Genomic DNA, 57671 nt, shown 5'->3' on the forward strand with positions numbered 1-57671 from the left:
GAATATACGCTCCTCCGGAACCTCTTCTACAATCTTGTTTCCCGCACCGTAAACTACGGCCGGACCGGCCACCATCGGCATGACCGGCGCAGCCAGAAGCGCCAGCACAATGCACATCATCAGAGCCGCGCAGGAAATAAGGCGCCTTTTTATTCTGCCATTTTTCGTCCCGTTTATCCCTGTCATATTATGTACCCCAAAATCAGTAGAATAATCAGCAGCGGCAAAAAGATGGATGCAAATAAAATCATCAGCTTGCCCTTGTCCACTGGCAGCTCGCCGCAGACCTTTCCAGTCTGGCCGTTCATGGCAAAATAATAAATTTTGCCGCCCTGGCGCTCCTTGTAGGTGAGGGTCCACACCGGCAGCAGCGCGTACTGCCAGAAACCTTCGGAGATCTCCGCCCTCTGGTTGGTGATCTGGACCCGGTCGTAAGCGGTTCCCTGGCTCTTCAACCCGGAGACGGCGAAATCCCGTACCTCCTGGGATACCTCGGTCTCAAAGGTATTTCGCTCCATATCCCGGTTCTCAGCCATAAATCCGGAGAGATAACCCATGGAAAACCGCTGCATCTCCCCCATCTCAAAGGGCTGGACACCGTCCACCAGGCGGCGGTTGGCCTTTTTTAAGGCATTGCGCGCCACATTGTTCACTTCCACCGTTCCCTGGCGGGCGATATCGTAAATTTTAGTTTCCGTATAACGCAGATTTCCCGCCGTCCAGACCCGCAGCTTGGTCCCCTGTCCCTGCACCGACCCGTCTACCTTGCAGCTGAACAGCCAGTATGGGAAATACACGCCCGTCATGGTCTCGATCTGCTTGGGAGAGTAAAATTCCCTGGGCACGAACTTCTTTTTCGCAATCCACTGGGAAAATACCTCCTGCGCCCGTTTCCGGTCGATTTGGAACGGGATCGCGAAATCCGGCTGATAGGTACCCGTCAGCCTGCCGGACAGTACCACCGGATTGTGGCAGTAGTAACAGAAGGTAGCCGCCGTGGTGGCGTCCGTCACGATCTCCGCACCGCAGCTGGGGCAGGTGTAGAGCATCGCTTCGCCCTGGTTAGCCGTATCCTGCGCGTATCCGTCTGAATCCGCCCCCGGTTCCCAGACAGCTCCGCCGGAAAATGCGTCCGCGGCCCCGGGGGCAGCGTCTCCTGCTCCAGCGCTCCCGGCCATCGCTCCTCCAGCCCCAGCGCTCCCGGCCATCCCTCCTCCGGTCCCAGCGCTCCCAGCCATCGCTCCTCCGGCCCCAGCACTCCCAGCCATCGCTCCTCCGGCCACGGCACCTCCAGCTATCGCACCTCCAGCACCGGCCATCGCTCCTCCGGCCATCGCACTCCCGGCCCCAGCTCCTCCGCCCAACGCCCCCTCGGCCTCCATCCCCGTCGGTACGGCCGTATCCGATGCCGACGCGGGTGCCAGGGCGTCCAGCTCCTCCTGGGAGAAGCTGGACTGGCAGTATTCGCAGTGATATTTCTGGGTGGACGGGTCAAACAGCAGCCCGCCGTCGCAGTTCGGGCATTTATAGGTAATTGTCGCCATGTTCGAATTGTCCCCCTGTGTCTGTTATGACCTGGGCTTTCCGCACTCGCTGCAGAATTTCCCTGTATTCTGGGTACCGCAGCTGCAGACCCAAGACTCGCTCACCGGGCGCGGGCTGCCGCACTCGCTGCAGAACTTGCCGTGATTTTCATTCTGACAGCGCGGGCAGATCCATCCTGCTGGATGAGACTCCGCCTGAGCCCCGGCCTGGCCGGGTACCGGCTGTCCCTGGCCCGCCTCCGGCGCACCGCCCTCTCCCGGCATCCCGGCCCCAGGCGCTCCGGCCATCCCAGCCCCAGCCGCTCCGGCCATCCCGGCTCCAGCCGCCCCTGGCATCCCGGCGTTTCCAGTTGCTCCGGCCATCCCCGGCCCGTACGGCATCCCGGCCGCTCCGGCCGCTCCCGGCATCCCCTGCCCATAAGGCATCCCTGCCGCGCCCTGCCACTGTCCGCCGGGCATCTGGTTCATCTGCATCTGGGCCATGTTGGTATTGGAAGCCGCCCCCATGAAGCTGCCGGAGGACTGCATTCCCATCCCCATGCCCATAAAGCCCGCCAGCGCGCCGTTGGCGTTTCCGCCGGCGTTCTTTAAGCCCTCGGCGATGGTGCTCTGCACATAACCCTCGCGCACCAGGGGATCGCCCATCATGGCGCCCTTGTTGCGCAGATTGATCAGCTTCTGGGACTCCTCGTCGTAGGAGATGCTGGCGATTCCCACCGCCTGGATCTCCATACCGCGCAGTTTGTTCCACTCCTCGTCCAGGGTGTCAGACATATAGCGGCCCAGCTCCCGGCTCTTGGAGGTCACAAAGGAAATTCTGGTGCCGTCCGCAGCCATCTGGTTGATGGAGGTCTGCAACGCCTCCAGGAACTCGGACAGGTACTGGGAATTGATGCTCTCGATCTCCACCCGGTCCGCGTTCTTCGGAATAACCTCGGCATAGAATTTAAGGGGATCCGTCACCTTGATGGAATAGGTGCCGTGGGCCCGCAAAAACAACTCCGCGTTGTAAAAATTGTCAAAATAGTTAACCGGGTTGCGGGTGCCGAACTTGATGCCCTTAATCTCCTGAAGGTTCACATAAAATACCTTCTGAACCCCGGGTGTGATTCCGCCGAAGCGCACGCGGTTGAAGGACTCGGCCAGCGCCTCCCCGAACTGCCCGTTAAACAGCGATGGCAGGGAAGAATTGTTCACCGTGTAATACCCTTCCTCCGCGGTGTAGTCCACCACCTTGCCGCCGTCCACCAGCATCATAAACTGGTTGGGGTACACGTGGATCACAGAGCCGTTGGTCACGGTATCGCTGCTCCCCTTCACGTTGGAGCCGCGCCCCTGTCTCACCTGCACGCCCCGCACAAACACGGTCTGGTCGCCCATGTCATCGGGTTCCACCACCTCCAGCCACTGATCGCCAAAGGCTCCCCCAATCGCCGACTTTACTGATTTGATAATTCCCATAATCTATATTCCCCTTTCTTTCTGAATCATCCTTTTCACTCTGCCCGTCCCGCTCAACCGCGTTTTTTCCGCCTGCGCCGGATCGGGTTCACAAACCATATAGCTAAGGCCAACAGGCAGGCGGCCACCGCCAGCTGCAGCACGATGCTGATCAGCACCCAGTTCTCCATCACCCAGCCCTTCTGAACGATCCCAAAGGCCTTGCACAGCTTGTCGACGCCGCTTCCGCTGCCCGCCTGCCCGCTGATAATGGCGTAAAATGTGGCTGCCGGGTTCATCAGCAGCAGATAGACAAAATTCCCGGACGTGGGCTGCTGCTGCGCCCTGCCGATGCCGTAGGTGATAGCGTAGCTGTTAATCCGGCCGGCGGAAAGTCCCAGCACAAACCGGTTGACAAAGTAGGTTCCCCCCACAATGCTCACCAGCACCCCGTAGGTCAGCACGGTGGACAGTGTGGAGCGCTTGAAGGCCGAGGAAAAACAGATCCCCAGGCTGCCCGCAAACAGCGCCACCGCCGTATAACAGAGAAGCAGGGCCACCACATCTATGGGGGTGATCCCGCCGAATACAAACACCATCATAATCGCCGGAAAGCTGGAGATAATCAGCAGAAGCAGCGTGCTGAGGGCGCTCATCAGCTTCCCGTTCACAATCTGCGCCGGCGTCATCTGGGTGGTCAGCATGAGCTCCAAAGTCTGGCGCTCCCGCTCGCCGCTGATGCTGGAAGCCGTCACCGCCGGCACGATGAAGGTCAGCAGTATAAACTCAATGGTGGCGACGAACTCGTACATCTCCATAAAACTGCTGTACTGGATGGTTGCCGTGGCCTTGACCTGGGAAACCACCGAGTACATGTTCATCAGCGCTACCGCGCAGAGGATGCCGTTAAACACCGTCAGGATCAGCGGCAGGCGCAGGCTTCGGGAATTGACCCGGGTTTCCCGCTTATAAACCGGATTCTGCTTCATAAGATAACACCGACCTCTCTTCCTCCCGCTCCGTCAGCTGCATAAAGACGGATTCCAGGCTTCCTGTCTCGCGGACGAAACCGTTGACCAGCACCTCCGCGTCGATCAGCTGCTGCAGCAGCATGGCCTCGTCCTGCTTGTCACCCATAAACCGGACGCAGATTTCATTTTCCCGCAGGGAAATGGTCTGCACGCAGGGGTGGCTTTTCAGCACGTTTAACGCCTGCTCCCGGTTGCTGTAAACCGAAATCACCAGGGGATTGGAGGCGTTCACCCGGGTCAAAATATCCTGGATATTGCCCTCCAGCACCAGCCTTCCCTGGTCCAGTATCCCGATATCCGTGCAGAGCTCCGACAGCTCGGAGAGCACATGGGAGCTGATAAAAATCGTCCGCCCGGACTCCTGTAAATCTTTTAAAATCTCCTTGAATTCGAACCGCGTCCTTGGATCCAGGCCCGAGGTGGGCTCGTCGAGGATGAGGATTTCCGGATCGTGGATCAACGCCCGGGCCAGGCACAGCCGCTGCTTCATTCCCCGGGACAGTCCGTCCACGTAGAAATCCAGCCGGTCCTCCAACCCCACCTGTTCCAGCAGGGCCGTATACCGCTTGCGCGCCACCAGCCCGTCCATGTTGTAGCAGGAGGCGAAAAATTCCATATACTCGGACACAGTCAGATTGTCGTAAACGCCGAAGAAATCCGGCACATACCCGATCATTTTCTTAAGCCTGGCCGGGGAGGCAAGGCCGTCCTCCCCGCCGATCATCACGCTCCCGCCGTCCGCGCCCAGAAGTCCGGCCATGATCTTGATGGTGGTGGTCTTTCCCGCGCCGTTGGGGCCCACGAAGCCGTACAGAGCGCCGTCACGGACCGTCATATTTAAGCCGTTCAGGGCATGGTATTTTCCGTAAACCTTGTGCAGATCCCTGATCTCCAGCATCACTTGTTCCTCCCTATCACCGTCAGAATGGGCAGTATGATGTTCCAGCTGTAATCCTCCGGGTTGGTGTACACATATTTCACCGTCAGCGTGTTGCCCGGGGACAGATACGGTTCCAGCGCATCCCGGCCGTATTCCTCCACACTGATGTCCATGGGGTCGTAATTGCCGGTATCATAGTTGTAGAAATAGATATTTCCCACAAAGGGAACCGTGTAATTGTAGCGCAAGCTCTGGATCACCTTGTCGGACAGCTGGTGGAAATCCACCCGCTCCACCTCGGTGTCGTTGCCCAGATAATACTCCAGAATCAGAGGCGTCACGCCATACATCGTGTTGCTCCTGGCGTAATACTCGCCGCTGAGCACATTCGGATTCTTCTGCAGCCCGGAGCGGTAAACCAGTCCGTCCTGCTCATAATCCACCTTCACCGAGGAGGTGATCAGCGTGGAACCGTAGGTCTCATAGCCCTTCTTTGCCAAAAATCCGCCGCCCTGCTGGTTCTGGCTGAATCCCACCACACGTGCCTCGGAGTGGTAGCCGGTCAGATAATTTCCAATATAGAAGGTCAGCAGGTTGGTGCGCTCCAGAGCGTGCACGTACTCGGCGTCGTTTAAATCTCCCTCCCGGTACCGGGAGGCGCCGGTGATCTGCTCCGCCATGGGATAGCCGAAGTTCATGACGCCGAACACCACCTCGCGGTTGTCCAGCTCCACCGTCTCGCCCGCCTCCATGTGGCCCACCATCACCATCTGATTGTACATCAGAACCGCCACGTCGTCCACCGGGTGATTGTAGCCGTTGGTCAGCGTCCCGGAGACCGTCCCGTCAAAACAGTGAATCTCCCCGGTGAACCCCGCATTGCCGGTATTCTCGGTCTTGCGCTCCATCTGGAAATACAGCGGGACAAAAGCCCCAACGTTCCTGGCGCTGACCCGGGTGGCGGTCTGGTCGAACCGCAGGTTCACATCCGGCTCCTCGGCGCCGGTGAATTTGGGCATCTGCATATTTCCATAGTACGTGTCGTAGTAGGCGCTGCGCGTAATGGGCTGCACCATGTACGAGGGGTCCAGCTCCACGGAGTAGGGCTTGTTGTACGGAGCCTGCATATTGATAAAGGTGGTCTCCACAATGTTGTCCTCATCCATGTCCTTGATGGTGGCGTAGGTGAAAAACGGACCGTTAAACCGGGTGGTAACGCCCATGAAATACACCATACCCGTACAGCACAGGGCCAGCAGAATCACCGCCCGCGGATAATACCTGCGCAGCCCCCGCTGCTTTAAGAAGAAGTACAGGCCCGGACCCACCAGGGCCACATAAGCCAGCGCCGCCATGGTGTAAAGCCCCACCTTGGGCAGCCGGTTGATATCCCCCGTGTTGATCAGGCTCTGAACCGACCAGTATTGGCTGGAGTTGGTGCCGTCCGAGGAGCTGACCAGATAGTTGATCCGGTCCTCCCCCAGAAGGGAGGAAAATAAATTGTCCACGTAGGAGACATTTTCCTGGCAGAAGGCCTCAATGTCCACAAAATCGTAGATGGCAGCGCCCACCAGCCCGTTGTCCACCGTGACGGAGGTCAGCACCGACAGCTCGTCGCTGGAGAGCACCTCGCTGGCTCCCAGCATGTAGACGTCCGTGCATTTCAGGGGAATGGTCGCCCCCTTGGGGCTGTCCTTGGCAAACTCCACTCCCATGTTGATCTCCTGCAGATCCGCCATGGGCAGGGGAGCCAGCAGCAGGTCGTCGCCGAAGGCCCGCATCACGTCCTCCGCCCGCTCTCCGGTTCCCAGAAGCAGCACGCCGCCCTTGGACACCCACTCCCACACCGCCTTCACCTGGTCGCCGCTCAGGGTCCCGGTGTCAAAATTGGAGATCAGCAGCACATCCAGCTGATCCAGCTCCATCTCCTGGGAGGGCAGGGTCCGCGCGGACATTTCAATGGTCCGGGTGCGCAGAGTGCTGTAGTTGACGCCCACTCCGTTTAAATACTGAAGGCGGTCCGGCGTGTCGCTCAAAATGCCCACAAACAGCTCCGCGGTCTCCATGCTCACGTTCAGCTTCAGGCGCTTGCTGGCCGCCTCCCGGCCCTCCTGGTCCATAACCTTCACATACATCTGGTCGATGCGGGCGCCCAGGGAAATACTCATGTCCTTGGCAAAGCTCTCCCCCGCCTCCAGGTTAAGCGGATACTCATAGCGGTAAAGCTCATAGTCCGATTCCATGGTAAACACAGAGAGCGTGCCCGAAAATGGAGCGCCGCCCGGGTTTTCAATGCGGATTTTTAAGGGGAGGTAGCGCCCGCTCTTGGCGGTTCCCTGATATCCGTAAACCACATCCAGTTGAAGCTGCCCTCCGTCCAGGCCCTCCGCTCCGCCGGCAGTCTGCGCCACAGCCGGAAACGCGGCCAGGATGCACAAAAGCAGGCCAGCCAGAATACCGGCGGCCCGGATGCGTCTTCCCTGCGACAATATCCGAATTCTTCCCATCATTTCCTGTTCTCCCATAACGCGATTAGCTGAATGCGTCCGGGACGCTTCCTCGCATCCCCGGAGCAACAATCAGCTAATCGTCCCAAAATTCTCTTTATTTACATCAAAATGCACCTGCAACTTCACCGTGAACACGGTTCCGTTCAGATCGCTGGTCACGCCGATGGTTCCGCCGTGCATGTCCACGATCTCCTTGGCAATGGCAAGCCCCAGCCCCGTGCCTCCGGTGCTGCTGGACCTGGACCGCTCCACGCGGTAAAACTTGTTGAAGATGAGAGGCAGCTCATCCGGCGGGATCACATACCCGTAGTTTGTCACAGAGACCGTCACCACTTCCTCTCCGGCAAAGATCTGAACCAGCACCCGCTTTCCGTCCGCGCCGTACTTGATTGCGTTTCCGATCAGGTTGTCGAACAGCCTGGCCAGCAGATTCCCGTCCGCGGAAATCATCTTCGCCGGAACGTTGCTCTGCAAGTCGTAGGACAGGTTCTTCTCCGCAAAGTTGGGGTAAGCCTCCTCCAGAAGCTGTCCCAGGAGCTTCACAAGATCCAGCTGGGCCACGTGCATGGACATCTTGCCGTAGTTGAGCTTGGTGAAGCCGAACAGGTCCTCGATCAGCTTCTCCAGGCGTTTGGACTTACCGTAGGCGATCTCTATGTATTTGTGCTGCATCTCCGGGTCGATCCTGGTATTCCCGGCCAGCAGCTCCAGATATCCGATAATGGACGTCAGCGGGGTTCTCAGGTCGTGGGCCACGTTGGTGATCAGCTCATTCTTGGTGCGCTCGCTCTCCCGCTCCTTTTCCATCAGCTGGCGGATGTCCTCGGCCATCTTGTTTAAATTGGCCGCCATGCTGGAGAACTCGTCGTCCCCGATCACGTCGATGGTGGTGTTCAAATCCCCCTCGGAAATGTTCTGAATGGCATCCGAGATGTGGCTGATGTAGCGGATGGAGGGCTCCTGCAAAAGCAGGAAGGTCACGGAGAAGAGCAGGATTCCGCTCACCACGTAGACCAGCACCACCGCCGCGTTCATGGAAAGGAGCAGCTCCGCCAAGCGGTTCAGCTTCCCGGCGTCCTCCATGTAGCGGGCGATCATCGTCATGTTCGCCACCACGAACACTTCCACCAGACAGGTGATGATCGCGCTGTAAACGATATTGGTCACCACACGGGTGTGGTAACGCCTGCTCATATCACTTTTCAATTTTGTATCCTACTCCCCACACTGTCGTAATGATTTTGCTCTGTCTGGTGTCCTCCTTCAGCTTGCCTCTCAGCCTTCTGATATGTACCATAACGGTATTGTTCGCCTCGTAGACCTTCTCGTTCCAAACCTTCTCGAAGATCTCGTCCGTGCTGAACACCCTGCCGGGGTTGGAGGCCAGGAGATAGAGAATGTCGAACTCGATGGGGGTGAGCTTGATCTCCTCGTCGTCCACGATCACCTTGTGGTTGTCCTTGTTGATCACCATACCCTTGATGGTGATCTCGTTGTTGGCCTGCTCTCTGGAACCGCTGTTGGGGTTTAGCTGGGTGTAGCGGCGCAGCTGGGACTTCACCCGGGCGGTCAGCTCCAGGGGGTTGAAGGGCTTCACCACGTAATCGTCGGCCCCGGTCCCCAGGCCCAGGATCTTATCTAAGTCCGTGGACTTGGCGCTGAGCATGATAATCGGGATGTTGTTGTTCTCCCGGATCTTCTTGCACATCTCAAGGCCGTTCATACCCGGCATCATGATGTCAAGCAGCACCAGGTGGATCTCCTCCTTCTCCAGAATCTCCAGACCTCTGGCCGCGTTCTCAGCCTTGAATACTTTATAGCCATCGCTCACCAGATAGATTTCAATCAGATCCGCGATTTCTTTCTCGTCGTCAACTACCAGAATGTTAATATCGGGCATGTCGCTCCTCCTCTTATGTTAAATGTTATATTCACATTAATTAACATTCTATCACAAGATGCTGTGATTTTCCTTACTTTTTTCATGAGAAATAGTGGGAAATTCTGTTACGGCGGGAAAAAACAGGCCCTCCCGGAGCCCCTGCCCCGGCGGCCCGTTCCATTCACGAAAAAATCCGGAAATAAAATCCCGGATTTCCCTTTATTTTCCAAATATACTATTTAATGCCGGACGTCACAAAACTGGACACGAACTGCTTCTGGAAAATGCAGAACATGACGAACAGCGGGAACATGACCAGCAGAGTGGCCGAAGTCACCAGGGCCCACATGGGGCCGGAATCGTTGGCTTTGGCGAAAAGGACCAGCCCCATGGTCAGGGGGCGCTTCTCCGGCGAGTTGATCACGATCATGGGCCAGAGAAAGTTGTTCCAGTGGGTGCTGATGGAGCAGATGGCAAAGGAAATGTAAGCCGCCTTGCTGCACGGAATAAAAATGTAGCGCAGGGTCTGCAGCACTGTGGCCCCGTCCATGCGGGCCGCGTCCACGATGGCGGAGGGCACGCTCTTAAACGCCTGCCGCAGCAGCAACAGGCCCATGGAGGACGCGAAATAGGGCACCATGACGCCCAGGCGGGAGTCGATTAAGTTCACGGCCTTCAAGGTCTGGTAGTTGGGCAGAATCAGGATATCGGCGGGGATGATGATCTGCATCATGATCAGGGCCATGGCCAGTCCCTTCCCTGCGAAATCCACCCGCGCCAGGGCGTAGGCTCCCAGGGTGACGGTGATGAGCTGTACCCCCAGGATGCCGAACACGATGATTACCGTGTTCAGGCCGTATTTTACAAAGGGCGCCGCGCCGAACACCTCGCGGATGTTGTCCAACGTGAAGCTGGGTGTCAGCGAAAAGCCGGTGGCCAGGTTGCTGGGCCGAAACGCCGTGACCACAGCCCACAAAAGCGGGAACGCCCAGAGAAAGCAGAGGGCCGCCAGAAGTATATATTTGATGGGGCTCATTTTCGTTTTCATAGAGGCCTCCTTAGTTTTCGTAGTACGCGCGCTTGTCCATGGTGGTGAACTGCACCAGGGCGACCACCATCATAAAGCCCAGCATGCAGATGGTCAGCACGGACGCCTGCCCCGTATCCCAGTAGGAGAAGGCGGTCTGGTAGATGTGGTTCATCAGCAGGTTAGTGCTGTTGTTGGGTCCGCCCTTGGTGGTCATGACCATGATCAGGTCCACCATCTTGAAGGCGTCCGCCATAGTGATGGTCAGCACGAACAGGGTGGTGGGCTGCACCAGGGGGATGGTGATCTTGCGCATGATATCCCACCCGGAAGCGCCATCCAGATGTGCTGCCTCGTAATACTCCTGAGAAATGTTCTGAAGGCCGGAGATGTAGAAAATCATCATGTAGCTGGCCTCCCGCCACAGGTAAACGGCCATGATGGCGTACAGGGCGGTTTTGGGATTGTTGAGGAAATCCACCGGCTTCATGGAGAGGGCCTTCATCACATGGCTGATCACGCCGATATTGGGGGTGAACAGAAAGGTCCAGATGGTGGCGAAACCCACCACGGGGGCCACGTTGGGATAAAAGATCAGGGCTCTGGCCACGCCGATCCCCTTGATATTTTTGCTCACCAGGGTGGCCAGCAGAAAGCCGATCACCAGCCCCAGCGGGATCACGATCAGGGAGAATTTCAGGGTGTTTTTGATCACGATTGCAAACACCGGGTCCTTAAATACGTTGATATAATTCTTAAACCCGATAAATTCCGCGGGCATCTTGGCGTTGTTGCTGGTTTTCATAAAACTTTGGATCAGGGTGCGGATTACGGGGTAGACGGTAAATCCCACCAGGAAGATGAGCGACGGCAGCATGAGCAGCCAGCCCTGTACCGTCCATTTGGTTCTCATGGAAATTTTCTGTTTCATCAATCATTCACCTCTCGATACGTTTCGCCGGGCAGGGCCTTTAAGAGAACTCCCGGACAAGCCGCCAGGCCCTCCGGGAGTTCGAACTCGTGTTACTGGTAGGATTCCAACAGGGCTTCCACCTCTGTCTGGGCCTGCTTCATGGCCTCCTCAGGCGTCATAGCCCCGGTCATGGCTGCGTCAACTCCCTGCTTTAACGCCTGCAGGGCGCGCTGGTTGTTGTGCACGCGCAGCTCGCTGCACGCGTAGTCCAGCTGGTCCTTGGCGGTGGCTGCCTGAGGCACCTTGGCCAGGTAGTCCTTCATCCGGTCGGTGTCGTAAGCGCTCTTGCGGGTGGCCACGTAGCCGGTATCGATGCTCCACTGGGCCGCGCGCTCCGGCTCGGTGATCCAGCGGATGAACTTCCAGGCTGCTTCCTGCTTTTTCTCGTCGATATCCTTGAAAATGTACAGGTTTGCGCCGCCGGTAGCTGAACCGTACTGCTTGCCCGCGGGCAGGAACGCAGTTCCCACCTCAAAATCCGTGTTGTCCAGAATATTGGTCAGGCTTCCGCTGGAGGTGAAGGTGATGGAGGTGGCTCCGGCCATAAAGTTGGACGGACCGTCTCCCCACTTGATGGAGCCCTCGGGCATCACCTTGTCCACCTGCGTCAGATCCACCAGGTACTGCAGGGCCTCGGCGTTCTCCGGCGTGTCGAAATACACGCTCTTGCCGTCCTCCGCCATGATCTGGGACTGCGGGTCGTTGCTGTTCTGGCGGCAGAAGCCGTAGAACATGAAGGGATCGTCCATGGGGATCATCACGCCCCACCGGGAAACATTGCCGGAGGCGTCGGTCACGGTCAGCTTTTTCGCGTACTCCCGCAGCTCATCCCAGTTCGTCGGGGGCTTCTCCGGGTCCAGACCCGCTTCCTTAAACTGATCCTTGTTGTAGTACATGATGATGGTGCTTCTCTGGAAGGGAATGGAGTAGGTCTTTCCGTCATAGTAGGAATTCTTCATAAAGGCGGGGATGAAGTCGTCAATGTACTCCTGACCGCCGTCCTTGGCGATAAAGTCGTCTAACGGGATCACCGCATCCATATCCAGCAGGGAGTAGAGCTCCGGGTTGGGCAGGATGGCGAAATCCGGCGGCGTGCCTCCCTGAAGGGCGGATACCGTCTTGGTCATGGTCTCCGTGGAATTACCTGCAAACACAGGGTTTAACACGATGTTGGGGTTCTCCTTGGTAAACTCTGTCGCCAGATTCTCGATCAGCGTTGCCAAAGCTCCGCCCACGCCGATGGGATAGAAGAAGGTGAGCTCTATTTTCTCATCCTCCGCGGCCCGTCCTCCCTCTGCCGCCTGTCCCCCTTCCGCCGCTGCGGTGGTATTTCCCCCGGCAGCGGAACCGGAATCGGACTTAGCGCCGGACCCACAGCCTGCCAGCAACCCGGCTGTCATGGCTGCGGCCAGCATCATGCTGACTAAACGTTTCTTTCTCATACTGTTTCCTCTCTTCTCTCTTTATTTTGCAGGGCGTTCGCCCAAAACATGCTTCAGAACATCCTCCACGTCCTGCTGCACATCCCCGGCCGTGATGCCGTGGTTGTCGCCGTATTCCAGCGTCAGGTCCGCGGAAGGCGTATATGCGCGGTACAGGCGGAAAAATCGGTCGTAGTCGATCACGCCGTCCCGGATCCGGCGGTGGCTGTCATCGGTTCCATTGTTGTTGTGCAGGTGGTAGCCCGTGATGCGCCCGGCCAGACGGCTGATCACCGTCTCCATATCCCAGCCGGCCACCCCCAAGTGCCCCACGTCGATCAGACAGTCCGCGTCGGGAAACCGGTCGAACAGCCCGATGTACTCCTCCTGGTCAAACAGCGGAGTCCCCTTGACCGGAAGCGCCAGGTTCTCCAACAGCAGGCGCACGCCCCAGGGTTTGGCCAGGCGGGTCAGCTCGCCGATGTTTTCCAGGCACCGGGCCTGCAGGTCCATTTTCTGCTCCGGCCTCACAAAGCGCTCATGGTCGTGAAATACCATGTGCCCGCAGCCAAAGCGCTGCGCCAGAGCGAATGCCCGGCCGTAGGACGCGGTCAGCACGCCGTACTCCGCCGTGCCCGGCGCGCTGGTGGCCTCCACGTGGAGAAAGGGACCGTGAAGGGCCAGCGGCAGTTTCCCCGCCCACTCTCCGATTCGTTCCATCCGCTCCATGTACGCCTCCGAGTAGGTGTGGATAAAAAACTCGATTCCCACCCGCCCGCCAAAGGGCCTTGTCATCTCAAGTAACAGCTCCGTATGGTCAAGTCCCTTGTCCAGCCCTGCCACCAGGTTGCTGATGTATACGGTCATGTTTCCGTCCCTCCCCTGCCTGATTCTGAAATCATTATAGAATCTACCACGATTTTCCGGAATGGCAGCCGATTTTCTAATTTGTGAATCGATTCGATTATTTTTCGGTCATCTTGTCTTTTTATACGATTTTTAGTGATTTAATCACATTATTTCACGATGCCTTCGGAAATCCGGCCTGTCAACACTTGTTTTCCTGAAAAATTCCCTTAAAATAAGTATGAAGAGACTTGAGACAGAGGGGAGAACCGATGAAATTGGCGGGAAAAAAGAAAAACTACAACCACAGCCTGCTATTAAAAGTTTTGTTTATCTATTTTCTGATCTTTGCGGTGCCCATCATCCTGCTGTACGCCTCCCTCTACGGGACCTCCAAACGGCTGGCCCAGAAGGAGGGGGCTTCCCAGCTGCTGTCCTCCCTGACCAGCATCTCCAACACCATGGACGAGGTGTTCCGCAGCGTGAATTTCGTGCAGTCCCAGCTCCAGGGCAACACCGCCTTCTCCAACGACTGTTTCCGGCTGACCGTGGACGAATCCGCCGGGGTGGGATACCGCAACTACCGGCTGCGGCAGGAGCTGAGCATGGAGCTGTATAAGCTCTACTTAAGCAACCCCTATCTCCACTCCCTGGAGGTGTACAGCTCCTACGGCAACACGCTGTTCGGCAACTATCCCGGCAATTCGCGCCAGATCACCGTCAATCCCACGGAAACCCAGATTGAAAATATCCGGCAAAACGCCCAGAAAACCGGACTGACCGGCAACCGGGCCTGGTACGTGCTCTCCTCGGATCCCGAGCAGACCCTGTTCGCCACCTACAGCCGTCCCTTCTGCGCCTTCAATCCCAACATGTACACCTATTCCCGGGCCATTATCTCCACGGAAACCCTTCACGACCACATCAAGGTCTACGATCCCAGCGAGGCCATCCAGTTCTACATCCGGCCCCGCAACCGGGAGTGGATCCCCATTTCCGGCCCCAACACGGTGGACACCGCAGACCTGCCCATCTCAGCGCCCGGCGAGGTGTCCGGGTGGGTGCCCTTTAACTCCGGGGGAGTCCCCTGCCTGATGGCTTACTTCCGCTCCCAGTACACCGGCTGGTACTACGCGGCCGCGGTTCCTCTGGAGCATTACAATGTATCCGAACCCCTGATGACCGAGTATTGGTTCTATATCGTGATCACGCTGGTCTTTATCTTCATTCTCACCGCCCTGTTCGTCTCCTTCTACCTGATCCGGCCCATGAAGCAGATCAGCGACAAGATGCGGGAGGCGGAGCACGGCGACCTGGACGTGCGCATCCACACCCGGCGGCGGGACGAGCTGGGATACATCGGCCACCGGCTGAACGTGCTCCTAAAAAATATCGACAGCCTGATTCACACCAACTATGAGACGAGACTCCTGAAGGAGGGTTACGAGCTGAAATTCATCCAGACCCAGCTGAAGGAGCATTTTATCTACAACACGCTGGATTCCATCCACTGGATCGCGGACAAGAATAACGTGCCTCAGATTTCCAAGATCATTTTCGATCTGAGCCGCTTTTTCCGCCTCACCTTAAACAATGGCAGCGACTACATCACCATCGAGCGGGAGGCCGAAGTTCTGGCCAGCTACTTGTCCCTCTTAAACGTGCGCATGGACGGAACCATCGAAAGCTCCATTGAGATGGATGATTCCATCCGGGACCAGCGGGTCATCAAATACTTTTTCCAGCCGGTTCTGGAAAATGCCGTGGTCCACGGCCTGCGGCCCAAGGGCGGCGGGCGCATCACGGTCAGCTTCAGCCCGGTGGAGCCCGGCAAGATCCGCTACCGAGTGACGGACGACGGGGCCGGAATCACGTCCATGGACTTAAACGACATCAATCTGTGCATCCGTGAGGACCGCAGCGACGGCAAATATTTTGCCCTGATCAATCTCAACCGGCAGCTCCGCCTCTACTACGGCGACAACTACAGCTTTACCATCGACAGCAGCCCGGACGCCGGAACCACCGTGTCCATCGATTTCCCGAAAGGATGAAGCATATGATAAAAGCCATGATCATTGACGATGAAAAACTGATCCGCGAGGGTCTGGTCACCTACATCGACTGGGCCGCCCTCGGCGTGGAGGTATGCGCGGTCTGCGGCGACTGCGCCGGAGCGGTCCGGGCCGCCGCCCTGCACCGTCCACAGATCATTCTGGCCGATATCTGCCTGCCCGACGCCAGCGGTCTGGAGCTGTTCCGGCAGATCCGGGACTGCGGGCTGAAATGCGAGGCCATCTTCATCAGCAGCTACTCGGAATTCCAGTACGCCCAGCAGGCCGTCAAGCTGGGGGCCTTCGACTACCTGCTAAAGCCCATCGAGGCGGACGTGCTCTACGACTGCGTGCGGCGCTGCGCGGAAAAAATCCGCAGCACAAAGGACCCCGGCGGCCAGAACTGCGACCGGACCGTGGTGGAGAAGATTCTGACCGACGCCCTGACCAACGTACCTCAGGCCGATCAGACCTTCCTCCACCTGGCCCGCCTGGCGGGCGCGCCGGAGGGCAGCCGACCGTTCCTGCTGGTATCCGTAACCGGAGAAGCTCCGGTTGTGGGGTTGTCTCCCGGTGCAGGCCTGCCTCCTGGCACTGGCCTGACTCCCGGCATTGGCTTGCCTCCTGGCATTGGCCTGCCTCCTGGCACTGGCCCGTCTCCCGGCACCGGCCTGACCCCCGGCACCGGCCTGACTCCCGGCATTGGCCTATCTCCCGGCACTGGCTCGTCTCCCGGCACTGGCCTGACTCCCGGCACCGGCCTGACTCCCGGCACCGGCCTGACTCCTGGCACCGGCTTGTCTCCCGGCACCGGCTTGCCTCCCGGCACCGACCTGCCTCCCGGCGTCGGCGTTCCGGCCGGTTTTGACCTGCCCGTTCTGGCGGCCTACCAGGCGCGGGTCTCCGACCAGGTGGCCTGCTGCTGCTTTTTTACGGTCCCGGAATTGGAGCAGACAGCGTTAAATACGTTGGAGAAAGCCCTGACCGGCAGCGCGGATCTGGCGGTGCGTCTCTGCCTGGATGAGCCTGACGCCTCCCTGTACGCGCTCCTGCAGCAGGCGCTGTGCGGACTGCTGCTCACGCGGCTGCCCGCCCCTGGAAGCCGCATTCTCTTTGACCCGGCCCAGCAGAACCTTGTGCCGGAGGTAATCAAAAGCCTGGATCAGGCCAGCCTGAAAACAGCCCTCAGCCAGTTTCTCCGGTTCTGCCGGGAAAACCGGTGGACCTGCAAGCATCTGGACTTCCAGTTTGAGTGCTTCAAATTTTTGGAAACAATTTACAAACAGCTGACCTGGGTCTACGGGCTTCCCCTGCCCGCGGGCCTGGACATGCACGTTTTCATCGAGCGGCTGCGCAAACCCAACAATCTCTACGATCTGTTTACGGCCCTGGATCAAATCCTCACCATGGTGTTCACCGAAGTCCGCCGGGATTCCTGCCAGAGCCCCTACACGAAAAAGACGCTGGCCATCATACGCAGCCGTTACGGGGAAAGCCTCTCCTTAAAATCCGTGGCCCGGGAGCTCCACGTCAGCCCCTCCTACTTAAGCTCCGTATTCAAGGACGACACCGGCTGTCCCTTCAGCGATTACCTGTTCCTGCACCGCATGAATATCGCCTACGATCTGGTGCGCCAGGGCAGCCTTCGAATCTACGAGATCGGCGAGCAGGTGGGCTACCCGGACGTGGCCCAGTTCTCCAAGTGCTTCAAAAAACAGTTCGGCTACTCGCCCAAGCAGCTGCAAAACGCCTCCGGGCGGCTGGAGCCGTGAGAGGAAGCTGTGGACAAAATCCAGCGGACATCCCAAAATGCCTCCGGCCGCAATCGAGTAGGAGGGAGTGATTAACTCCCGTCCTCTCACACCACCGTGCGTACCGTTCGGTACACGGCGGTTTCAATAGTTGACGTGCACGGACTGATAGGCAGTAGCTAAATCATAAAAGCCACTGTTTATCAGTCTTTCTTGTGTTAATGCTCTGTTGACCGCTCCCATTCCCGTTACATACCAGTATTTCCTGCGGCTGTTTGCCGCCTGATGTGCAAAATATTCAGGTATCCCGAGTTTTATAAGGTTTCTTTTCCTTGTTTTGGGTAACTTCCATTGTTTCCATATGCACATTCGAATACGGTGATACAGCCATGAGTTTAGTTCGTCTATCCTGTTCTTCATATCCGCAATCCCATAATAATTCAGCCATCCACGCATGAATACTTTTATCTTTTCCAATGAAGGACGTATACTCTGACAAGACCTTCGGGAACTGAGCTCTTTCAGTTTTGTCTTCATCTTCTTCCATGACTTCCCATGAACCCGGACATATATGCCCTTCCCGTTCTTTCCCAATGTGAAGCCAAGAAACTTAAAATTTCGGATTGCAAACACACTTACCACACGACTTTTCTTTTGATTCACTTTCAGTTTCAGTGTTTTCTCCAGATATTTCGTGCTGGATTCCAGTAATCTCTTTGCGGCTCTCTCACTTTTAGCTAACAGCACAATATCGTCTGCATAGCGTACAAATGCCACTCCCCGCTTCTCAAACTCCTGGTCGAACTCGTTCAGATAGATATTTGCCAACAGTGGCGAGATGTTTCCGCCCTGCGGCGATCCTTCTTCTGTTTCCATGACTATACCGTTTTCCATGACACCACTCTTTAAGTATCTCTTAATCCACTGGATTACCCTTTCGTCCTTTATATTCCTTCGCAAGATATTCAGGAGCATTTCGTGGTTAAGTGTATCAAAGTATTTCGACAGGTCTAATGTCACTGCATGGGTATATCCCTGTTCTGCATACTCCTTCACTTTCAGAATGGCGTCTTTTGCGCTTCTCCCCGGTCGATAACCATAGCTGTTTTCCGAGAATGACGGCTCATAGACCGGCATGAGCTGTTGTGTTATGGCTTGCTGGAAAATACGGTCTTTGACGGTTGGAATACCAAGCTTTCGTATTCCACCGTCTGGCTTTGGGATTTCCACTCGTCTTACCGGGTCGGGAGTATATTTCCCCCTTTTGATTCTCCCGATAAGCTCTTTCTGGTTCTCCCGAAGGTATGCTCCGGCTTCCTCCACGGTCATTCCGTCGATTCCCGGCGCACCCTTGTTTGCCTTTACTCTTTTGAACGCTCTGTTCAGGTTGTCCTTATCCAGTATCTTCTCTAAGAGCTCCGGTTGTGCACTGTCCCATTCTTTCCATATCCGACGGAAAGAACGGTGCGCTCTCACATACCCTTCACGTTCCGCGCTATCTCTTTGCAAGCAGCTTTCTCTGTTTTCTGCACCCAATGTTCTTTCCTCCTTTCCCGGTTGTACTAAGGACTCCTATTGATTCGGTCCTTCGCCTCTCGGCTACTATGACCTCGGCTGACTTCTGTACGTTCAGCATTATCTCACGATGATGGTTATCCCTTTCAGGACATATCGTACAGACCTCCCCGGGTACCACACGTTTCTTTCTCTCCATCTATCTGCCACATTTACCATACATGATTCCGTGTAGTTATTGGGCTTCAACTTGTGGGGCAGTCTTACCCTCATGCATAGCCTGATGTGATTTCTGTTCGTCAGACCAGAGATTTGCCCATGGGTTAGTATGTTCCCCATATCCGGCTTCCTTCAGATTCCACCTCACGATGGACACCCTTGCCTTCGGCTATATCCTTCCCACTACCGGGCGGATTCCGGACTTGCACCGGTTAGAAACGTGCGCCGCCGGGCGCACCCGCAAAAACAGCCGGTACCTCTGTGCACTCCTTCTCGCACAGATGTACCGGCTGTTTAATTGATTGGAAATAATCGGCCGCGGACGGCGTTTTAGTTGCTGCTCTCAATGGGCTTGAAAATCCGCGTCACCGCCGGATCCATGGCCTCAAACACCGCCTTTGCCTCGGCTGTGGCCTCCTCGCAGAACTGCTGCTGGGAATTGACCAGAACCTTGCCCCGCTTATCCACCTTCTCATAGGTGCCGTCGGGCTGCAGGATGTGGGCCTTCACGTTGTCCGCAAGCTCCACCTCCAGAATGTGGATCACCTTAGCCTTAAGGGCCTCGTCCTCCACCGGGAACATGATCTCCACCCGGCGGTCCAGGTTTCTGGGCATCCAGTCCGCGCTGCCCATGTAAAGCTCCTCGCTGCCATCGTTGTAAAAGTACAGGATGCGGCTGTGCTCCAGGAAATTGCCCACAATGGAGCGCACCGAGATATTTTCGCTCAGTCCCGGCACGCCTGCGCGCAGGCAGCAGATGCCCCGGATCACCAGCTCCACCTTCACTCCGGCGTGGCTGGCCTCATACAAGGCGGTGATGATCTCCTTGTCGCAGAGGGAATTCATCTTGGCCATAATGTGGGCCTCGCGCCCGGCCAGGGCATTCTCCGTCTCACGGCGGATCATGCGCAGGCAGCGCGCCCGCAGCCACAGTGGCGCCACGGAGAGCCGGTTCCAGGCCAGGGGCTCGGAATAACCGGACAGCATGTTGAACACCGCCGTGGCATCCTCGCCGATCTGGGGACTGCAGGTTAAGATGCCGCAGTCCGTGTACAGCTTGGCGGTGGAATCGTTATAGTTTCCGGTGCCCAGGTGCACGTAGCGGCGGATGCCGTCCTCCTCCATGCGCACCACCAGCGTAATCTTGCTGTGGGTCTTTAATCCCACCAGGCCGTATATCACGTGACAGCCCGCCTTCTCCAGCTTCTTGGCCCAGTTGATGTTGTTCTCCTCGTCAAAACGCGCCTTCAGCTCCACCAAAACCGACACCTGCTTGCCGTTGTCCGCCGCCTCGGCCAGAGCCGCCACAATGGGCGAGTTGCCGCTGACGCGGTACAGCGTCTGCTTGATAGCCAGCACCTCCGGGTCACGGGCCGCGCTGCGCACAAACCGCACCACCGGGTCAAAGCTCTGGTAGGGATGGTGCAGGAGAATGTCCCCTTTGCGGATGTTGGTGAAAATATCGTCCTCATTCATCAGCGCAGGCACCGGCTTGGGGGTATACCCGGGCGCTTTGAGATGGTCAAATCCCCTCAGCCCGTACATCTTCATCAGGAAGGTCAGATCCAGGGGGCCATTGATGTCGAAAATGTCCTGGCTGTTGATGGACAGCTCCTTTTTCAGAATCTTCAGCAGGCGTTTATCCACGCCCGCCTGGATTTCCAGACGGATCGCCTCGCCCCACTGGCGCTTCTTTAACTGCTTCTGAATCTCCTCCAGCAGGTCCACCGCCTCCTCCTCGTCGATGGTCAGGTCGGCGTTTCGCATAACCCGGAAGGGCTGGGAGGCGATGATATCATAGTTTAGGAACAGGGACGGCATATTGCGCTCAATGATCTCCTCCAGCAGGATTACCACCCGCTGGGGATTGCCCTCTTCATCCTTCTCCTCAGGCAGCTCCACGATCCTCGGGATTACGGATGGCACCTGAACCATGGCGAAATCCAGCTCGTCGTCCTCCTCGCCGTTCTTTTTCCGAAGAAGGGCCGCAATGTTCAAAGTCTTGTTGCGGATCAGCGGAAACGGCCGGGAGGAGTCGAAGGCCATGGGCGTCAGAACCGGATACACGTTCTCGTTGAAATACCGGTCCACATAGTACGCCTCGTCCTCCGTCAGGTCCTCGTGCTCCGTGATCACCCGCAGGCCGTTCATGCGCAGCACGGGGAGCAGGGAGCGGTTATAGGTGGAATACTGCAGGTCCACCAGCTGATGGGTCCGTTCCGCAATGGCCTCCAGCTGTCTGGTCGGCGTCATCCCGGCGATGTCCGGTTTCATGTACTTGGCGTGCACCATATCTTTCAAGGAAGCCACGCGCACCATGTAAAATTCGTCCAGGTTGGAGGCCGTGATGCTGAGGAATTTCAGCCGCTCAAACAGAGGCAGCGTCTTATCCCTGGCCTCGCTGAGCACCCGGTAGTTGAATTCCAGCCAGCTCAGTTCCCGGTTGACATAATTGTCCGGGTTCGCGCCAAAATCCAGCTCCTGTGCGGGTTCCTCCGCCACGGCGGGCTTCTTCTGCCCGCCAGATTTCGCCGCTGCCTTTTTCACTGCCGCAGGTTTGGGCGCGGCTTTCTTCGCCGCCTCTGGTTTACCTGGGGCTTCTTTCTTAGACTCAGGCTTGCCCGTGGCTTCTTTCTTCGCCTCCGGCTTGCCCGTGGCTTCTTTCTTCGCCTCCAGTTTGCCCGTGGCTTCTTTCTTCGCCTCAGTCTTGCCTGGGGCTTCTTTCTTCGCCTCCGGTTTATCCCCGGCTTTCTTTTTCGCTTCCGGCTTATCCGCGGCTTTCTTCTTCGCCTCCGGCTTTCCCGCGGCTTTCCCGTCCATCTCCCGCTCTACCTGGGGATTCTCCTCCACGTCCGGGGTTTCCGCCGCTCTATGTTCCGCTCCAGCTTCCGGAACCGCCTTTTTCCCGGCGGCGTCCACGGCTTTTGCCTTGGAAGCCTTGGAGCTCTTCGTCTTTTCTGCGTCTGCCATGGCTTATATCCTCCTCTTCTGCCTTAGCACCGGCCGTATGCCGTAAATTTCCTCAAAGAAATCCGCTTTCTGCTCAAACGACATGGCCTCCAGCGCGATATCCCCCTCATAACCCGTGGTGATCACCAGTTCCCCCTCCCGGATGCTCATGCGGCAGTCCGCCAGCTTGCCCCGGTGGCTTCTGTCCATGGAATTGGCCAGCCGCAGGATGGCCGTCAGCTTGGCGATCAGAATGGTCATGCCCTTCTGGTCCAGCTCCACGGTGCCCTCCTGGTACGTGCCCTCCAGCTGTACCTTGTCATAGTCGAAATCCCGGATATTGTAGCGCACCACGTTGGCGATGATCTCCCGTTCCAGATGGCTCAGGCCGATGATCTCCGTAGACATAATAATATTGTAGGAACACTCGTTGGAATTTCTCATGCTGATGAATTTGCCGCAGGAGTGCAGGATGGCGGAAATCTGCAGGAGCAGCCGCTCCCGTCCGCCCAGCCCATGGTACTTCCGCATACAGTCGAAGATGCCCAGGGCGTACTCCTCCAGCACCTGGCTGTGGCTGGCGTGGCATTTGTAACGCTTGGCCATGTTCCGGGACGCGGCCAGAATGTCGTTCTCAAAGCTGTGGGTGAACCGCACCAGGCGGGTATCGTCCGCGTACTCGGCCGCGATGCCGTCGCAGAGCCGGATGCCCGGAATCCAGAACATCTGAGCGCCGGTCAGCTCCAAAATACGCTTGTAAACCATCACGGTGGGCATAAGCAGGGAGGCGTACTCGGCATTCACCCCAAACCGCTCCTCCACCTGATCCAGAGTCAGCTTGTTAAATTTTTCATAAAATGTGTTCAGCACCGACGCCTCCACCTTATCCCCCACGGGCTTGGACTGCATCTGGCGCATCATATAGAGAATATTTTCCCCGATTCCAATCAGGTTGGTGATCTCCCGGTCCTTTAAATACATTTTCCGGAAGGTGAATAGCTCGTTGTCCACCAACTCCTCGATCTGTTCCCTGTGGGCCTTGGCGCTGGCCGGGATTCTGGCCAGCAGCTCCCGAATGCGCAGGGAACCCAGGGACAGGTTCTGGGTCGTCACCAGGGCGTCCTTGTCGAACAGGGAAATCTGGGCGCTGCCAAAGCCCACGTCCACGATGGCCGTGCCTTTCTGAATGATCTTGTTAAACTCCGCCGCCTTGGAGGCGATGGCCTTGTAGCTGATAAAGCGCTGCTCCGAGTTGCTGATGATCCGAACCTTCAGCCCAGTGCGCACGCGGATCTGGTCCAGGATGATCTGGTTGTTCTTGGCCTCCCGCATGGCGCTGGTGGCGTAGGCCCGGTAGCCCTTCACCTTGTACCCGTTCATGGTTTTTACAAAATCTTCCAGAACCTGGCACATTTCCTCCACCAGGTCGTAACTGATCTTGCCCTCGCTGTATGTCTCTTTTCCCAGGGCGATCATGTGGCGGATGTGATCCACGCGCCGCACGCCGTTTTTCCCCGATATCTCGTAGATGCCCAGCTCCAGCTCAAAGGAGCCCACATCGATTGCCGCAAATAATTGAACTGCCACTTTTGTTCCTCCCCTCCCCGCAAACAACGGCCGGGGCCGTCCTCATCCGACGCCTTTTCTCTCTTTCAACAATGGCCCGCAGGCTTACGCCAGCGGCCCATTGCATCCAATGATACCGGATTCCCGGCTCCCGCGCAGCGAATCCCGGTAAATTTCCCGTAAAATATGTGTAAAACCTACTCCACCAGGGTGCCCAGCAGATGGGTGATAAACTGGGACGCTGTTCTGCCTGAAAGTCCTCCGTGGCTCAACTCCCACTTGTTGGCCTCCGCGTAAAGCTCCTCCTCCGGCAGATTTACGTGGTAGCGCTCCGCCAGCACGCTGACGATCTTCTGGAACTGGAACTTGTCCGGGGACCCGTAGTAGATGGTCACGCCAAAACGCGCGGCTAAAGACAGCTTCTCCTGCACCGTGTCGTTGTTGTGGAGCTCGTCGTCCAGCTCCCGCTTGTCGCTGAACTTCTCCCGGATCAGGTGACGGCGGTTGGAGGTGGCGTAAATCAGCACGTTTCTGGGGCGTTTTCCCAGACCGCCCTCAAGGATCGCCTTCAAATATTTATACTCCAGCTCATAGTCCTCGAAGGACAGGTCGTCCATGTAGATGATGAACTTGTAGTTCCGGTCCTTGATCTGCTCCAGCACGTCGGAGAGCGCCTTAAACTGGTGCTTATATACCTCAATGATACGCAGCCCCTGGTGATAATATTCATTCAGGATCGCCTTGACGCTGCTGGACTTCCCGGTTCCCGCGTCCCCGTACAGCAGCACGTTGTTGGCCTCTTTTCCGCGGATAAACGCCTCGGTGTTCTCGATCAGCTTTTTCTTCTGCAGCTCATAGCCCACGATGTCGTTCAGATACACATGCTCCACATTGATGATGGGATCGATGATCACCTGCTGGCCGTTTTCCTTCTCCACCACCCGAAACGCCTTGTTGAGGCCGAATTTACCCACGCCGAACTCCCGGTAGAAATCCACCACCAGCCGCTGGAAAGCGTCCACGTCCGTCGCCTGCTCCAGCTGGACCGCCAGATTTACGATGCGGTCGCGGATGCGCTTGTTAAATACCTTGCTGTCCGTCCGGGCCGGTTTGTAGGCCGCTAACATCTCCCACACCGGTCCGCCCAGAACCCGGATATCCCGGTCGAACAGATCCTTGAACACGGCGAAGTCCCGGCGCGCCAGCTGGTCAAGGGAGCCGCCCGCGCCGCCCTGGATCTCACAGGTGGTGCTGTAGGCGTTCTCATTGTTGGCCAGGCAGAAGGCCATGAAGCAATGCCATAAATTCCCCTCAAATCCGTAGGTCACCGCCAGCTCGATCAGCTGGTTGGCAAGCACCGCCTCCCGGCCGGAGGCGTCCTTCCGGCTCCCGGTGTCCTTCTGTTCCCCGGCGATTTCCAGGCTCCCGGCGTCCTTCCGCTCCCCGGCGAGTTCCAGGCTCCCGGCGTCCTTCCGCTCCCCGGCGCCCTCCAGCAGCCCGGCGAACTCCTCAAATAACTCCTGATATTCCAGGTTACGGTATATAATCAACTGTCTTGTATCCATGTCGCTCACCCTCTTATCTAATAATTGCCCAAAATCCGCATGCTGACCGCTTCCTCGGAAATACCTTTTAACGCGTTCTGGACGGCGGCGTCTCCCAGGGAGCCCTCCACGTCCACAAAGAACCGGTATTCCCAGCTGCGGCCCTCGATGGGCCGGGACTCGATCATCAGCATGTTGACGTTGTTGAAAATGAAATTGCCCAGCATATTGTACAGAGAGCCGCTGCGGTGAAGTCCCTCAAAGCAAATGCTGACCTTGGACGCGTCCTTTCGGTACACGGCCTCCCGGGAAAGCACGATAAACCGAGTGGTATTGTTCTTGTTGTGGTTGATCCCCGGGGCCAGCACCTTGAGGCCGTAAAGCCTGCCCGCGATCTCGCTGGCCACTGCCGCCTGGCGGCAGTCTCCGTCCCGGGTGACCTTTAACGCCGCAGCCGCAGTGTTCTCCAGGCTGATCTGGCGCCACTGGGGATGGGAGTTTAAATACTGGGAGCACTGCATCAGAGCCTGGGGATGGGAATAGACAAGCTCCACGTCCTCCAGCCTCGCCTCCGGCAGTCCCAGCAGCGCGTGGCGCACCGCCAACTGCGTCTCGGCCACGATATAGTTGTTGTGTTTCACCAGCAGATCGTAATTGTCGCTGACCGCTCCCGCCGAGGAGTTCTCGATGGGAAGCACTCCATAGTCGGCCCGGCCTTCCTCTACCTCCGCCATCACGTCCTCCATGGCCGTCACATGGTAGAGCGAGGCCTCCCGGCCAAAGAACTGGAGGGCCGCCCCGTGTCCGTAGGAACCCTCAACGCCCTGATACGCCACCCGCGCTCCGGACGTCTGAATCGCTTCGATCACCTGGAATCCGGTGTCAATTCCCTTGCCGTGCCGGGCCAGCAGCTGGTACTGGCGCTTCCGGCTGACCGTCATCAGCTGGGAAAACAGCTCCTGTACCGCCTGGCTGTTAAAGTCGCCGTGGGCCATCGCGCCCACCGCTTCCAGCTTCTGGCGTTCCCGCTCCCCGTCGTACACGGCCTTACCCGTCTCTATCTTGTATTCCGCCACATCCGCGCAGATCTTCATGCGCTGCTCGAACAGGCGGACCAACTGGCCGTCGATCTCGTCCAGCTGCCCTCTCAATTCTCCCAAATCCAGGTTCTTCATAGGTTGTCTTTCTCCGTCAATTATTTTTTTCTTTCTCCATCTCGTTTAACATGGAAATGATCACGTCCCGGGTGTAAGCGCCGGAAAACTTCCGCTTGGCCGGCTCCAGCTCCTTTAGGAAGATGGGCTCGCCGTAGCGGATCACAACGTGGCTGGAACGAATCAGGGGGAGATGGTCCTCAAACACCTCCGCCGTGCCGGTGATTGCCACGGGAATCACCGGGCAGCCGCTCTTCTCAGCGATCTTTAAGCTGCCCTCGTGAAACGGAAGCAGGTCCGTCAAATCTCCCTCGTTGCGGGTCCCCTCCGGGAAAATCCAGATGGAAACGCCGGACTTCACCTTCTCGATGCCCTCAAGGATGGTCTTTAACCCCTCCTTGATGTTCACCCGGTCCAGAAACAGGCAGTTTACATAAGACATCCAGGTACTCAGAAGCGGGATCTTAACCATCTCCTTCTTTGCCACAAATCCGGTCAGGCCAGGAACGGTCACATACCCGGTGAGGATGTCAAAATAACTGCGGTGGTTTCCCACATAGAGCACGGCCCGGTCCCGGGGTATGTTCTCCAGGCCCTGGACGGTAATGGTCACGCCGGCCAGCTTCAGGATGAACCGGAACACGCTGCGGACGATCCGCAGGCTCCAGTCCTGTTTTGCGCGGCTGTTTCCCTTCCCCACCAGCGCCAGAATCCCCAGAATCGGGATACTGAAAATCAGGAACAGCACTACGGTCGATGCGACCAAAATAATCCTTAACATCGGTGTTCTCCTTACTATGTACGTCATCTTTATCCAGCTCGGCGGAACCATGACAGAATCATTTCCACTTCATGGATATTTTTCCTCTATTATATTAAAATAGCAGATCAAATACAATACCCTGGAAACAGGTTTTCGTATCATGATCTGCTCTTTGATTTTGTGATTCGTTCGAACAACAGGCCGGTAAAAAACCACAGCGGGGCAAAATTCAGACGGATGACGCCGTCCACGTTGTCCGGCCATCTGGAGTAGTCCCAGGGACAGATTCCAGCGCCGGTCAGCCAGATTCCGGTCACGTACTCCGCAATAAAGATCATCACCATAAACAGCAGCCCGTGACGGATAGCCAGGGCCAGGGGACTGATCCGCTCCCGGGAGGCCTCCTCAAAGCCGGGCAGATCGGACAGCCAGCTGTCCATCATGCCGCTGATGGGTCCCAAAAGCGCGCCCATGCCGTAAATCGGAAACATTATTAAAGAAGTTCTGCCCATCAGCCGCCAGTCCCCGGCCATGATGGAATCCACGGAGGTGAACATCACCTCCAGGCACCAGCCGGCGATGCCGCAGCGGCAGAAGTTAATCAAAAATTGTTTTAAATTAAGCGTTTTCATAAACCATAGTATGGACAAAAGCCCCGCCGTGCCATACATGGATTTTTCATTTCCAGAACTTACCGCGGCCCCGCCGTTTTACAAAAGCGGCGACAGCAGCCTGCACATCTGCTCCTTCAGGCGCATCCACAGCCTGCGGCTGTGGTAATCCTCCCGGGTGATCTCCCGGCAGTGGGGCAGATCGTCCATAAAGGCCTTCTCCAGCCGCTCGGTGGTCTTTTGGTCGTAGATCGTGGCGTTCACCTCGAAATTCAGCTCAAAGCTGCGGATATCCATGTTGGCGGTTCCGTAGCAGCTGACCTGTCCGTCCACCATCACACCCTTGGAGTGCAGGAAACCGTTCTCATACACATAGCAGCGGGCCCCGTAATCCAAAAGCTCGCCCGCGTAGGAGCAGGTGGCCCAGTACACAAAGGGGTGGTCCGGCTTGCAGGGGATCATCAGGCGCACGTCCACCCCGGAGGAGGCCGCGATTTTCAGGGCGGAGAGAATCGCGTCGTCGGGAATAAAATACGGCGTCTGAATATAAATATGGCGCTTGGCCTTGTGAAACAGCTCCAGGTAGTTGTTGCGGATGTGAGGCTCCCTGGTATCCGGCCCGCTGGTGATAATCTGCATGTACACCTGCTCCGCATCCGCCTGGTCCTTGGGCCAGATATGGCCGTTTCCTTCGCCCATAGGACGTTTTCTGGCCGCCTCGGCCTCGTCCCCGAAATAACTCAGGTCCTTGAACAGATTTTCTCCGGTGGCATAATTCCAGTCCAGGGCAAAACGGATTTGTAGGCTGATGGCCGCCTCCCCCTTGATCTTTAAGTGAGTGTCCCGCCAATAGCCGAACTGGGGATCTTTGGAAATGTACTCCCGGCCGATGTTGAAGCCGCCCACAAACCCTGTGGTGCCGTCGATCACCACAATCTTGCGGTGGTTGCGGTAATTGACGCGCAGGTTCAGCCAGCCAAGAAAGGGCGGAAAGAACGTGCCCACCCGGATTCCGGCCAAACGCATCTCTTCCCAGCGCCGCTTGGGCATAAACCGCCCGCCCATGCCGTCGTAGAGGATGCGGACTTCCACGCCCTCCTTGACCTTTTCGATCAGAATGGGGACAATGGAATCGAATACCTCGTCATTTTTGATGATATAGTATTGGATGTGGATAAAACGTCTGGCCCCCCGCAGCGCCTGGCGCAGCGCCTCGAATTTCTCACGGCCGTCGGTGTAAATATCCACCGCGTTGTCCGAGGTCAGAACCGCGCCGGAAGTTTCCAGATTGTAGAGCACCAGGCTGCTGTACTCCCTGGTCATGGCATCCGGGTGATGGTCCTCTCTGCGCTCGGAGCGGATCACGGCCTCCTGGCTCTTGATGGGGAACTTCAGCCGGTCGTCCGCCTCTTTCACCCGGAACATACGGCTCTTTTTCATGTCCTGGCCGAACAGCAGGTAAAACGCAACCCCGAAAACGGGGATAAAATAGATGGCCAACAGCCAGGTCCACACGGTCTTAGGATCCCGGCGCTGGAAAAATACAATCACGATGGAGAGCAGCACGTTGATAAACCACAGATGCTGCATCAGCCAGGACCACACCTCCACCGTGCTCTGCCATATTTCTCTCATTACCGGCCACCTCTCTTTCTTATATTCCCGGGCCCACGTGCTCCACGGTCTGTCTGCCCTCGTTGTCATAGCTTATCCGAACGCGGTCAAACTGATTCACATAGGTGAGCTGACCCAGGATACCGGTCTTCAGATCGATGAAGAACGACTCGATCCGCGCGCCTTCCATCCCTCCGCTAATATAATCCCGAAGCACGTTGTCCGGCTTCTCAAGCTCCAGATTGATCAGATCACGCATCGGCTTGGTCGATGTAGGGGACAGCTCGCCCGTGTCCATTTTGTCATGTACATACCGTCTCACCGCATTTGCCACCTCCACCGCCTCATTTTCCGAGGCAACGCGCCTGGCCGCCTTCGTAAGCCAGTTCATATGGGGCAGGCTGGATGTCACGAGAATCGCTATGATTGCTATGACGGCTACCAGTTCCACCAGTGTATAACCGCCTCTTTTGTTCTGTTTTGATCTTCTTCTCATCTCTTTTTCAGTCCCACTATGGTTCCGGTCCACTCCGCGACCGGCCCCTGCCAATGGCCCATTGTATCATAAATACCGGCCTTTGGCAAGAAATCCCCCCAAGGGGCGTGCTACTTTGGCCGCGCGCTTTGGCCGCGCTCACGCTATTTGTGGCTGACCGTTCCCTCCCCCGATTTTCCGTCAAATGTTGCGGTGTACGTTTTCCCGTTGATCTCGCCCACCCAGGTGGCGGTGTCGCTGATGGGATCGTAATCGTAGGACTCCGTCTCATCCGGCTTCAGCACCTGTGCGTCCACCAAAGCCTGCTGCGCCTTACCCGCGGAATACTCGGATCTGGCGTTGGCCATGGCTACCTGCTCGGCGGATTTATTCTGCATGTTCTGATAGGACGGCACTGCCACCGCAATCAATATTGCCATGATTGCGATAACGCAGATCAGCTCCACCAGCGTAAATCCTCCGTTCGTCTTGCGCTTTCTGTCAGTTCTCCTCATATGTTTTCCTTTCTGTCCTCATTCAACGGAATAGATGATCTTTTCCAGCTCCTCCATGGAAGTTTCTCCCCGGATCGTCATATCCCTTGCCTGCTCCCGCAGGCTCTTGCTTCCGTTTTTCCGCAGCACGGTCCGTATCTCGTGGGGCGATATCCCTTTTTGGATCATGCCGCCGATCTTCTCGTCCACCTCCATAAACTCGTAGATGGCGCGCCTTCCGGAATAACCGGTATTACCGCAGCGGCTGCAGCCCACCGGTTTCCAGAGCCGTTTTACCGTTTCCGGGGCAGCACCGCCCAGAAGTTCCCGCTCCCTGCCGTCCGGTTCATACTCCCGGCGGCAGTGCGGGCAAAGCTCCTTCACCAGGCGCTGCGCGATCACTCCGGTGAGGGCCGCCGCGGCCATGTAGGGGACCACGCCCATATCCAGCAGCCTTGCGACGCTGGCCGCGCAGTCGTTGGTGTGCAGCGTGGAAAATACCAGGTGTCCCGTAATGGCGGCGCGCACGCCGATGGATGCGGTTTCTCCGTCCCTCATCTCGCCGATCATGATCACATCCGGGTCCTGACGGAGTATGGCCCGCAGAGCTACGGCAAAGGTAAGGCCGGATTTCACATTTACCTGAACCTGAGTGGCTCCGCTTATGGCCTTCTCCACAGGATCCTCCACCGTCACCACATTGATTTTCCGCCTGACCAGCCGGTTTAAGGCGGCGTAGAGCGTGGTAGTCTTGCCGCTTCCGGTAGGACCGGTCACCAGAACCAGACCGTAGGGCGCTTTTATGAACCGCTCGAATATCTCCTCCTGCTCCTCCGTCATACCCAAGCGCCGGACATCCATCAGACAGTCGTCCCGGGCGCTGTTTAAAAGTCTCAGCACTATTTTCTCACCGTAGATTGTGGGCAGAGCGGAAATCCTCAGGTCCGTTTTCACCTGTCCGCAGTCATAGCGGTACTTGCCGTCCTGGGGCAGCCTCTTTTCCGCAATATCCATGCCTCCCATGATTTTGAGCCTGGTCACGATGGGACGGTGGGCTTCCATTGCCATGGATGTGTGCTCCACCAGATCGCCGTTTACCCGCAAACGGATCACAAGCCGGTCCTCCATGGGCTCCACGTGGATGTCGCTGGCGCCCCTGGCATAAGCCTGCTCAATCAGCGTGTTGACCATTTTCACAATGGGCGTGCCCTCCACGCGCTCGCTGGCCGCACAAGCCTCCCGGCTGTGGCCTGAACCCTGGACCTCCTTATTCACCTTCTGCACCGCATTGCTCAAATCCTGCTCCCGGTACACCGCGGCCGCACAATCCCGTATGGACTCTGCGGCGGCCAGAACCACGGTCAGCTCCATCCCGGCCGCGGCCTCTATCTCGTCGAACACATCGAACATCAGCGGATCCCGCGCAGCCACCACCAGCTTCCCGTTCCGAATGCCGATGGGAAGCACCTGATACTGATCCGAGAAGTTGTGGGAAATCAGTCCGGCCGCCTCAGGGTCCACCTTGTACTCCGACAAGTCCACCACCTCCAGACCGTCCCGCTCTCCCAGGCAGGCCAACAGAGCCGCCTCCGACACGTACCCGAAATCCAGCAGAATCTCTTCCAGAGCTTTGTCCGGGCAGCGCTCCCTGAATTCCATAGCGCGCCTGAGCTGGCGTTCTGTCAGCAAACCGCGCTCAAGCAACAGTGTTTCCACCGGAATATTCATATTAAGATTGTTCCTTTCTCATGTAAATGCTATACTGTAACCGACAATCCGACCGGGAGGGGAGTTTTATGGAAGTGTACAACCTGTTTTACGGAGCCGTGTATCTCTTTACCGGCTTATGGACCGGCAGTTTCTTAAACGTCTGTGTGTGGCGTTTTCCCCGCCAGCTCTCCCCAATAAAAGGCCGCTCATCCTGCCCCCGCTGCGGTCACGCCCTGAGTCCGGGAGACCTGGTCCCCGTTTTCTCCTGGCTGTTTCTGCGCGGCAAATGCCGCTACTGCCACCGGCCTATCTCCCGCCGTTATCCGCTGACCGAAGCCTTAACCGGACTGGTCTTTCTGCTCTGTTTTTACGTGTTTGGGGCCGGATTCCGGTCGGTACCGGCCTGTCTCTTCGCTTCCGTCCTGATCACCGCGGCCTGGATTGACTGGGATTTCACCTACATACCGGACGGCATCTCCCTGTTCATCCTGCTGGCAGGACTCCTCTCCTTGATCCCGCTGCCTGCTTACGGCCTACTGACACGGTTTTCCTGGAAAAGCCTAGGCGATCATATTGTTGCGGCGGTCCTCATCGGATCTGCGCTGTTCATTGTCTCCTGGCTCACCGGCGGCGGAATCGGAGGCGGCGACATCAAGCTTCTGGCCGCATCCGGCTTCTATCTCGGCCTCCCGAGGGGGCTTCTTGCCCTGTTTGGGGGCTATGTCCTGGCCGCCGCCTGGGTCGTTCCGGCACTGATGCGCGGTAAAATCCATCGTCGCTCGTCCATTCCCATGGCCCCGTTTTTCGCCGTCTCCCTGATCCTCTCGTTGCTTTGGGGCGAACAAATCCTTAACTGGTATCTGAATCCGGTGCTTCGCGGAGGGGTTTGAGACAGTTCCCACCCCCGCGGCCTATTTACCGGGAACGTTCGCCCTCATAGTAGCGGTAGACGCCCAGGCCCTGCATGTTAAAATGCAGACTGTCGGGCACTGCGGCCTGGGGATCTTCTGCATCCGGGGCCGGGGCGTTGTCCGTGGGCTCTGCATCTGATTCCGGGACACTGTCCGTGACAACCTCATCTGATTCCAGGCCGCTGTCCGGGGCGACCTCATCTGATTCCAGGCCGCTGTCCGGCTCCCCTTCGTCCTGAGCCCCGTCTTCCCCCTGCTCATCCTCCTGCGGCAGCGGAATGATCAACACTTCGCCTTCCGCGTCGTCAAACCGGATTTCCGCGCCCAGCCTGAACGTATATCCATGGCGCGTCACCTGGGTGTCCACGGTGGCCTCGCCCCTGGCCGGTCTGGCGGTCAGAACCATCTCCATCGCAAGGTCTCCCGTCTCGCCGTATCCATTTGCACGGTATTCCAGGGCTTCCAGTGCCTCCGTAAGCTCTTCCGCTCCCCTTCTCCCCGCCAGCGACAGGCAGTCCTCCTCAAATTCCTCCCAAATCCGGTTCATCGCAGCGGACGAGCCGTTGCTCACGTCCAGACAGTAGGACTGGTGGATCATCTTTGCGGCGGCCTGCGCTTCCATGTAGCTGCGGTTCTGTAAAACCGCTTCCAGACTGTAGCGCGACATGTACAGAAATCCCGTGGACAGGATTACAAACATGGTCATGAGCATGATCACGTAAATCATACTGCCTCCCCGGCGCGGATCAATGCGTCTCATCCGGCTTTCCCTCCTCTATCTCCCCGTACAGGCTGGAAACATAGGCCTCCTGTTCCCAGATCACTTCATCCCCATTTTCTTCCAATAGTCGAATCCGCACACAGACCGTGTCCTCATCTGTTCCGGTAAAATCCAGCTCCGGCCTCATGCCAAGCTCCTGCCCTCCATCCAGCAGCGTCCCGTCAAATTGCAGCGGCCCATCCTCGCCTCCGCCGCTCCGGTATCCGGACCGCTCCGTCTCCCGCACATGGTAATACAAGGTTGCGGAATCTTCGGGGTCTACGGCGAAATCATACCCGTAACGCAGCTGCTCCTCTATCTCACGGTAAATCCGGCTGCACACCTGTTTTGCCTCCGAGGTCCGCCCGAACCGGTAATACAGCTTCAGCTGGGGCACCAGAAAACCGGTGAAAAAGAGCAGCGCGATGGAGGCAATGGTCAATGCCATCACGGTCTCCAGCAGTGTGAAGCCACCGCAGCGCCTGGCCCTGCTTTCTGTGTCTTTACTCACTCCATGTCCTCCCATTACTCGTGCCGGAAATAGGTAATCCGGTTTTCCCCGTCTTCCCCAACCGTGTACTCGCGGAAATACTCTTCCAGCGTTTCACCGGAATCCATTTGGAAATACACGGTGAGAACCTTCTCCCCGGCCTTTCCCTCCCCGCGGTCCGCCAGCGCGCCGAGCTCATAGCTGGAACGGTCCAAACGGTACTCCCGCGACAGAAGCTGCGAGTTCGCCGCCATCATATACAGGAACCCCGTGCTGATCAGGGCGATCAGCGCTACGCTGACGATCACCTCAACCAATGAAAATCCCGCTCTGGGACCCGGCCCGCCTTTTCGTTTGTACGCCATAACGCCTATTCCATGCCTTTCTCCGCTGCGCGCGGCTCCACCCAGTAAATGTCCACATCCATCCGGCAGATCACGCCGGCCGTCTCCGACGCCGAGGCCTTCACGCGGCTGTCCGGTTCGATTCCCATATAGCTCACCACCATGCTGGCAGGCTCTGCGTCAATCCGGTCCGCCATCCTCATGGCATCCCGGACACCATCGCCGGCCAGCTCCAAATGGATCTGCGCGTACCGGAACTCCGGGCCGAAGGCATTTCCCAGACTGCCCGAACTCCCCGCACTGCCTGAACTCCCCGCACTGCCCGGGCTTTCCGTCCTGGGGACAGCCTTCTCCGACCGGAAATCCCCTTTTCCGGACTCTGACCGGACGATTTCCAGTCTGCGCACCGTCAGTCCGGACTCCCGGGCCATACGCTGGAACATGCGGTCAAAGGCCACATCCTCCATCGTTTCATAAAAGAACAGGTCCCCGCTTTCCTCCAGGGTCGGCTCCGACACAATAACCACATCGATGAACTGTTCCGCATCAATCCGCTCCTGCTCCAAACGGCCGCACTCCTCACGGGCGGACATACGGCGCTCCATAGCCGGTTCCAGAATCCGGGTCCGGCCAGCCGACCAGATCAGAAGGACCGCCAGCGCCGTGAGCAGTACACATTCCCGTTTACTGAACCGCATTTTGCCGTCCCTCCTTTCCCGTCAGCCTGATCTTTATCTCCATAGAAAGTGTCTGTTCCCCGGCGGCTTCCGCCCCGTAACCCCAGGAACTGTATTCCACCTCTGTAAAATACCCGCTGTCCCGCACGCGCTCCACATATCCGGGCGCCTCCCCGGAATCCGGTATGGTGAGGCGCAGGCTGAGGTATCCCGTGGTTTTATTGTAAACCACGGACTGAATGTCCATGCCGGGAGCCAGGCAGTCCTCCAGGACCTCAAAACCTTCCATGGTCAGGCATTTCATGGTTCGGATTTTGTTCGTTGCCGCCTCCATCCGGCTCTGGTAAGCGCGATCATTGGCCTGCTCCTGATGTCTGGCTATTTTCTCCCGGTAGGCCGCGACCCCTTTATCCTCCGCCAGGTAGGCGGACAGCTCCCGGGATTTTTGTTGTGCGCGGTATGTCCCGGCCTCCAGATAACACCAGATTCCGGCCACTGCCAACGCGTTGGCCGCTGCAAACAACAGGCAGCGGGCGCCGAATCCCTCCGGAAGGATTCCCCTTCCCCGCCGGGACAAACCGCGCTCCGCAGCCAGGAGGTTCACCGGGCACAGCCCCTTCTCAGGCCGGTAGGCGGCGCAGAGCACCATCGCGCTGAAGTGAATGTCCTCCTCTGCCACCGGGCTTTTCCCAGACGGGCGGATGTCAAACCGGAGACAGCGGCATGGCAGCCTGAGCAGACCGCCCACAGAAGCGGCCGCCGCATCCGCGTCCTTCAGTCTGCCCGGGAGAATCAACACCTGCTGCACGGTCTCGGATTCCGTGCGGGCCTCGCAGAACTGGACCAACTTTCCGATCTGATCCGCAATCTCCTCATAGAGAAGTCCCTCCGCTCCCGCATCGCAGAAGCGCCTCACATTCAGCCGGACATTCCGGTTTAAAAGGCAGTGCCCGTCTTTAACCAGACACAGGCGCAGCTGATCCGATTCCAGCGCCGCCACCACGGCGGTCTGGCGGCGCGCTCCCATACGGAGGGCAAACTTAGCCATACAGTCCGGCAGCACGCTCAGACGTGCGCAGGAAATACCAGCCTCCTTTAAGGGCAGCAGCCGCTTCTCAAGCCGTTCCCGCTCCATGGCGTACGCCAGGAGATGCTGCTCCTTTCCGCGCCCCGCCCGCTCCAGGAAATCCATATCCACCGCAGTGGCCGCAGCTGTTCTCCGAAAATAGGCGATTTCATTTCGGATCATTCCCCGCGTAATCTTAGCGGACGCCGCGGGAAGGCGCATCTCACGCAAAACGGTCTCGCTTCCTCCCACCGCCGCAATCACGGACTTTCCGGCCAGGCCCGCTGACCGCAGAAATGCCGCCGCCTCCTGCACGTCCCCGGCCCTGGTTAATTCTGCGGTCTTTGCCGCGCGCAGCGTAAACACTCCGCCCTTAAAGCAGCCGCACACATAGGCGATCCGCCTGTCCTCCAGATAGAGATAATGTCTCAACGATTTCCTCCTCATCACAGCATATGGGAATACATGGTGTAAATGGGCATCATGACGGCGATCACAATACTTCCAACCACCAGGGCCATCACGATCATCACGCAGGGCTCCAGAAGCGCAACCATCTGTTCCAGGGCCATTGCGGATTCCGACTCGTAAAAGATTCCCGCATCCGCCAATATATTCTCCAGCGCGCCCGATTCTTCACCGGCCGCCACCAGGGAGATAAATACCGGCAGAAAGATGCGCCGCCGTTCCAGCGACTGGGAGAGCATTTCTCCCTTGCGCAGATCCATTCCCACCTGCCCCAGACACATCCGTATGTAGGAATTACCCATCACGGCCGCTGCAGCGTCCAGGCTTTCCAAAATGCTGATACCGCTGGCATACAGCAGGGAAAAGGCCGAGGCGAACTGTGCCGTGTACACGGTTTTCAGCAGCCTCCCCGCCACCGGAAGCCCCAAAAGCAGCCGGTCCTTTTCCAGGCGGACCGCGGGAATCGTCAAAATCCAGGCTCCCAGTCCCAAAAGTCCACAAACAGCCAGCAGCAGATGCAGCCCGTGAATTTTCAGAAACGCGCTCGTCCCCATCAGGAAACGTGTGAACGCCGGAAGCTCCGTCCCGGACAAAAGCGACGCGAACCTGGGCAGCACGATGGTCAGCATAAACACCGTAGCCACCAGCGTGACCACCAGCAAAATGGCGGGGTAGGTCATCGCGCTCTTTATCTTCTTGCGCAGCTTTGCCTCCCGGCTGTAATGATCCGCCATTTTCGCCATCACCCGGTCCAATGAACCGTTCAGCTCTCCCATTGCAGCCATATGTACCAACAGTCCGGGAAATATCCCGTTCATCTCCGCCATGGCTTCGGACAGCGTCCGCCCCTTCTGCACCGTCTCGTTAAGCCGGGCCAGAATCCGCCCAAGGGATCGGTCACGGGTGGAACTGCCGCAGACGGAAAGCGCCCTGGAAACGGGCACGCCCGCGCCCAGCATGGTGGACATCTGACGACAGAAAGGCGGGATGGCGTCGGACTTCACTCTGCTGGAAGTCCGACGGCCGTTCTCCGCCTCTGTTCTGCGATATTCATAACAATAAATTCCCCTCCGGTGAAGCATCTCAAGCAGCGACTGCTCGTCCGCAGCCTCCAGCGTCCCTGCGCAGCAGGTGCCGTCCATCCGGAGTGCTTTATAGCGGTAACGTGCCATTTCATCCCCTTCTCTTTCGTTTCCCGCAGACGTACAAAAAACGGCCTTATCCGATGGATTCCGATCAGATAAGGCCGCCCGGCTGCGATAATCTCATGGCCTGATACAAGGCGTTTCAACGGAATTGATTCTGCGCCGGCTCATAATGATAACCGATGCCGGATAGTGTGGAGACGATCTCCGCCTTCAGTACGCCGGCAGAACGGCAAAACTCATCAAGCGTGCCATAGTGATCCCTCAGCTGCGTATTTATATAACTCAATAAAATGACCGGATCTTTCGGTATACTGTCCATGGTTCGTTTTCTTCCTCCGTCTCTGCTGAATCATCTGACCTGGACCCAGCTGGCATCCGGTTCACAATATTATTATCGCTTATGTTTTTCATTGTCAAGACTTCATTCCCAATTTCGCTCATTTTTTGCAAATTCCAGTGGTTTTTTATCAAAAAAAGGCGTAGGATAGGCCCCCCACGCCTTTTTACATGGATCCCAAATATTTACAAATTACTCCACATACGCGATCAGCCGGTCTTGATGTTCGGACACGTCGATCACAATGGTGTTGCCCGCACGGACGCCGTCCTGGAGGATAATTTTGGCTGCCAGCGTCTCTACGTGTTTCTGAAGGTAACGCTTCAGCGGCCGCGCGCCGTACACCGGATCATAACCCCGCTCGATGACGAACTCCTTCGCCTGAGCGGTCAGCTCGATGGTCAATTCCCGGTCCGCCAGACGCCTGTTCAGATCCGCCACGCACAAGTCCACGATTCCGCCGATATTCTCCCTGGTTAAGGGCTTGAACAGAATCACCTCGTCCAGACGGTTCAGGAACTCCGGCCGGAAGTGGGCCCGCAGATCGTTCATCACCGCGGTCTCGGCCTCAGGCCGGATGCGGCCGTCCTCGCCGATGCCCTCCAACAGGTACTGGGAGCCGATGTTGGACGTCAGGATAATGATCGTGTTCTTAAAGTCCACGGTCCGCCCCTGGGAATCCGTGATCCGCCCGTCGTCCAGAACCTGGAGCAGCACATTGAACACGTCCGGGTGAGCCTTCTCCACCTCGTCGAACAGCACCACGGAGTAAGGCTTGCGCCGCACCGCCTCGGTCAGCTGTCCGCCCTCGTCGTAGCCCACATATCCCGGAGGCGCTCCGATCAGACGGGCCACGGAGTGCTTCTCCATGTACTCGCTCATGTCGATGCGGACCATGTTGCCCTCATCGTCGAACAGCGCTTCCGCCAGGGCCTTGGCCAGCTCGGTCTTGCCCACGCCGGTGGGGCCTAAAAACAGGAAGGAGCCAATGGGCTTGGTGGGATCCTTGATACCGGCTTTGGACCGGATAATGGCCTCGGTCACCTTTTCCACGCCCTCCTCCTGGCCGATCACCCGCTTGTGGAGCAGATCGTCCAGATGAAGCGTCTTGCTGCGCTCGCTCTCAGTCAGCTTAGCCACCGGGATTCCGGTCCAGCGGGAAATGATCCGCGCGATCTCGTCCTCGGTCACACTCTCGCGCACCAGGCTCAAATCCTCGTTTCTTACCCGCTCCTCCTCCTCGGCCAGCTCCTTCTGCAGCTGGGGCAGCTTGCCGTACTGGAGTTCCGCGGCCTTGTTCAGGTCGTATCGCTGCTGGGCGTCCTGAATCTGCCGGTTTACCGTCTCGATCTCCTCCCGGAGAGCGGAAAGGCGGTCCACGCTGGCCTTCTCATTCTCCCACTGGGCTTTCCGGGCCGCGAACTCGTCGTGCAGCTCCGCCAGCTCTTTCTGCAGGTCCGCCAGACGGTCCTGGCTTAAGTGGTCGGTCTCCTTCTTCAGGGCGGCCTCCTCAATCTCCATCTGCATAATCTTGCGGGACATCTCATCCAGCTCCGCCGGAAGGGTGTCCAGCTCGGTCTTGATCATGGCACAGGCCTCGTCCACCAGGTCGATGGCCTTATCCGGCAGAAACCGGTCGGTAATATAGCGGTCGGACAGGGTGGCGGCGCTCACCAGCGCGGAGTCCGTGATCTTCACACCGTGAAACACCTCGTAGCGTTCCTTCAGGCCCCGGAGAATGGAAATGGTGTCCTCCACCGTTGGCTCATCCACCAGCACCGGCTGGAACCGGCGCTCCAGCGCCGCGTCCTTCTCAATATACTTGCGGTACTCGTTCAGGGTGGTGGCGCCGATGCAGTGCAGCTCGCCTCTGGCCAGCATGGGCTTTAACATATTTCCCGCGTCCATGGAGCCCTCGGTTTTACCCGCGCCCACAATGGTATGCAGCTCGTCAATGAAAAGGATAATCTGCCCGTCGCTCTTCTTCACTTCCTCCAGCACGGCCTTCAGACGCTCCTCAAACTCGCCTCTGTACTTGGCTCCGGCCACCAGAGAACCCATGTCCAGAGCAAACAACTTCTTGTCCTTCAGTCCGTCCGGCACGTCGCCCCGCACAATCCGCTGGGCCAGGCCCTCCACCACGGCGGTTTTGCCCACGCCGGGTTCGCCGATCAGTACCGGGTTGTTCTTGGTTTTACGGGAAAGGATCCGGACCACGTTTCGGATCTCGCTGTCGCGGCCGATCACCGGGTCCAGCTTCTGCTCACGCGCCCGTTCCACCAGGTCGTAGCCGTACTTGGTCAGGGTGTCGTAGGTGGCCTCCGGATTGTCGCTGACCACCCGCTGGTTGCCGCGCACCGTGGACAACGCCTGTAAAAATGTCTCCCTGGTGATGTTGTACATCTTGAGCAGGTTTTTAACCGACCGGCTGGGATGCCTGATCAGGGCCAAAAACAGGTGTTCCACGGAAACGTACTCGTCACCCATGGACTTGGCCTCGTCCTCCGCGTTGATCAGCACCTTATTCAAGTCGTTGCTGATGTAGAGCTGGCCGCCTCCGCTGACCTTGGGCAGCTTCTCCAGCGCCTGTTTCACCTCATTTTTCAGCATATCGCCCTGAATCCCCATCTTGGTCACCAGCTTTAAAATCAGGCTGTCCTCCAGGGTGAGCAGAGCGTACAGCAGGTGCTCCTGATCGATCTGCTGGTTTCCGTACTCGTAAGCCAGCTTCTCGCAGTTCTGCACCGCCTCCATCGATTTTTGCGTAAATTTATTGATGTTCATCACTCATTCCTCCTCTATTCGGAATTGTGCTCTTGTATCTGTGTTCTAGTCGTACTATAACACGCTTTATTAGCACTGTCAAGGGGTGAGTGCTAATTTTTTCGTATATTTTTTGATCTTATATATTTTAATGTTGCAATTAGATTTTCTAATGTATAAAATGGGAAGAGTCCGTTCACTCCTGCCCCTCGGGGTGGTAAAATAGGGGCGGACTTTTGAAAAACAGGGAGAATAAAAAATTATGAAGAGCAATCGAGACTGGTATCTGCAGGGCGCCCATGACGGCCTCCCCATTGCCATGGGATATCTTGCGGTTTCCTTTACATTGGGCATCGCGGCAAGAAATGTGGGGCTGGGGGCCTTCCCCGCATCGCTTATGTCCATCACCAACCTGACCTCCGCCGGGCAGTTCGCGGCCCTGGGGCTCATCACGGCCGGCACCTCCTACGTGGAGATGGCGTGCACGCAGCTGATCATCAACCTGCGGTATTTCCTGATGTCCTGCGCCCTTTCCCAGAAATTAGATCCAAACATGCATTTTTTCCACCGCCTGCTGGTGGCCTATGGGGTCACGGACGAGATCTTCGGTATCTCCATCGGTTCGGGCAGAATGTTAAACCCCTTCTATGCCTACGGCGCAATCAGCGTGGCCGCTCCCAGCTGGACCCTGGGCACGTTCCTGGGCGTGGTTTCCGGAAACGTCCTGCCCGCCAGGGTGTTAAACGCGCTGAATGTGGCGCTCTACGGCATGTTTATCGCCGTAATTGTGCCTCCGGCCAGGAAGCAGAAGGTGTTGGCCGGACTGGTCGCAGTGTCCATGGCGGCCAGCCTGCTGTTCACCCTATTGCCGGTAGTCAGCCAAATCTCCACGGGCATGCGCATCATTATCCTGACTGTGCTGGTAGCCGGAGCCGGGGCTGTCCTGTTCCCGGTGGAGGAAGCGGAAGAAAAGGAGGAACTCCATGAAGCATAACGTATATCTCTACATTTTTGTCATGGCGGCCGTCACCTACCTGATCCGGGTACTGCCGCTGACGCTGATCCGAAAGCCCATCCAGAACCGGACCATCCGTTCCTTCCTCTATTATGTACCTTACGTGACGCTGGCGGTCATGACCTTCCCGTCCATTCTCACCGCCACCTCCAGCCCGGTCTCGGCAATGGCCGGTTTCCTGGCCGCCCTGGTACTGGCCTACCGCGGCGCCGGGCTGTTCGGGGTTGCCTGCGGCGCCTGCGGTCTGGTGTTTCTTCTGGAGCTGTTTCTCTGACAGCCCGTTCTCTGAATTCGCGTGTGTGCAAATTGGGAAGGCCCAGACCGCGCAGGGACGGGTCCAGGTTGACGTTCCCTGAATTCGCGTGCGTGCGAATTTGGAACTCAGAAACGGACTTCAAACGGCCGCATCACGGATAAACCGTCAGCTGCCCATTCTGCATCTGATAGCGCAGGATGCGCTGGCCCTGCCGGGTGGCGTCCGGCAGCGCGGAAACGGACTCATGGGCTTTGTCCGGTGCGGCGGCAGTGATCTGCTGCTCATAGTAAAATGAAGTGACGGCTCCGATGCCGAGAAGTACAAGCACGGCCCAGAACAGCGCATTCTCTGTCATACGTCCCAGCAGCCGCCCTCTGCGCGGCCTTTGCGCCAAAATGTCGGTGGGTATCATCATAAGGGTATCTCCGTCCATATCGATCCTTTTTACAGCCTATGGGGTTTTTTGTCCAATTATGCCGGGAGCAGACTGGGAATGCGCACAGGTGCAGGGAAGCCGGAAAATGCAATAGGCCCGTCGTTGAACCGACGGGCCATTGTTTTTTCCATATTCTGTATTTTCTCTTCTGATTTACTGTAAGCCGGTCGCGGTGATGGTCCGTCCGGTCAGGGTTCCTTCATAGCTGACCGTAGCAGTATCGCCCTCCTTCAGGCTGTCAAACATACCGTCCTCGCCCACAAATGTGAAGATGCTCTTCTCCGCATCGGAAGTCTCCAGAACAACCGTGTTGCTGTTCACCTGAAGCACCTTTCCAGTCAGCATGTAGATATCCGCATCCGCAGAATCGCTGGCATCCTCGGTCACGATTCTGGTGGCCATAGCCGGCTCTTCCTCGTCCTCGGGATCTCCGTAATAGGTAATCTCCGCTTCCACGCCTGCCTTGATGCCGCCCTTGGTCACCTGCTGGGCAATGGAGGTGTCAAACGTATAGGTACCGTCCTCGGTTTTCACCGTCATGGTTTTCCCGTCCACCTTCTCGATGGTGCCGTTGGTCACCGGATCCTCCTCCTCGGCCGCCGCTTCCTCGGCCTCCTCGGCCGCGGAGGTTACGATATCGATAAATACCGCCTTGTTCTCGCCATCGGACAGCTCGCCGTAGAAGGTAACCTCAACCTCGTCGCCCACTCCCAGCTTGCGGTCATCCGAGAATTCCGCATCTGCGTATGTAAACTTCACCTGTTTTCCCTCGTCGTCCTCAACCGTCACGATCTGATCCGTAAGTTCCTTCACATATCCGTAAAAATAATCCTCATCCTGATCGGACTCAGATGCAGCTGCCGCTGTGGTCGTCTCAGCCGCCGTGGTTGTCTCCGCTGCAGTTGTCTGGGCGGCAGTGGTCTCCTCCGCCTTCTTGGAAGAGCAGGCGGTCATTCCCAGCGCCAGTGCCAGCACTGCGATGGCTAAATAATGTTTTTTCATAATTCAGTATCTCCTCTTCGTTATTTTGCTTCTCACAAAATACTCCTCAGTTATCCGCGCCGGAATAGCCCCCGGCTCGGATACATGATACATATTACTACGAAACCACGGCGATTGCTATGTCTTTTTCTTTAATTTTTTTTAAATTCCTTCTAAACTGGTCCGTCCTACAAGGAACCCATACGCCCGATTGCCCTTGTCACCAGCTCCCGGAATCTGGGCGCCACACGGTCGGCGGTCTCCTGTACCTCCTTGTGGCTGAGGGGCTGATCCGTCATGCCGCAGGCCAGGTTGGAAATGCAGGAAATACCGCAGATCTTCATTCCCATGTGGTTTGCCGCCACCGCCTCGCAGGCCGTGCTCATACCGCAGGCGTCGCCGCCCAGGATCCGGCACATCCGCACCTCCTGGGGACTCTCATAAGCCGGGCCGGTGAACTGGACATAGACGCCCTCCCGTAACGGGATATCAAGTTCCGCCGCACATTCCCGAATCAGGCTGCGAAGGTCCTCATCGTAAATATGGCTCATATCCGGGAACCGCGGTCCAAGCTCGTCCAGATTGGGACCGATTAGCGGCGACGGCACCAGGCTTGAAATCTGATCCCGGATCAGCATTAAATCTCCCGCCGCAAAATCAAAGTTGACGCCGCCGGACGCATTGGTCAAAAACAGGATCCTGGCCCCCATCAGCTTCATAAGTCGGATGGGAAGCACCACGTCTGTCATCGCATACCCTTCATAGTAGTGGACCCGCCCCTGCATCAGCACCACCGGTACCCCCTCAATATGGCTGAATACAAAACGGCCCTTGTGTCCGGGCACAGTGGAGACGGGAAATCCCTCAATCTCGTGGTAGTCGATGGCTGCCTCCACCTGAATGTGGTCCGCATAGTCCCCCAGCCCGGACCCAAGCACCAGCGCCACGTCCGGTGCGAACGGAATTCTGTCCTTCACGCTGTCATAGCAGCGCAGCAGTTTATCATAAACCGGATTCATATCGCATGCTCCTTTCTTTCGGGCGCTCACCGCCCGTCACCGCCATTTTACCACATGTCCCCCTGGCGGCTCAAGCCCCGGCATAATCGTTTTTATTTCCTCTTTTTTCTTTTCTCCTCCCTCCGCCAGGCTGCAAGAAGCACAATCGTGCCCAACAAAATTGCAAACAGCCCCACTGCAATGGTGACCACCACTCCGCTGCGTATCAGGTACCAGAATTTCCCATTTTCGTTTTCCGGAACAGGCTGCTCTGCCTCTGACGTGGTCTCGCGGATCACGCTCACCGACGGCTCCCGGACCGGAATGTTCAGCTCATAGACGGTTTTCAGGCAATAGCGCTCCGGAATCGTCCGCACGATCTGCCCCGCATAGACCACCCGGTAATCCGCCACCCGTTTTTTCCCAACAGCGACGGCATCCCGGCAGACCTCGCCGCCTGCGTCCATATACGGTTCGCCGTCCCAAACCATGTTTTCCACCACATAATCGCTGCTCTTAAGGCCCAGAACCCGCAGCAGTTCCTCCCGGTACGCTTCGGACGGCGGAAGTTCCTGACCCGCCGGGATCATAATTTCTCCCAGCTCATACTGCTCAGCCCCATAGGAATGAAACGTGACCGGCACGGAAAATTCATCGGACCAGCGCTCATCCAGCACTGTTTTTTCCGTCATTTCCAGCACTCCCCGGGCGTTCTCCCCATCCTGGTCTTCCTCCACCGTAATCTGCCAGGGAATCACCTGCGCCCCTTCCACCGCCCGGTAAACTACCTCCTTCTCCGCGTCGTGACCAGCCGTTTCTTCCGGAATGCACTCCACATTCCAATCCGCCAGCCGGTATCGTTCCCCGGACTCATCCGTGTAGTATTCCGGCGGCCGCACAAAGCGCTCCCGCTCGGCGGCATCCATGAAGGTGGCCTGGCGGATCGTCTTTCTCATATTTTGGTCCTCGTTTATCACAAGGCTTTCCTCCCGGCTTCCGTCTGTTCCGGCCAAAACCGTTCTGGCCGCCAGGAAGCACACTAGGAGTGATGTCAGTAACATCCGGAGATACGTCCGGGCCGCAGGCCGTCCTCTCATAGCCGCGCCCCCTTCCCGTTCGCAGCAGCCCGCACCACCAGCCTGCGCCCGCCGCTGTGGCAGGTGAGCAGCGTCAAATACTCAGGGGGCGCGGGGGCAGCTCCGGCGGAATACGGCGTAGGGGCCGTCCCGGCCGAATCCGGCGTGGAGGCAGTCCCGGCGGAATCCGGCGTCCGCCCCATCTCCTGCCCGCATTCCTGCAGTGCATGTTCCTCCATTCCGGAAACCGAACACGATTCCACCGCATAACTATTCCACGCGCCGCCATCATAGACGTAAATGTTCGAATGCCGGACCCGGAAGTCCTCATCCAAATAGTTCTTCAGGCCCGCAAACATCGTACCGTCCTTCATATTATGGCCGTAAACTAAGGTTTCCGCCCCGGATAAAGGCTTCTCCCGGCAGTCCGCAAAGAGACTGCCGCACCCGCCCTCTCCTCCGTCAAATCTGTGGCTGAGATAAAACTGATTGTCACAATGCCGCGCCACAGGGTAATTGATGCGTGTGCCCGGTATGTAGATCCAAAAACAGTATTCAGGGTTCATTTTCCTCAGCGCTTCTTCCTGAATATCCGGCAGGGCAATGACATCGTTGGATGGATCGGCGGGGAGGGTGGGGAGGTGCGCTGCATGGCGTTCGGCCGGTACGGACGGGGCGGTAGCGCGACAGGCAGCCGGTATGGACGGGGCGGTAGCGCGACGGGCAGCCGGTATGGACGGGCTGGCTGTACAGGGCACAGCCGGTACGGATCCGCCGGTAGCACGGTGTTCAGCCAAGCCGCCCAAGCCACGATTTCCCCAAACCGCCGTACCAGCAGCGTGACGCGCTGCGGACCGGATTTTTGAAGGCACAACTGCGGATTTTGATGGTAAACCCGAGAATTTTGATAGCAACCCCGGAGATTTTGATGGCAAACCCGGGAATTTTCCTGGCATACTAAGAGTTTTCCCATATGCGCCGGAAACCGCCCCTGACTTCTCCGGCGCACCGAAGAATTTTTTCGTTTTCCACTTTCCTACGCCCAAAAATGCCGCTTCCATAGTCCCAACTGCCTCAACCTGTTCCCCGTCCGAGACGGCGTTGGCCAGTTTTCGGACCGCCTCATAAGACTCCTGGTCCTGACTGTACCTGTGGTCGGCCCGGATGGCCGCGGCGCAGCAGAGGATCAGGCCGACGGAAAACAGAACCACCAATGCCCCCGGAATAAACCGTGCAGCGCTGCGCCTCACCTCTTTATAATTCACATCATCCCCTCCTTTTCTCTCAGACCGCTCATAGACGGCCGTATACTCCAATATCCGGCGGTTTCCTGCCGATGCCGCAGCCCCAACCGCCCCCTCTGCCTTCCTGCCTGTCTCCATCGACTCCTGCGGCTCCAACTCCTCATACACTGCCTGAATCTGCTGTCCGTCCAGCGGATTCAGCGCAGCCATTCCCCCATACACAGCTTCGCAGTCCCGCACCAACCGCTGGCCCTTGACCCGCAGGCGTCTGTTTACCGTGTCGTTTTCCTCGTACGAAGGCCCGTCCCAGCGGATCTCCGTGATCTGGCAGCAATCAGCCGGTAGTCCCAGATCTTCCAGCAGGGCGGCGCACAGGTCTGTGTTTCTGACATCAGCGGAAGGTGCGTCCGGGTTATCCCCGGGCAGTTGAACCAGCGCATTTCCCAAAAGAAATATCCCGGCGTCACAGTCCTCGGCCACACTTCTCAGGTCCAAACCGTTCTCCCATCGTTCATTGGAAAAACAACTGCTCAAAAGCGGCACAACCACACTGCTTTCGGTTCCGGTCACCGGATCTTTCACCTCCAGGCGGGCAGTCTGAGGCGGATTCTCTTCCGCCCCCAGCCCCTGATATGTGATTTGCTTTTTCACCTCCAGCGTTCTGCCGCCTATTTTTGCCGGTATGGTTTCATAACTTTTCAGCCCGTAACGCCGGCCCTCATATTCGATCACCGCGGCCGGAATGTGATTTTGCGGCAAATCCTGAAATGGATCGCTCAGAACCGTTCTGATTCTTCCGGGAACAGTGGCCAAAAGACCGGTGATCCACTTTCGCTCCACCCTGCTTCGGATATACTCCCGGCCATCCACCATTTTCGTCAACGGGAAATTCCGAAAGATGTTTTCATCATCCAAAGCCTCAGAACCACCATCCATTTCCGTTATCTCCCCTTCCAAGGATTCTGCCCTTATTTCTGTCCAAAGCCGCTGTCCCGCTACCGCGGGCGGCATAAACACCGGGATTAGGAAGAGAAACACAGCGAGCAGGACCAGGAAGAAAATTGTATACAAGCGCCGCCCGGAGCATACACGTTTAACCGGCATGTGTGCGCTCAGCTTATTGTGACCCTCTAATTCATTCGGCCCGCATCGTTTCCGATCTCTCTCCCGTTTTCTTCTCCTAAGCTCCGCCCCGCCGGATATTATCATACCTGCCAGACAAATTAAAATCCCGGAGGCGATCCATTCTAACGGTGTATCGTCCCCTGTTTTGACAAGCTCCGGCGTTTGTCCCCTGAAACGCAGCACGCCGTCCCCTCTCAGAGAGGTTTTATAGTAGGCCGTGATTCTGCCGATTTTCGTTTCTTCCCGGAAGTTGTACACGCAGGTATTCCCGTCCACTGTTCCATCCGGCAGCACTGAAAATTCCATCTGTGCCTCCGTCCTCACGTAGCCCTCCGGCGCCTGAACCTCTTCCAAACGGTATCTCCCTGGCTCGGATGGCCGGAACACAGCCAGGCCCTCGCCGTCCGTCCCGGCTTCCATCAGAATCTTTCCGGTATCCGGCTCCGTAATCCGCAGCACAGCGCCTGAAATTCCCCGTCCCGTCTCACCGTCCAGCTTGTGAAGCGGCACTTCCAGCCGCGCATCCTCCACCTGGTAGACTCCCGTTTCCACCACTCCGTTTAGGACTGTAAAACTGAACACCTGACTGTTTAATGCATACCCCGACGGAGCTCCGGTCTCCCGGAAGGTATAGGTGCCGTCCGCAGGCTTTTTAATCCGGAACATTCCGCTGCTGTCGCTGACCGAAATTCCCAGCACGGACCCGTCCTGGTTGTAAAACGTAAACTGCGCCCCAGGCAGCGCGGTTCCATTGGTATCTGCCTTTCGGAAGCTGGCAAAGGTCTCCGGCGGTATATCCGGCGTTCCCCCGCCTCCCCCAGAGCTCTTTCTGTAGTTTTCGTACTGAAATACCTGGATTTTTCCACCCTGGTCCACCACAATCTCCCGATCCTCGCCCCTCCGGTAACCGGACGGCGCTTCCAGCTCCCGGATGATATAGGTACCAGCTGGAAGCCCATAGATCCGGTGGGCTCCCTGATCCGTCGACGTCCACTCCTCCACGGTTCTTCCGTCGGATTTACAGATCAGCGCGAGCCTGGCTCCCGCCAGCAGCGTTTGGGAAGCGCCGACGGTTTTCCCGATATCCACCGCGGTCGTGTCATTTGGCATCGTCAGGTGGAGCACTTCCCGCATCCCGTCCTCAATCACGAATAAAATGGGCTCCGCCAGAACCGGGTACCCATCGCCCGGCGTCTGCGTCTCCACCAAACGGTAGGTTCCTGCCTCTAAACCCTTGCTGTAATGGGGCTGCCTGGTGCTGATCCACCGGTCCACCACCTCCCATTTTCCACTCTCCGGTGCCTCCGGATGATCCGTGCGCTCTATCTGCAGTGCAGCACCCTCCAACAGTTCTCCGGTATCCCGGATCACCTTGTCCACCCTGACCCGGTTGGAGTCGTTGGCAGGCCGGTATTCTACCGTCAGAAGCGGGGTGTTGCTGTCCTCATACTGGAACTGAAACTCATAATCCGGCAGCGTCAGCATATGACCCACAGGCGCTTTGGTCTCCGTACACACATAGGTATACGGGGTAAATTCACCCTGACTGTTTTGATAACCGATGGGCTGGGCCGGAAATTTCGCGGCGCCCTGCTCATCCGTCACCACGGTCCCGCACACGGTTCCCAGCGTCCGGTTCAACAGCTGAAACTCCGCCCCGGCCAGTTTCATTTCCGGCTCGTCGGTATCGGATTTCACCAGTTCCAGCTCTCCGTCGGGGATGCGGTCAATCATCTCCACCGACTGCAGTTCCCCGGTATCCCGGATGGTAAACGGAACGCGGACCGACTGTAGAAATCCGTAGGGGGTGGTCACCTCCTCCAAAACATAATCCCCCTCCGGAATGTAGCGGATTATATGAGGCTTCAGATCACCGGCCTCAAATCCCTCCGGAATCTCCCCTGCTTCCGCTTCCTCCCGGGTATAGATCCCGTCCATTCCGGATACCCAGCTGGCCTCCACCTCCTCATATGCGCCGCCCTCGGCGGGACGGCGGACCATAAGGGGCTGCACCGACACATTTCCCTGGCCGTCCATCTCATAGACTGCCATTCCGGCTCCCTTTACCTCTTTTCCTCTGGTAATACTCACCTTGGATACCTGGAGCGTCAGCGGCCGGTCGCCCATCTCAAACGCCTGGATTTCTTCCAGATGGCCGGTGTCCTCAACCGTAAGGAGCATGGCCGGAGCGGTGGCGTACCCCGCCGGATTCCCGGATTCCACCAGGACATAGCTTCCCACCGGCAGATACTCAATCCTTGTGGTGCCGGTCTCCGTATAATAATAGCGCCCCTGAAGGGTATTAGGAACAGGCCGGTAGCAGTAATCATACTTCATGATCGGATGATTCCCCGCCGCATCCTCAGTCAGCCTGCCCGTAGCCGCCACCTCCTGGCCGTCCCTGTAAGTGGCGGCGCGGAACGTAAAAATCTCATTTTCCGGGTCATATACCGGTTCCCCTTCCTCGTCCCGCACTGGATTTCCTTCTTCATCCAGCAGAGCGGGGTATAATGAGAGCCAGGCCGCGCTGTCCTCATAGAGAACCTCCCCATTCTCCGTGTCGTATTTGCGGATGTCAACGGACGTAAAATCATCCTCCATGCGGTAGGACTGCACATTACCAGTCTCCCGCACATCAATGGGCATGGCTTTAGACTGAACATATCCCTGTTCATAGGGACATATCGTCTCCTCCAGCACATATGGGCCTACCGGAATGTGGTCGATCCAGTGCGGCCTTGTGGTGGGAATCCTCTCTCCATCCGCTCCGAGCTTTAGATTCCCCCTGTCGTCGCACTCATACCCGCTGATCCAGGCTGCGACAGCTTCCCCTTTGACGTAATTTCCGTTCTCATCCGTAACCGGTTTTCCCTCCGTATCCACCTCCGCCCGGTAAAGGGTCATCTCCGCCCCCTGAATTTCCCTCTGGGTCCTCACGTCCACCTTGGAAAATGCCGTCCTGGTAAATTCGTTGGAAAGGAAATACTTCTGCACTTCCCCGGTATCCCGCAGGACGATTCCCAGGTAACGGGACTGGACATATCCCTGCCCGTGAGGCACCTGTTCCTCCTGCAATATGTACGCCCCAAAGGGAAGGCGCGCGATCCGGTGGACCGCTCCCTCCGTCTCCGGCGTCCCGTCCGACCCTGCGCTCTGATCCGTGGTCCAACGCTCCTCCTTTGTGATCACAGAACCGCTTCTGTAATAAACCGGCAGCCCGTTTTCATCGTCCTCCGTGACCTTATCTGGGTACAGGGTTTCCACCGTTCCATCCCGCTTAATCTGAATGGAACGAACCAACTCTTTCTGGCCCTGATCATCCGCCGTGTACGCGATCATTCTGCCATAATCGTCGTACACGTAAGCCATGCCTGTGACAGAATCCGCAAAGCAAATCTCATTGCCGCGGCTATCCAGCACCGCCAGCTCATTGTTCGATGAGTGATACCTGGTTTCCACGGACTGCAGATCGTAGAAATACAAGTCGACCGGGGCATTCTCCAGTTCCACCGCGTCCCAGATATCCAGTCCGCCCGGACCGGAATCCGACCCGGTGATCCGGATTTCCTTGTGGGTTCCGGTATTCCGGTCCGTGACGCGCTCCACTTTTCCGTCCGCCCAGACCGCGGTCACGCCTTTATACTGATTTTCCCCAGTCTTTTCCAGTTCTATCCCGCGGTAAAGCGCCAGACCGGCGCCGCTGACCGCCACACCAAATCGGATTCCCTTTCCTGAGAACGCGCCATCCGGATGATACAGCGGTTTAACGTGATCCATGGCCTTTAACTCCATTTCCGTACCCTCAATAATCTGCTCAGAATACTCGTCGTTGGCTTTTATTACGCGGCCGTACCACTCCTTTGTCTCCGGATCATAGACAATATCCTGCACGTCTCCCCGCTCCTCCAGATACTCCTTCCTGCCGCGGACCTCATATACCAGATGATCCCCCGCGTCGTTCACGGCAATTTCCTGTATAAAACCGCCGCTGGCTTCCGGGTTGCCCCAGGCGTCCTGTGCTTTCAGGCCGTTTTCATTTCCCACCAGGGAGTCGCCGTCCTCCACCTTGTAGATCTCGACTCTGGACGGATAATCCTCCACCTCAATTCGGCTGACCGTCTCCGTCCCAAACTTGTTGGCCGCTTCCTGTACAGGCACCGCATACTGGTACTGCACGGCCGGAATCCGTTCCCAGCCATCCGTGGTTCCATCCGAATGCCATTTTTCTGCATAATAATGCACACTGTCCCCATACACCTCAAAGGCGACCGGCCGGCTCTTTGTATATCCCTCCGGCGCCTGAATCTCCACCAGCACATAGGCCCCGGCTCCAAGCGGACGGCAAGTCTCAATATACCCCACCGTTTCCTTGCGGATTACACCGTCCACTACCACCTCCCGCACTGTTGAATATGCTTTAAATATACCGGTCTCATTTCCGTCCTCATCCCTCTGTCGGATCAACTGCGTTTCATCGTACAGCGGGATTCCCTCCCGGTCCAGACGGATAGGCAGGTCGCTATCGCCTCCGTTTAACTGCCCCACTCTGGGGTACAGCACCGGCTTGCCCGCAGCGTCTACCACCCGGTTGCCGTGCAGATCCACGGCTTCGCCAAACAGCACCTTTCCGCTGCCGCTTACAGCGCCGCCTCCGGTCTGTTCCACCTCCCGCTTGGCAGCGAAGATTCTGAACAGTGCGCCGGAATGGATAATATTTTCCCCGGTCTGCGCATCCAGCTTCTCAATCCGCAGCTTTGAGGAGGCGTATTTGTTCTCAAAATCCTCTGTGGCGTACGCTACATAGTTGAAATCTGCCCCGCTGCCCGACGGCGTCAGCGTCTCCACATTGCCGGTGTCGGGGTTAACCCGGTCCACCGCAGGCTCCAGGATTGTCCAGGGGACCAGCATGGCCGCATACTTTCCGTCCACCGCCGTATTCACCCCGGTCATGGAGGCCACGTTGTCCCGAACCTCAAGCTCCCCGCTTTGTGTCTCGCGGCCGCTGTAGACCACGCCGTCCACCGTGCCTGAGACCTCGCTGCAGGATATGTGTTTTCCCCGTAATTCCTCCGGCGCCCCATCCATTTTCAGCCCATATTTATAAATCAGGAAATCTCCGTCCGACCGGTGCGCCCTGATCACATGGGATTCTTCGTTAAAACGGATTTTGTACTTGCGGATCAGATCCTCGGGCCGGTCCTGGCTGTTGTAGTTAAAAAATGGATTCCCGGTCCCGCTGTCCACAACCGTCTCCCCGGTGTTCCCATCTTCGCCGATATCCGGGGCAAAGGGCAACACGATCTCCTTGGGATAATCCCGCTCGTAATGCCGGTTCGCCAATTCCGGTTTCACCGCTGCCGGAACCTGTTCGACCACCACATAAGTACCGTAGGGCAACATAACCGAACTGTTATAATAGTCGTCCTTCCCGTTCTTTGTGTTGCACTGCAGCGTTGTCCTGTCATGGTCCGGGCCGCCGTCGGGATCGCTGTCCCACGCGATTGCCAGCTTTTCCTCCAGCCCCCGAAACGCGGACAGATAGACAGCGGCCTCGTTCACGGCCCGCTCCAGCGCCCGCTCATAAGCGATATCGCTGCCCAGTTCCGGCTCAGATGAGAGAATTTCCTGCTTATAACCCGCCACATCCAGATAGGTCACGGCAAACTGCCGGACCGCAAAATCCCAGGCAGCGCCGTCAGCCTGTCCGGCGGCCTTCAGGGCATCGAAAAACTTGCGATAGTCATAGGTTCCATCCGCCTTTATCTCCAGAAGCTGCCGCCCAGCCCCCTCTTTTGGCGGCGCAAATGCAGTCTGAACCAGCCCTTTAAATTCCGGATCATAGAGTTCCTCCGATACCACCCCGTCGTTCTCATCCACATAGATCGCTTCCAGGTTCCGCTTCAGGTACAATTTGAACTTGAACTGGCTCAGCTGCTTGATTCCCCGGCCTCCGGTCACACCAAACAGTCCCAGAAATACCGTGAGGGGATCATTGTGCAGGGAACCGTAGGTGTTCACGTTATCGTAAGAGGCCTGAGAAATATCCTTTGTGATCCGGATCGGCTGTTTGATCACCCGCTCCAGCACCTGAAGAGGCTTGTCACGGGTTCCTCCATCCTGGTATACCACAATCTGCCCTGGATAAACCAGCGTCCCCGCCACAATGTAGCTTCCTGCGTCGAATGCAGGCACGGAGGCATTGGCCGACACTCCGGCACCTGCCGCTTCCACCAGATAACGGTTGTAAGGCATCGGCTCTCCCTGATATTCAATGTCCGTCTGCCGTGTCACCGCCCGAAACCTGGTATATTCCGGCCCGCTTACCCCATCCCAATCCGTCTCATTTTCCACGTGAATGATGTAATAGCCGGTGGAATCCTCGCGGGAGGCCACAACCTCCCGGCTGCTCTCACGGTCCACCGTCTGCTTGGCCTCCCCGTAGGTATAGGTCCGCTCCATCACCGGAACAGGCTGTCCGTCAGGCCCCATCAATGTCTCCCCTGGCGCGTATGTCTCATAGGAAGGCTGATAGACCGCCTCAATCCAGACCTCGATCTCATCTCCAAACGGCACCGCCGCGCCCTCCGGTATTTCCCGCCTTTGCCCGGCCGTTGCCGTGGTGCCGCCCAGGGTATACTCCCCTTTTTCATACTGCACCCAATAATGTCCGCTTCCTTCTCTGCCCTCCACTGTCATTTCTTTGCGGATGCATAGCTTCTGGTTCATAGCATCGTAAAAAGCCGGGTACGACTCATCCACTTTTGAGTAGTCATAATAGAATCGCGCGTACAGATCGCCCTCCTCATCCTCATAAACCGAGTGGACCGAAGCACTGTCCCATGTATTGTGCTCTGTAAACCAGTCTAAAATCTCCGTCCCCGCTTCCGCGTTGGTGTCCCCTGCCAATTTCAGATTGAACCAGGGAGAGCCGTCCTCATCGGACAAGGCCCTGTAACCGGCCTTCTGCAGCATTTTGTTGACCTCATCCCTCAGGTAGTCGAAATCGCCCACCGGCTCCTGCCACCGCGTGATATCCTCCGGTTCCGCCTCTCCCCGGGGATAACCGCTCATCCGGAAGCGGTAAGGCACCGTCTCTGCCTGAGGTTTGGAATGGTCCGACAAATCTTTCACAATCGGATTCCCATCCCCGTCCGTCTTATACTCTCCCCCCTTCGCGGTCTGGTATACCACATTGCCGTTCCCGTCCTTCTTCGGCTCCAGCGTGCTGCCCGTGATGGTCTGAACCGTTTCCGTAACCTGCTCCACCTCCATGCGGTAAAACCTGGTCCCCTCCGGGTAACCGGCAACCACCACATCGTAGCCGTTTTCCGTCCTGTACGACTCGACAATAAAGTCGTTCCAGGAGCCATCCGCGTTCATATCGTTGTAATCCGAAAGTCCTGCGCTGATCCGGGCCGTCCCTGCCTCGGCCACAACCGCAGTCCCGTCCGCCTCCCGGTTTGTCTCCGAGGCCAGAATCCCCTGTACTGACAGTTCATAACCCTCGGAACGGCTCAATTCCCTCACATAGTAGCGGCCCATGAGCAACGGCCGCCCGATCCACTGCCCTCCGTTTTCCGCCGCATAATCCGGGTAGGAAATGGCGCCGAAGCCGCAGCTTGACGAGGTGATTGTGCCGCCGTTATAGAGATTCACGGCCCCTGTCGGCCCTTCCGGCACAAGGAGATTTCCGTCCGGATCAAGGCGTGTTCCCGGATTCTCCGTAAACGCCAGGAAGGAAGCGTCTCCCTCCTGATCCGTGGACGCCACGGCCACCAGGTCATTCCGATTGTAGATAATCCCGGATTTCCCATCCGGATGCACCAAATCCTGGGCTGCAAACAGCCCGTACACAGCGCCCTCCAGGGTGGCATCTCCCTGGGTTCTGCCAAAACTGCGTTCCGGGTCTGCCCGGTACAGCTCCAGATCCCGCTTATTGATGTGAAGCTCCCCTTCCGTCCGATGATCCCACACCCTAAACGCATACAGCAGGGTAGACGGTTCCCCATAGCCCCCTGTCTCCATCCCACCCAGGTCGTCGTCCGTAAAATCCGGAAATTCATCGGATAAATCCATCCCCCGCTCCCCGGCCAGGCGTCCAATAGCCAGGCGGAAAAACGCCGGTCCCCAGCTCTCCGGGATCAGAGATTCCACCGGAGTTTCCGGTTCGTCCCGGACCGCTTCTGAGGCTGAGGCCGCTCTCATATGAGGAATTTCCACAGTTTTCCAGATATAGCGATAGCTCCCGGGGATCATTTCCTCCTCGAACTCATCATCATCCCCATCTCCCTCATCGGTCAATATAAAGTAGTCTGCCTCGCTTTCGCTGGCGGAAGAAGCGCTTGGTTTAGAATGGTCCGCCGCCACGCTATTATTCCGTGCAGCACTGCTTCCGCTCGCCGTCACGATCTGCGGGGCGACGTCCTCCACCCTGCGCAGATCCTCCAGACTCAGCCCCGGCGCTGCAACGGAAAATACCAGGCGCTTTAACTCCTCACTGATCGCAGGCTGATTGTCGCTTACTTCCGGTTCCACACCGGATTGCAGCGTTCCGCTCATCTCTGCCCGCCTGGCGCCTCCCCCGCTTTCAGCGGAAGAAACCGACACTGTCTCCACTTCCTGATCATCCTTGTGGCGTCCATGGAGAATGTACCCGGTGCGGGCGGTCTTTTCCTTCAATGTGTATAAATATTCTAAGTTGATGAATTTTTCGTAAGTCTCATCCCGGTCCTCCAGCATCTCTTCCTGGGCGGAGTAGTCATAGTCGTGATTGTCCTCATCCTCATTTCCCACATGAAAATCACATGTTTCACTGCACAACTCCTGCTGGGCCATCCACAGGTCGTGCAGGCGCTCATTCTCCGCCTCTGCCGCCTCAATCTCCCCCTCGTTTGTGCACTCCCCGGTAACCTCATCGTACTCTTCCTCCGGCACGTCCACCCATTCCGGCGCAGGATGCCCGGTACAGTATGTCTTGCTGTAACGGTAGGATCTGATGTCCCGGTGTTCTCCCCGCCCATCCTGTCCGGTGGTAATAGTGTCGCAAATATGAATAGCCAGCGGAAACGGCTCAAACGCATTGTCGTAAAGGCAGCCGGTCCGCCCGTCCGGGCTTCCCTCCCTGTAACGATGACCGCTCAACTGCGACCGGTCAAAATCCTCCCAAATGTCGAATATAGACCCCTCCAGTGGTTGATTTGTCTCCGCACAATATTTTTCCAGGGAGATGTTGTAGTGGGAGTCGAAGAGTTCGGTGTGGCGGTAGGGGGTGAAGGTGACGGAACCGGGGAATTTAATGGGACTCCCAACTATAAAGCTTACTTGAGCCGGGACTTCTTCATTTTCAAATCGCCCTACTTGATGCTGCAACTGTCCATTATCACCAGGTGTAAAAATATAAGCATAATACTTATTACCAACACCGTACAAATCAGAAGATCTCACTTCTCCTTCCGGCCGCTTGGAACCATTATATTGAAACACAATACTATCTCCAATAACCTGATAACTCCAGTCAACATCCGGAAAACTCCAAATAACATTTTTTAGTTGAGGACAGGATGTTATGTTCAATGTTAATGTATAAACTCCATCTTCCAATGA

The 57671-nt window shown here is 57.3% G+C and carries 42 protein-coding genes (1 of these 42 running past the window's edge); 5 read left to right on the forward strand and 37 right to left on the reverse strand.

Translation table 11 applies throughout. From position 1 onward, the window contains the following. From ACK2JC_RS10775 to ACK2JC_RS10830, 12 genes are all read right to left on the reverse strand, one after another. Positions 1-186: the start of a TPM domain-containing protein gene (locus ACK2JC_RS10775; protein WP_320937983.1), read on the reverse strand. 759 nt of this gene lie to the left of the window's left edge; only the first 186 of its 945 coding nucleotides appear in the window; it begins with the start codon at positions 184-186; its stop codon lies beyond the left edge, outside the window. After that, entirely contained in the window at positions 183-1544 is a 1362-nt protein-coding gene (locus ACK2JC_RS10780; RefSeq protein WP_320937984.1) for a TFIIB-type zinc ribbon-containing protein, read from the reverse strand. The genes ACK2JC_RS10775 and ACK2JC_RS10780 overlap by 4 nt, the downstream gene beginning before the upstream one ends. 24 nt (positions 1545-1568) lie before the next feature. Further along, entirely contained in the window at positions 1569-3005 is a 1437-nt protein-coding gene (locus ACK2JC_RS10785; protein WP_368272150.1) for an SPFH domain-containing protein, read from the reverse strand. Positions 3006-3058: 53 nt separating this feature from the next. Beyond that, entirely contained in the window at positions 3059-3973 is a 915-nt protein-coding gene (locus ACK2JC_RS10790) for an ABC transporter permease (protein ID WP_092371018.1), read from the reverse strand. Next, a complete protein-coding gene (locus ACK2JC_RS10795; protein WP_092371021.1) occupies positions 3951-4913 on the reverse strand; it encodes an ABC transporter ATP-binding protein in 963 nt (320 codons plus the stop codon). The genes ACK2JC_RS10790 and ACK2JC_RS10795 overlap by 23 nt, the downstream gene beginning before the upstream one ends. Continuing rightward, the gene (locus ACK2JC_RS10800) at positions 4913-7405 is read right to left on the reverse strand and encodes a hypothetical protein (protein WP_320937986.1); all 2493 of its coding nucleotides are present in this window, start codon (positions 7403-7405) and stop codon (positions 4913-4915) included. Before ACK2JC_RS10800 ends, ACK2JC_RS10795 begins: the two co-directional genes overlap by 1 nt. Positions 7406-7474: 69 nt before the next feature. After that, positions 7475-8611, reverse strand: coding sequence for a sensor histidine kinase (locus ACK2JC_RS10805; RefSeq protein WP_092371027.1), 1137 nt, complete (start codon positions 8609-8611; stop codon positions 7475-7477). Then, positions 8601-9305 carry a response regulator transcription factor gene (locus ACK2JC_RS10810; protein WP_007719187.1) on the reverse strand — a complete coding sequence of 235 codons (705 nt, stop codon included), beginning with the start codon at positions 9303-9305 and terminating at the stop codon, positions 8601-8603. The genes ACK2JC_RS10805 and ACK2JC_RS10810 overlap by 11 nt, the downstream gene beginning before the upstream one ends. 217 nt (positions 9306-9522) lie before the next feature. Then, positions 9523-10335, reverse strand: a complete 813-nt coding sequence (locus ACK2JC_RS10815; RefSeq protein WP_092371030.1) for a carbohydrate ABC transporter permease — start codon at positions 10333-10335, stop codon at positions 9523-9525. A gap of 10 nt (positions 10336-10345) precedes the next feature. Further along, the gene (locus tag ACK2JC_RS10820; protein WP_092371033.1) at positions 10346-11245 is read right to left on the reverse strand and encodes a carbohydrate ABC transporter permease; all 900 of its coding nucleotides are present in this window, start codon (positions 11243-11245) and stop codon (positions 10346-10348) included. 92 nt (positions 11246-11337) lie between these two features. Continuing rightward, complete coding sequence (locus ACK2JC_RS10825; RefSeq protein ID WP_411338488.1) at positions 11338-12729, reverse strand: ABC transporter substrate-binding protein; 1392 nt, start codon at positions 12727-12729, stop codon at positions 11338-11340. A 21-nt stretch (positions 12730-12750) separates the two neighbouring features. Continuing rightward, on the reverse strand, positions 12751-13575 hold the full coding sequence (locus ACK2JC_RS10830) for a sugar phosphate isomerase/epimerase (protein ID WP_320937988.1): 825 nt from the start codon (positions 13573-13575) through the stop codon (positions 12751-12753). 251 nt (positions 13576-13826) lie between these two features. On the opposite strand from ACK2JC_RS10830, the gene ACK2JC_RS10835 reads away from it, so the two are divergent. Next, the gene (locus ACK2JC_RS10835) at positions 13827-15608 is read left to right on the forward strand and encodes a sensor histidine kinase (RefSeq protein WP_092371039.1); all 1782 of its coding nucleotides are present in this window, start codon (positions 13827-13829) and stop codon (positions 15606-15608) included. Positions 15609-15613: 5 nt separating this feature from the next. Further along, entirely contained in the window at positions 15614-17380 is a 1767-nt protein-coding gene (locus ACK2JC_RS10840) for a response regulator (protein ID WP_320937989.1), read from the forward strand. A 123-nt stretch (positions 17381-17503) separates the two neighbouring features. On the opposite strand, the gene ltrA is transcribed toward ACK2JC_RS10840, so the two are convergent. The 12 genes from ltrA to ACK2JC_RS10900 all read right to left on the reverse strand — a co-directional run bounded on the left by ltrA (position 17504) and on the right by ACK2JC_RS10900 (position 31991). After that, on the reverse strand, positions 17504-18895 hold the full coding sequence (ltrA, locus tag ACK2JC_RS10845; RefSeq protein ID WP_411338489.1) for a group II intron reverse transcriptase/maturase: 1392 nt from the start codon (positions 18893-18895) through the stop codon (positions 17504-17506). Then, positions 18855-19073: a hypothetical protein gene (locus ACK2JC_RS10850; RefSeq protein ID WP_166434608.1), complete on the reverse strand. Its 219-nt coding sequence runs from the start codon at positions 19071-19073 to the stop codon at positions 18855-18857. The genes ltrA and ACK2JC_RS10850 overlap by 41 nt, the downstream gene beginning before the upstream one ends. 350 nt (positions 19074-19423) lie before the next feature. After that, complete coding sequence (locus tag ACK2JC_RS10855) at positions 19424-22063, reverse strand: RNA degradosome polyphosphate kinase (protein WP_320938296.1); 2640 nt, start codon at positions 22061-22063, stop codon at positions 19424-19426. Between the two features lie 3 nt (positions 22064-22066). After that, positions 22067-23629 carry an exopolyphosphatase gene (locus ACK2JC_RS10860; RefSeq protein ID WP_092369597.1) on the reverse strand — a complete coding sequence of 521 codons (1563 nt, stop codon included), beginning with the start codon at positions 23627-23629 and terminating at the stop codon, positions 22067-22069. Between the two features lie 176 nt (positions 23630-23805). Beyond that, complete coding sequence (locus tag ACK2JC_RS10865) at positions 23806-25173, reverse strand: ATP-binding protein (RefSeq protein ID WP_320938297.1); 1368 nt, start codon at positions 25171-25173, stop codon at positions 23806-23808. A 17-nt stretch (positions 25174-25190) separates the two neighbouring features. Next, positions 25191-26327 (reverse strand): prephenate dehydratase, encoded by a 1137-nt coding sequence (gene pheA / locus ACK2JC_RS10870; RefSeq protein ID WP_092369604.1) that lies wholly within the window; start codon positions 26325-26327, stop codon positions 25191-25193. Positions 26328-26343: 16 nt separating this feature from the next. After that, positions 26344-27087 (reverse strand): lysophospholipid acyltransferase family protein, encoded by a 744-nt coding sequence (locus ACK2JC_RS10875; RefSeq protein WP_092369607.1) that lies wholly within the window; start codon positions 27085-27087, stop codon positions 26344-26346. 140 nt (positions 27088-27227) lie between these two features. Continuing rightward, on the reverse strand, positions 27228-27740 hold the full coding sequence (locus ACK2JC_RS10880) for a putative ABC transporter permease (RefSeq protein WP_330391521.1): 513 nt from the start codon (positions 27738-27740) through the stop codon (positions 27228-27230). Between the two features lie 39 nt (positions 27741-27779). Continuing rightward, a complete protein-coding gene (cls, locus tag ACK2JC_RS10885) occupies positions 27780-29315 on the reverse strand; it encodes a cardiolipin synthase (RefSeq protein WP_320938298.1) in 1536 nt (511 codons plus the stop codon). A 19-nt stretch (positions 29316-29334) separates the two neighbouring features. Next, a complete protein-coding gene (locus ACK2JC_RS10890; RefSeq protein WP_118755129.1) occupies positions 29335-29790 on the reverse strand; it encodes a type II secretion system protein in 456 nt (151 codons plus the stop codon). Between the two features lie 143 nt (positions 29791-29933). Next, a complete protein-coding gene (locus ACK2JC_RS10895; RefSeq protein WP_092369616.1) occupies positions 29934-30284 on the reverse strand; it encodes a type II secretion system protein in 351 nt (116 codons plus the stop codon). Positions 30285-30302: 18 nt separating this feature from the next. Further along, the gene (locus tag ACK2JC_RS10900; RefSeq protein ID WP_320938299.1) at positions 30303-31991 is read right to left on the reverse strand and encodes a GspE/PulE family protein; all 1689 of its coding nucleotides are present in this window, start codon (positions 31989-31991) and stop codon (positions 30303-30305) included. Between the two features lie 68 nt (positions 31992-32059). Between ACK2JC_RS10900 and ACK2JC_RS10905 the strand changes: the two genes are divergently transcribed. Then, positions 32060-32863 carry a prepilin peptidase gene (locus ACK2JC_RS10905; RefSeq protein ID WP_320938300.1) on the forward strand — a complete coding sequence of 268 codons (804 nt, stop codon included), beginning with the start codon at positions 32060-32062 and terminating at the stop codon, positions 32861-32863. Between the two features lie 25 nt (positions 32864-32888). On the opposite strand, the gene ACK2JC_RS10910 is transcribed toward ACK2JC_RS10905, so the two are convergent. The 8 genes from ACK2JC_RS10910 to clpB all read right to left on the reverse strand — a co-directional run bounded on the left by ACK2JC_RS10910 (position 32889) and on the right by clpB (position 40958). Continuing rightward, complete coding sequence (locus ACK2JC_RS10910) at positions 32889-33644, reverse strand: hypothetical protein (protein ID WP_320938301.1); 756 nt, start codon at positions 33642-33644, stop codon at positions 32889-32891. After that, on the reverse strand, positions 33631-34155 hold the full coding sequence (locus tag ACK2JC_RS10915; protein WP_320938302.1) for a type II secretion system protein: 525 nt from the start codon (positions 34153-34155) through the stop codon (positions 33631-33633). The genes ACK2JC_RS10910 and ACK2JC_RS10915 overlap by 14 nt, the downstream gene beginning before the upstream one ends. 14 nt (positions 34156-34169) lie before the next feature. Next, positions 34170-34499 carry a prepilin-type N-terminal cleavage/methylation domain-containing protein gene (locus ACK2JC_RS10920; protein ID WP_320938303.1) on the reverse strand — a complete coding sequence of 110 codons (330 nt, stop codon included), beginning with the start codon at positions 34497-34499 and terminating at the stop codon, positions 34170-34172. Between the two features lie 5 nt (positions 34500-34504). Continuing rightward, the gene (locus ACK2JC_RS10925) at positions 34505-35176 is read right to left on the reverse strand and encodes a hypothetical protein (RefSeq protein WP_320938304.1); all 672 of its coding nucleotides are present in this window, start codon (positions 35174-35176) and stop codon (positions 34505-34507) included. Beyond that, positions 35163-36653 carry a hypothetical protein gene (locus ACK2JC_RS10930; protein ID WP_320938305.1) on the reverse strand — a complete coding sequence of 497 codons (1491 nt, stop codon included), beginning with the start codon at positions 36651-36653 and terminating at the stop codon, positions 35163-35165. Before ACK2JC_RS10930 ends, ACK2JC_RS10925 begins: the two co-directional genes overlap by 14 nt. Positions 36654-36667: 14 nt before the next feature. After that, positions 36668-37861, reverse strand: coding sequence for a type II secretion system F family protein (locus tag ACK2JC_RS10935; protein WP_107435632.1), 1194 nt, complete (start codon positions 37859-37861; stop codon positions 36668-36670). Positions 37862-37976: 115 nt separating this feature from the next. Beyond that, positions 37977-38156, reverse strand: coding sequence for a DUF4250 domain-containing protein (locus ACK2JC_RS10940; protein ID WP_092369647.1), 180 nt, complete (start codon positions 38154-38156; stop codon positions 37977-37979). Between the two features lie 210 nt (positions 38157-38366). Then, entirely contained in the window at positions 38367-40958 is a 2592-nt protein-coding gene (clpB, locus tag ACK2JC_RS10945) for an ATP-dependent chaperone ClpB (RefSeq protein WP_227167787.1), read from the reverse strand. 241 nt (positions 40959-41199) lie between these two features. Between clpB and ACK2JC_RS10950 the strand changes: the two genes are divergently transcribed. Together ACK2JC_RS10950 and ACK2JC_RS10955 are read left to right on the forward strand one after the other, a co-directional pair. Next, entirely contained in the window at positions 41200-41931 is a 732-nt protein-coding gene (locus tag ACK2JC_RS10950) for an AzlC family ABC transporter permease (protein WP_092369653.1), read from the forward strand. Beyond that, entirely contained in the window at positions 41921-42226 is a 306-nt protein-coding gene (locus tag ACK2JC_RS10955; RefSeq protein ID WP_320936307.1) for an AzlD domain-containing protein, read from the forward strand. The genes ACK2JC_RS10950 and ACK2JC_RS10955 overlap by 11 nt, the downstream gene beginning before the upstream one ends. Before the next feature lie 133 nt (positions 42227-42359). On the opposite strand, the gene ACK2JC_RS10960 is transcribed toward ACK2JC_RS10955, so the two are convergent. The 5 genes from ACK2JC_RS10960 to ACK2JC_RS10980 all read right to left on the reverse strand — a co-directional run bounded on the left by ACK2JC_RS10960 (position 42360) and on the right by ACK2JC_RS10980 (position 57437). After that, complete coding sequence (locus ACK2JC_RS10960) at positions 42360-42623, reverse strand: hypothetical protein (protein ID WP_320936306.1); 264 nt, start codon at positions 42621-42623, stop codon at positions 42360-42362. A gap of 174 nt (positions 42624-42797) precedes the next feature. Beyond that, the gene (locus tag ACK2JC_RS10965; protein WP_118755118.1) at positions 42798-43646 is read right to left on the reverse strand and encodes an ATP synthase subunit K family protein; all 849 of its coding nucleotides are present in this window, start codon (positions 43644-43646) and stop codon (positions 42798-42800) included. A 167-nt stretch (positions 43647-43813) separates the two neighbouring features. Then, a complete protein-coding gene (locus ACK2JC_RS10970; protein ID WP_107435629.1) occupies positions 43814-44644 on the reverse strand; it encodes a purine-nucleoside phosphorylase in 831 nt (276 codons plus the stop codon). A gap of 92 nt (positions 44645-44736) precedes the next feature. Continuing rightward, the gene (locus ACK2JC_RS10975) at positions 44737-45579 is read right to left on the reverse strand and encodes a hypothetical protein (protein WP_320936305.1); all 843 of its coding nucleotides are present in this window, start codon (positions 45577-45579) and stop codon (positions 44737-44739) included. A gap of 137 nt (positions 45580-45716) precedes the next feature. Further along, complete coding sequence (locus tag ACK2JC_RS10980) at positions 45717-57437, reverse strand: SpaA isopeptide-forming pilin-related protein (protein ID WP_368271438.1); 11721 nt, start codon at positions 57435-57437, stop codon at positions 45717-45719. Positions 57438-57671 lie beyond the last annotated feature (234 nt).

Source organism: Enterocloster lavalensis, assembly GCF_046603895.1.
In the GTDB taxonomy this organism is placed as follows: domain Bacteria; phylum Bacillota; class Clostridia; order Lachnospirales; family Lachnospiraceae; genus Enterocloster; species Enterocloster lavalensis.

Bases quoted from the DNA above. Each gene is read 5' to 3' on its own strand.
- ACK2JC_RS10780 (WP_320937984.1), bottom strand. From the start codon at position 1,544: ATGGCGACAATTACCTATAAATGCCCGAACTGCGACGGCGGGCTGCTG.
- ACK2JC_RS10785 (WP_368272150.1), bottom strand. From the start codon at position 3,005: ATGGGAATTATCAAATCAGTAAAGTCGGCGATTGGGGGAGCCTTTGGC.
- ACK2JC_RS10790 (WP_092371018.1), bottom strand. From the start codon at position 3,973: ATGAAGCAGAATCCGGTTTATAAGCGGGAAACCCGGGTCAATTCCCGA.
- ACK2JC_RS10795 (WP_092371021.1), bottom strand. From the start codon at position 4,913: ATGCTGGAGATCAGGGATCTGCACAAGGTTTACGGAAAATACCATGCC.
- ACK2JC_RS10800 (WP_320937986.1), bottom strand. From the start codon at position 7,405: ATGATGGGAAGAATTCGGATATTGTCGCAGGGAAGACGCATCCGGGCC.
- ACK2JC_RS10810 (WP_007719187.1), bottom strand. From the start codon at position 9,305: ATGCCCGATATTAACATTCTGGTAGTTGACGACGAGAAAGAAATCGCG.
- ACK2JC_RS10815 (WP_092371030.1), bottom strand. From the start codon at position 10,335: ATGAAAACGAAAATGAGCCCCATCAAATATATACTTCTGGCGGCCCTC.
- ACK2JC_RS10820 (WP_092371033.1), bottom strand. From the start codon at position 11,245: ATGAAACAGAAAATTTCCATGAGAACCAAATGGACGGTACAGGGCTGG.
- ACK2JC_RS10825 (WP_411338488.1), bottom strand. From the start codon at position 12,729: ATGAGAAAGAAACGTTTAGTCAGCATGATGCTGGCCGCAGCCATGACA.
- ACK2JC_RS10830 (WP_320937988.1), bottom strand. From the start codon at position 13,575: ATGACCGTATACATCAGCAACCTGGTGGCAGGGCTGGACAAGGGACTT.
- ACK2JC_RS10835 (WP_092371039.1), top strand. From the start codon at position 13,827: ATGAAATTGGCGGGAAAAAAGAAAAACTACAACCACAGCCTGCTATTA.
- ACK2JC_RS10840 (WP_320937989.1), top strand. From the start codon at position 15,614: ATGATAAAAGCCATGATCATTGACGATGAAAAACTGATCCGCGAGGGT.
- ACK2JC_RS10850 (WP_166434608.1), bottom strand. From the start codon at position 19,073: ATGGAGAGAAAGAAACGTGTGGTACCCGGGGAGGTCTGTACGATATGT.
- ACK2JC_RS10855 (WP_320938296.1), bottom strand. From the start codon at position 22,063: ATGGCAGACGCAGAAAAGACGAAGAGCTCCAAGGCTTCCAAGGCAAAA.
- ACK2JC_RS10865 (WP_320938297.1), bottom strand. From the start codon at position 25,173: ATGGATACAAGACAGTTGATTATATACCGTAACCTGGAATATCAGGAG.
- pheA (WP_092369604.1), bottom strand. From the start codon at position 26,327: ATGAAGAACCTGGATTTGGGAGAATTGAGAGGGCAGCTGGACGAGATC.
- ACK2JC_RS10875 (WP_092369607.1), bottom strand. From the start codon at position 27,087: ATGTTAAGGATTATTTTGGTCGCATCGACCGTAGTGCTGTTCCTGATT.
- ACK2JC_RS10880 (WP_330391521.1), bottom strand. From the start codon at position 27,740: ATGTATGGCACGGCGGGGCTTTTGTCCATACTATGGTTTATGAAAACG.
- cls (WP_320938298.1), bottom strand. From the start codon at position 29,315: ATGAGAGAAATATGGCAGAGCACGGTGGAGGTGTGGTCCTGGCTGATG.
- ACK2JC_RS10890 (WP_118755129.1), bottom strand. From the start codon at position 29,790: ATGAGAAGAAGATCAAAACAGAACAAAAGAGGCGGTTATACACTGGTG.
- ACK2JC_RS10895 (WP_092369616.1), bottom strand. From the start codon at position 30,284: ATGAGGAGAACTGACAGAAAGCGCAAGACGAACGGAGGATTTACGCTG.
- ACK2JC_RS10900 (WP_320938299.1), bottom strand. From the start codon at position 31,991: ATGAATATTCCGGTGGAAACACTGTTGCTTGAGCGCGGTTTGCTGACA.
- ACK2JC_RS10905 (WP_320938300.1), top strand. From the start codon at position 32,060: ATGGAAGTGTACAACCTGTTTTACGGAGCCGTGTATCTCTTTACCGGC.
- ACK2JC_RS10910 (WP_320938301.1), bottom strand. From the start codon at position 33,644: ATGAGACGCATTGATCCGCGCCGGGGAGGCAGTATGATTTACGTGATC.
- ACK2JC_RS10920 (WP_320938303.1), bottom strand. From the start codon at position 34,499: ATGGCGTACAAACGAAAAGGCGGGCCGGGTCCCAGAGCGGGATTTTCA.
- ACK2JC_RS10925 (WP_320938304.1), bottom strand. From the start codon at position 35,176: ATGCGGTTCAGTAAACGGGAATGTGTACTGCTCACGGCGCTGGCGGTC.
- ACK2JC_RS10935 (WP_107435632.1), bottom strand. From the start codon at position 37,861: ATGGCACGTTACCGCTATAAAGCACTCCGGATGGACGGCACCTGCTGC.
- ACK2JC_RS10940 (WP_092369647.1), bottom strand. From the start codon at position 38,156: ATGGACAGTATACCGAAAGATCCGGTCATTTTATTGAGTTATATAAAT.
- clpB (WP_227167787.1), bottom strand. From the start codon at position 40,958: ATGAACATCAATAAATTTACGCAAAAATCGATGGAGGCGGTGCAGAAC.
- ACK2JC_RS10950 (WP_092369653.1), top strand. From the start codon at position 41,200: ATGAAGAGCAATCGAGACTGGTATCTGCAGGGCGCCCATGACGGCCTC.
- ACK2JC_RS10955 (WP_320936307.1), top strand. From the start codon at position 41,921: ATGAAGCATAACGTATATCTCTACATTTTTGTCATGGCGGCCGTCACC.
- ACK2JC_RS10960 (WP_320936306.1), bottom strand. From the start codon at position 42,623: ATGATGATACCCACCGACATTTTGGCGCAAAGGCCGCGCAGAGGGCGG.
- ACK2JC_RS10965 (WP_118755118.1), bottom strand. From the start codon at position 43,646: ATGAAAAAACATTATTTAGCCATCGCAGTGCTGGCACTGGCGCTGGGA.
- ACK2JC_RS10970 (WP_107435629.1), bottom strand. From the start codon at position 44,644: ATGAATCCGGTTTATGATAAACTGCTGCGCTGCTATGACAGCGTGAAG.
- ACK2JC_RS10975 (WP_320936305.1), bottom strand. From the start codon at position 45,579: ATGAGAAAGACGATCCGCCAGGCCACCTTCATGGATGCCGCCGAGCGG.